Consider the following 56567-nt stretch of genomic DNA (forward strand, 5'->3'; position numbering starts at 1 on the left):
CTCGGAGCCGGGCAGCCTTGCGCTGTTCGGAACCGGAATGCTGGGTACGGTTGGATTGATACGCCGTCGTTTTTTCAACTAGCCCTCCCCAAGGGACAACAACCCCATCCTTCCTGGCGCTCCACGGAGGATGGGGTTTTCTTTTTGTATCATTTCTGTTACAACCGGGGAGTAGACTTTGGGTACTGAAGTGCACGATTCTAATGGCGACTCTGCTGTAACTTATTGAAAAAAACAGGTAGTTTACTTATGGCGAAGGCAGTTTGGAATGGTCAGACACTGGCCGAGAGCGAGACGTTCGAGACGGTAGAGGGAAATGTTTATTTTCCGGACGAGACGGTCAAGCGCGAGTTTCTGAGGCCGAGCTCGACGACTTCCAGTTGCCCGTGGAAGGGCCAGGCGCGTTACTACACGATCGTTGTGGACGGTCAGGAGAACCAGGACGCGGCGTGGTATTACCCAGACCCGAAGCCTGCGGCCCGCAACGTGAAGCACCACATCGCGTTCTGGCGCGGCGTCGAGGTCAGCAAGTAAGGCTGCTAAACGCAGAGCTTACTTCTCCTTCTGTAGCTCCACCACCATTACTTCGATGGGCTTGTCTCCGGCGTTGATGTCGGCGTGCATGGTTCGGGGCGGGTTTGCCGGGAGCCAGTAGGCCTTGCCTGTCTCCCAGACGTGCGTCTCGGTGGGGCCGTTCTGGGTGACGATCTTCATGGTTCCGCCCTTGAGAGCGACGATGACGCGCGGGTGATCGTGGCGGTGGGTGGTGAGGGGCGAGTTGGGCATGACGACCGACTTCCACACCTTGACGTCTTCGTTGTCGAACTGAGGAAAGCGCCGGGTCTGCTGGGCGGCTTGCTGGGAGCGCAGGACCTCGAAGACTCCGAAGACGATCAGAGGAAGTGAAAGGAAGATGGCGGCCTGCGTTAGTGTGCTTTGCATCGGAGTTTTCCTCGGCGCGAGGATAGCACCTACTTCCTCGTTGCACGCGTTCTTCTTCGAGGCGGCGTATCGTTAAGTTCTATGGAAGAGATGTTGGAGACGATGAAGGAAGATCGAAGTGTGAGTGCGGCAGCGGTGGAGCGTTCGCTCGATCCTGCGAGCGAGGCGGAGTGGGTTGAACTGCGGGAGCTGGGACATCGGATGCTCGATGGGATGTTCGATCACATTCGTGGAGTGAGGGACATGCCGGCGTGGCAGGAGCTTCCGGCGCGGACGAAGTCGGATTTTGCGGCGGAGGCGGTGCCTCGCACGGGAGTAGGCGCGGAGGCGGCTTACGAGAGCTTTGTGCGCGATGTGCTGCCTTATGGGATCGGGAACGCGCATCCGCGGTTCTGGGGTTGGGTGCAGGGCGGCGGCACGGTGGTGGGGATGCTGGCGGAGATGCTGGCTGCGGGGATGAATCCGAATGTGGGCGGGTTCAACGACTCGGCGACGATGGTGGAGGAGCAGGTGCTCCGTTGGCTGGCGGAGCTGATGGGAATGCCGGAGGGAACGAGTGGCCTGTTGACGAGCGGCGGCTCGATGGCGAACCTGCTGGGGCTGGCGGTGGGCCGGTGCGCGCGGGCGGGATTCGATGTCCGCGAGGAGGGTGTCGAGGGCGGGCCGATGCTGCGCGTATACTGCTCGACTGAGACGCACAGCTGGCTGAATAAGGCTGTGGAGCTGATGGGGATGGGGCGGGTAAGTCTGTGCCCGGTAGGCGTGGACGCCGAATACAGGATGAGGATGGATGAGCTGTCGGAGGCGGTGGCGGCTGATCAGGCTGCGGGGTACCGTCCGCTGTGCGTGGTTGGGACGGCCGGCACGGTGAATACGGGGGCGACGGATGACCTGGAGGCTATTGCGGACCTCTGCGAGGCTGAGGGGATGTGGTTTCACGTGGACGGGGCGTTTGGCGCACTGGCGTATCTGTCGGAGAGCCTGCGGCCTGCACTGCGCGGGATGGAGCGGGTGGACTCGCTGGCGTTCGACCTGCACAAGTGGGGCTATTTGCCGTACGACGTGGGCTGCGTGCTGGTGCGGGATGCGGAGGCGCATCGCGCCGCGTTTGCCACAGGAGCCAGCTATCTGACGGCGATGGAGCGGGGGCCGGTGGCGGGCGGAATCCGGTTCGCGGAGCGCACTCCCGAGCTGTCGCGAGGGTTCCGGGCGCTGAAGGTGTGGATGAGCCTGAAGTCGCAGGGCGTGGACGCCTTGGTAGAGCAGATCGAGAAGAACGTGGAGCAGGCGAGCTATCTTGCGCGCCGGGTGGAGTCATCGCCTGAGCTGGAGCTGGCGGCGGAGGCTCCGCTGAACATCGTCTGCTTCCGGTATCGCGGGGCGAGCGATGAGGAGAACAAGGAGATTCTGATGCGGGTACAGGAGCGCGGGATCGCGGTGCCTTCGGGGACGATGGTGGAAGCGCGGTTTGCGATCCGGGTGGCGATTACGAATCACCGGTCGCGGCGCGAGGATTTTGACGCTCTGGTGGATGCGGTGGTGGCGATTGGGCGCGAGGTGATGGGGTAAATCAGCTCACTGAATTGATCGTAAGACACCCATCCATAGGCGCGATGGTGCTGTCGAATGGTCTTCCATTCCAATCTGTGTCCTAGCCTCGCTTAGGGCGGCGGCTCGCCGCTTTGTGGCCTCCGCATACGACTGGCCAGATCGTTAGAGAGTAATCCGTGCCGGCCAGAGAGTAATCCGTGCCGGCCCTGCTCCTTCCATCGTTGAACGTTCACACCCTTCACGAGAAGCCACAGCGTCAGCGATCCTTCCCCGAGGAGGCCGGCGAACATAACGTAGGGGGACAGATGGTTTGCGAGTCGCGGTGACAGGAAGGTCAGCCAACCCAAACCGGCAAACGCCATCAGCACACCCAGAATTCGAGGCAGGAAGGTCGACCGGAAGATGAGGTAGCCGATCAGGAGGCAATAGAATCCGAAAAATACCAGGGGGTTTATGTGGAGGGTGGCGATATGAAAGTGGCTAAGAGTCCCGATGGCGCATCCCATGAAGCTGAAGAACGCCGCGAGCAGAGAGAGGCCACAGTTGACGGGCTTAAACATGCCATAAAAGAGCAGCGTCACAGCGATATAGCATGCGGTTGCGATGAGGTTGGCGGCGTCGCCATATACAACGAGCCTGCGGCCGGTGAGGACCACGGCCAGTACGCCCATAATTATGGTGAGTAAATAAAAGACACCGGCAATCCTCGCCTTGAGATGCGGTGACGCTTCTGCAATCCGTTCCATCATTTCATGCCCTCCAGGAGGGGGCCGACGGACGGTTTGGCGTTAGTATGCCTGAGCCTGTTCGAGCGGCAGACGAATCTGGAAGCAGGTCGATCCGGGGCGCGATTCGACCTGGACATAGCCGGAGTGGCGCTGCAGGATGCGCTGCGCGGTATCGAGACCGAGGCCGAGGCCGCGTCCGGGCGCCTTGGTGGTGTAGAAGGGCTCGAAGATGCGGTTCTTGAGCTCGGGCGCGATGCCCGGGCCGGTGTCCCAGACCTCGACGAAGGCCATCTGACCTTGTAGCCGCGTACAAAGGCGCAGGGTTCCGCGGTCCTTGATCGCGTCGAGAGCGTTTTCGATGAGCGCGGTCCACACCTGGTTGAGCTCGCGGCCGTAGGCGGCGACGGGGGGCAGCGCGGGGTCGAAGTTGGTCTCGACCGTGACGTTTTGAAGGCGCGACTTGAACATGACCAGCGTGTTCTCGAGTGACTGCGCGAGATCGACGTCCTGGATGGGCGCCTGGTCCATGTAGGAGTAGTCCTTGATGGCGCGGATGAGGTCGAAGATGCGGACGGTGGAGTTGACGACGGTCTCCGCCATGCGCTCGACGCGGAGCGAGCTGGCGAAGGTTGCGATGGCGACAGGCAGGGCCTCGGCGGTGGCGATGCCTGCGAGCTCGTCGAGCTGCGCGGCGGCGATGCTGGTCTCGGCGAGGGACGGCGCAATGGCCCAGGGGTTGGGGATGTTGTGAGTCTCGAGCCAGCTCAGCAGGTCGGTCTCGCGATCGCTGATGGCGAGGGCGTCGAGTTTGCCACCGCTGCGTGCCTCGTTTTCGGTGAGCGTGGACCGAGTGCGCGCCACCCAGGAGCGGTACTGCGATGTCTGCGTTTCGGAGAGACAGAGATTGCCGAGGCGGTACTTCTGATCGCCGTACTGGCGCAGCTCGGAGAAGAGGCTGGAGGCGGAGCGCTGGGCGGCAGAGGCCGGGTTGTTGAGCTCGTGGGCGAGATTGGCGGCGAGCTTGCCCAGAGCGGCGAGCTTCTCCACCTGCTGCTCCATGCGCGTAACCTCGCGAACTCGATCCATCATGGTCGAGACGCAGCGCTGCGCCATCGAAGGGATGGCGGCGAGCATCGCGGGGAAGAGGCTCTCGTGGATATGGAGCGCCCAGCTGGGGCCGACGGTGTAGCCGTCACCGCCGTGGGTCTTCATGCGCGAGTAGGGAAGCTTGCCGGTCATCTGGCCGGCGCGGCCGATCCACAGCGCTATGGGGCCGGCGTTTTGGCGGCGGACGTGAACCTCACCCTTGAGGATGAAGACCATGCTGTCGCAGGGGCTGCCTTCGGCGAAGACCATGGCGCCATCGTCGCCGACGCTCTCGATGCCGTTGGTGGCGAGCCAGCCGTACTCCTCGTCGGTGAGGCCGTCGAGGGCGGGGATGGTGCGAAGGGCGGCGGTAATCTCGGCCAGGGGAGTGGGATGCGTAGGGGGAGCGAGAGACACCTGGGGCCCGAGTTGCTGAGGGAGTACGGCTTCGTAACTGCTAGGGGCGGCCATCGTACGAATCTCCTAACTGCCGTCGTGGGCAGGAACAGCAAAGCGATCGGCTACTCTTGCTCCATTGTGACAGGTTTGACAAGGCGGAGACATCTGAGTGACTGGGGAATTTCCGAGTTTTGTGACGAAACGAAACGGTGGCACCCAATAGGATGCCGCCGCAGGTGATTGGGATTTAGAGATTTACGCCTTGACGACGGCTCCGTTTTCCACCTTGACGGGGTCAAGGAAGGGCATCGCCTTGCGCAGCTCGGCGCCGACCTTCTCAATGCCGTGGGCGGCCTCTTGCTGGCGGATGCGCGCGAACTGGTGACGGCCGGTCTCGTTCTCCTCGATGAACTTCTTGGCGAAGGAGCCGTCCTGGATCTCGTCAAGGAGCTTGCGCATGGCCTTCTTGGTCTCGGCGGTGACGATGCGCGGGCCGGCCATGTAGTCGCCCCACTCGGCGGTGTCGGAGATGGAGTGGCGCATGTAGGCGAGGCCGCCGCGATACATGAGGTCGACGATCAGCTTGAGCTCGTGGAGGACCTCGAAGTAGGCGAGCTCGGGCTGGTAGCCGGCCTCGGTGAGGGTCTCAAAGCCAGCCTTGACGAGCGCGGCGGTGCCTCCGCAGAGGACGGCCTGCTCACCGAAGAGGTCGGTCTCGGTCTCCTCGGTGAAGGTGGTCTGGAGGACTCCGGCGCGCGTGCAGCCGATGCCCTTGGCGTAGCTGAGCGCGAGCTTGAGCGCGCTGCCGGTCGCATCCTGCTCGACGGCGACGAGGCCCGGGACGCCGCCGCCTTCGGTGAAGACCTCGCGGACGCGGTGGCCGGGGGCCTTCGGAGCGACGAGCGAGACGTCGACACCCGCGGGCGGGAGGATGGTGCCGAAGCGGATGTTGAAGCCGTGCGCGAACATCAGCGTCTTGCCGGGTGTCAGGTTCGGTTCGATCTCGGCCTGGTGGACCTTCGCGGCGGTCTGGTCGGGTGTGAGGTTCATGATGACGTCGGCCCACTTGGCGACGTTGGCGACGGTGTCGACGACGAGGCCGGCCTTGCGTGCGCGCTCGGCGTTGGGCGAGTCGGGGCGGAGGCCTACGCGGACCTCGACGCCGGAGTCCTTGAGGTTGAGGGCGTGGGCGTGACCCTGCGAGCCGTAGCCGATGATGCCGACTTTCTTTGTCTGGATGAGGGAGAGGTCTGCGTCTGCGTCGTGGTAGGTCTTTGCCATTTTCTTTTTCCTTAGCGAGTCAGCGAGTCAGCAAGTCAACGAGTCAGCGTGAGCCGTTCGATTGAGTTGTGGCGCTGCGGGTTTGTGATGCGCTGTGGGTTTAGGAGAGTTTAGCAACGGTGCGAGGGCTAGGTTTCGTCCTCGGCGAACTGGTTGGGAAGGTCTTCGTGAGGCTCGGGGCGGACGGGGTAGACCGGGTGAGGGGCTTCGCCGTTGGGTGTGCCGAGGGCTTTGAGCACGCGGCTGGTGTGGTGGCCTCGGCGCATGGCCATGCGGCCGGTGCGCGAGACCTCGAGGACCTCGAAGGAGGATTCGCGAAGGACCTGGAGGAGGCCTTCGATCTTGGAGGCGGCTCCGGTCATCTCGAGCATGATGGACTCGGGGGCGAGGTCGACGACGCGCGCGCGGAAGACGTTGGCGAGCTCGAAGATCTGCGAGCGCGAGTGCTGGCCGTGCGGCGAGTTGGGGCCGGCGGCGACCTTGATGAGGCAGAGCTCGCGGATGACGGCTTCGCTGCGGCCGAGTTCGTCGACGTCGCGGGTGATCTCGAGCTTGTAGAGCGAGGCGCGGATGCGGTCGGCGGCGTGCTCAGGTGCGTCGCAGACGATGGTCATGCGGGAGATGCCCTCGCGCTCGGACTCGCCGACTGTGAGCGAGACGATGTTGACGTTGAGACGGCGGAAGAGGGAGGCGACCCGGGTTAGGACTCCGGGCTTGTCGTCTACCAGGGCTACGAAGGTGTGGAGCATAAGTTTCCTTTAGGAATCGTTTTTATCCAGTGTCGACGACGGAGAGCCATCTTCTGGTTCCCAGAGCTTTTCAGCACGATATTCCATAATTTCAAGATAGCGACTGATGTCTTCACTGCAGCAAACTTCTCGCGGAGACTCCAGCCAAATCCCTAACTCGATAGCACGATTCAATAAGGCTTCGGAAGCACTTGGATCGCTTAATGCAAGTGAAAAAAGAGTAAAGCTATAAAGATCGGTTAGCGCGGAGGCCACTTTACGATCGTGACGTAGAAGTTGGACCTGCTGCTCTATCAAGACCGTGTTCTCTAGCATGTAATGTCTTGCTTCGTCATTTGAAGCTTCACGTAGCATTGCCGAATTCACGACACTCGCCGCTAAGAAATTGAATTTATCTCCAAAGTGCGGCTGATACCGATCCAATAAAAGTTTGCCTACGCCTGCATTGAGGAGGAAATCAATATGCCTAACCTGCTCTTGATAATCGTCTAAATTCATTACTCGTCCTCAGCGGTTTCGAGGAGAGGGTCTTTTTGTGGACGGCGAACCATCTCGTGGAGTGCGGCTCCGGGGGCGATCATCGGGTAGACGCCGTCTTCCTTTTCGACCGCGAAGTTGATGACGAAGGCGGTTTGCCCGGTGCGGGATTTTGTGACTGTGGGGGTTACATCCTTGCGCTGGGTGACTTGCGCGCCGGGGATGCCGTGAGCATCGGCGATCTTGACGAAGTCGGGCGAGAGGATGGGCGAGCAGGCGTAGTTCTTGTCGTAGAAGGCCTCCTGCCACTGCCGGACCATGCCGAGGAAGCCGTTGTTGATGACGGCGACGTTGATGTGGAGGTTTTCCTGCACGATGGTGGAGAGCTCGGCGGCGGTCATCTGGAAGCCGCCGTCACCGGCGATGCACCAGACGTCGCAGTCGGGCCGGGCGATCTTGGCTCCGATGGCGGCGGGCAGAGCGAAGCCCATCGTCCCGAGGCCGCCCGAGGTGATGAGCGTGCGCGTGTCCTCGTGCTTGAAGTACTGCGCCTCCCACATCTGGTGCTGGCCTACGTCGGTGGCGATGATGGTCTTGTCGAGTCGGCCAGCGGCGCGGGCCTCCTGCCAGATGTCGTTGATGACGTGCGCGGCGTAGAGGTGGCCGTTGTCGGGCAGGTTGATGATGTCGCGCACGGCGGCGTCGCCCTTCATGGAGCGGATCTCGCGCAGCCAGTCACTGGTGCTGTTGTTCGTGCTCGCATCGGCGAGATAGTTCTTGTCGTGAATGAGCGGCTCCATCGTGCGCAGGACCTCTTTGAGGTCGCCGATGAGCGCGACGTCGACCTTGACGTTCTTGTTGATCTCGCTGGGGTCGATCTCGATGTGGATCTTCTTCGCGTTCTGCGCGTAGCTGGCGAGGTTGCCGGTGACGCGGTCGTCGAAGCGCATCCCGAAGGCGAGCAGGAGGTCGGCATGCTGGATGGCGTGGTTGACCCACGACTCACCGTGCATCCCCATCATGCCGAGGGCGAGCGGGTGCGAGGCGGGGAAGGCTCCCAGGCCAAGCAGCGTGGTGGCGACGGGGATCTGGTAGCGCTCGGCGAAGGCGACGACCTCGTGCTCGGCACCGGAGTGGATGATGCCGTGGCCGGCGAGGATGACGGGCTTCTTCGAGGCGCGCATCAGTTCGATGGCGCGGTGCATCTCGGCGGACTCGGCGCGCAGCATGGGGTGCGGGCGGTAGGGCGCGGGCACGGCCTCGTCGAAGTTGAAGATGGCGGTGCCCTGCTGGGCATCCTTGGTGATGTCAACCAGCACGGGGCCGGGGCGTCCGGAGGCGGCGATCTGAAAGGCCTGGCGGATCATCGGCGCAATGTGCTCGGGGCGTGTGGCGACGAAGTTGTGCTTCGTGATGGGCAGGGTGATGCCGGTGATGTCGATCTCCTGGAAGGCATCGGAGCCGAGAACTTTCGACGAGACCTGCCCGGTGATGCAGACGATCGGGATCGAGTCCATCATAGCGGTGGCGATGCCGGTGACGAGGTTGGTCGCGCCGGGGCCAGAGGTGGCGATGGCGACGCCTACCTTACCGGAGGCGCGCGCGTAGCCGTCGGCCATGTGCGCGGCGCCCTGCTCGTGCCGCGTGAGCACGTGGTGGATGGGGAACTTGCGCAGAGCGTCGTAGGCGGGGAGGATGGCTCCGCCGGGGTAGCCGAAGACCGTGGTGACACCTTCGCCTACGAGCGTGGCCCAGAGGATCTCGGCTCCGGTCAGGGTGGGGTGTGTCATCGTGGTATCGCCTTTCTTGCTCTCCACCAGATTTGGAGCTGCATGGATGTCTGTTGTGGATTGGGGTTTCGACGGTGTGTTCATGTGGTCACCGATATCTTGTTGTTCAAGAGGTTGTAGCGTTTTGTGAGAAAACGACGCACGGGACTGTCAATATATCTGCCAGCCCACCAGGAGGCGATTGCCAGGGCCGTTACGGACAGAAAGATAATGGCCGGGGCAATCGTGGAATGCGATTCCAGATACTGATGAAACCTTCTCGTGAGGATGAAGGGTCCATGTAACAGATAGAGAGGATAGGAAATCTCGCCAAGCACGGCCGAGAGACCTGCAAGGAAATGAGGCAATTTGGTGATTGCACCCAGGTAAACCAGGGATGGAAACCAGATACAGATCGCGGATAAGCGAAAGGTAGTGGACTTCATCAAGGCTATGGGAGCAACAAGGATTGCGATCACACTGATTGCGACGAAGACGCAAAGAACCCAATGCTTCAAAACAGCGAAGTCTTTGTTGAAATCAGATCGATAGAGACGAAAGAGCAAAACACCGGCAGAAAAAGAAAATCCAACCCTCGCGAATCCCATGCCGAACGTGTTGCATGCGTTGCCCAGGTCCAGGTTTCCAGTCTTCACAGCGTAGAGTCCAAGAATCGCAAAGGACACGGCTGCAATGGCACCGATCGCCGCACTCCCTGCCGCACGAAACTTGATCAGGAGGGCAAAGATAAGATTGGCAACCAGTTCATAGAAGAGCGACCACGCCGGAATATCGAGAGGAAAATTCACTTGGCTCTGGACAGGCGAGAGGCGCGCCGGCCACAGGAATATCCCAAAGGTGAACGTCGTTATCCAATGGGACCAGGATTGACCCGTTCCGTAAGCGATCTGATGAACCAGGGCCGAGATAAGCAAGCCGATGACCGACCCGAGAAGGTAGAGGGGATATAAGCGGATCAAACGTGCAACGGTAAAGTCTTTCAAAGAAAGACTCGTCTCAAGGCGCTTTTCGTAGGAGAAAGCAATTACAAAGCCACTCAGACAAAAGAAAAAGTCGACCGACAAAAAACCATTCGTCGCCAAACCATGGATCGTTGAAGCCGGTAGGTGAAAAAAGATAACGAACACAGCAGCGATACCACGAAGAGCATCGAGGAAAAGAAACCGATGATTCTTCGCCGGGATGAAATGCACGGGCTGGCCAGCGCTGCTGCTCAACCTCGTGCTCTTCGTCAATGAAGCTGTCATGGTCATCTCGGCACTGGAAGGTTATTAGTTCACCATTGAAATGGTTGGTAGTTGTTTGAGGCGCATGCGTAGGCGTCGGCCATGTGCCGCGTGAGCACGTGGTTGATGGGGAACTTGCGCAGAGCGTCGTAGGCGGGGGAGGATGGCTCCGCCGGGGTCGCCGAAGACCGTGGTGACACCTTCGCCTACGAGCGCGGCCCAGAGGATTTCTGCTCCGGTTAGGGTGGGGTGTTGATTGGTCGTATTCGTCATGGTCATAATTGCTCCACCTGTACTTCGTGGATGCTGTGTTTGGTAGGTGTCTGGTTAGGTTTCTTAGTCCAGCACATTTCGTCCGGTGTGAAGAGAGTCCACTCCGAGAAATCAAGCTCTGGATTAGGTGTATTCGATGCTTTGAGTGAGTGACCGTAACTAAAATTCAACTGCAGCACATCTGAGGAATCGAAGCTCGCGTTGGTCAGTTGACCAAGATCAAACTCATCAAACGCAACATCAATATTGTTTGCCTCATCTTCGGAGCTGATCCTCTCACCCAATGCAGACTGAATTATCCATTCGGATTGCTCAAAGAGAAAGTGCCATTCGCCGTGATGAAACTTTCCAATCTGAACTGGCTTACCGAGTTCCAGGAAGAACATGGAGCCATGCGTACGCTTGAGCCCCCAAGCCTTTAATCCTTTGAGCCTTGATAAGTCATCCGAGATGTTTAGTCGAGAATTCATTGTCTTTAGAGCTACGTGGTCACGGCTCCTTGCGATGCGCTGCTTACTGTGTTCGCATACTTCGCGAAGACTCCTCGCTTGTAGCGTCGTTCGGGTTGCTTCACTTCCTTCAATCGCTTCGCAATCTCTTCTGCCGGAACCTCGAGACGCAGTTCGCGATTTTTGATGTCGAAGGTGATGGTGTCGCCTTCGTGGACGGCGGCGATGGGACCGCCGAGTTGGGCTTCGGGGGCAACGTGGCCGACCATGAGGCCGCGGGTGGCTCCGGAGAAGCGGCCGTCGGTGAGAAGCGCGACGGTTTCGGAGAGCTCGGGGATGCCCTTGATGGCTGCGGTGACGGCGAGCATCTCGCGCATGCCGGGGCCTCCGCGGGGACCTTCATAGCGGATGACGCAGACGTCGTTCGGCTTGATCTTGCCTGCTTCGACGGCGGCATGGCATGCGTCTTCGGAGTTGAAGACGCGTGCAGGGCCGGCGTGCAGGATGCGCTCGTGGCCGGCGACCTTGACGACGCAGCCCTCGGGGGCGAGGTTGCCTTTGAGGATGACGAGGCCGCCGGTGGGCTTGAGCGGGTGGTCGATGGGATAGATGACGGGCTGGTGGGGTGTTTCGACCGCGTGTGATGCCTCTTCGGCGAGCGTCTTGCCGGTGACCGTGATCTGGCTGCCATCGATCAGGCCCGCGTCGAGGAGGCGCTTGGCGAGAAGGCGTGAACCGCCTGCGTCCTGGTAATCCTTGGCGGCGTACTTGCCACCGGGGGAGAGGTCGCAGATGTGCGGCGTGCGGTCGCTAATGGCGTTGAAGTCGTCGATGGTGAAGGGGATGTTGTACTCACGTGCGATGGCGAGCAGATGCAGCACGGCGTTGGTGCTGCCGCCAGAGGCGCAGGCGGAGGCGTAGGCGTTCTCAATGGCCTTGCGGGTGACGATCTTCGAGGGGCGAAGATCGTTTTTGGCGAGCTCCATGACGAGGCGACCGGCCTCGCGGCTGGCCTCGGCCTTGTCGGGCGACACGGCGGGAACGCCGGTGATCTGGATGGGTGAGATGCCGAGGAACTCGCCCGCCATCGCCATGGTGTTCGCGGTGAACTGACCGCCGCAGGCTCCGGGGCCGGGACAGGCTGCGGCCTCGAGAGCTTCGAGCTGGTCGTCGTTGATCTTGCCGGCGGCGTGCGAACCCATGCCTTCGAAGACCTGAAGGATAGTGATCTCTTTGGTCGTGCCGTCAGGCTGCGGTAGCTTGCCCGGAGCGATGGAGCCGCCGTAGAGCATGAGGCCGGGGATGTCGAGGCGGCCGAGCGCCATGATGGCTGCGGGCATGTTCTTGTCGCAGCCGGCGATGCAGATGAGGCCGTCGAAGCTGTTGCCGCGAGCGACGAGTTCGATGGAGTCGGCGATGACCTCGCGCGAGATCAGCGAGGCCTTCATGCCCTCGGTGCCCATGGTGATGCCGTCGGAGATGGTGACGGTGTTGAACTCCATCGGCGTGCCGCCAGCCTCGCGCACGCCCTGCTTGACTGCTTCGGCGACCTGGCGGAGATGGAAGTTGCAGGGGCCGATCTCGGTCCAGGTGTTGGCGATGCCGATGATGGGCTTGTGCAGGTCCTCTTTGCTAAAGCCGACGCCGCGCAGGTAGGAACGAGCGGCGGCGCGGCTGGGGCCTTCGGTGAGGACTTTGGAGTGCTTCTTTGCCGGATTGAGGTCGTTGCTCACTTGCTGCCTTTCAGATTCAGTGGAGACGTAGGTTTCGGTTCAAATTCAGTATTGGGTTCGCTTCAAGTTCCTTACCTGCATCTGACCAGCCGGCTCTCCAACTGCAAGAAATCCAATCTGAAAAAGCGTCAGGGGTTGACCTTGCAGACGAGCTCGATAACCCTCTTCGTACTGTTCGAGATCTAGTGGCTGAGGATTGAGGTCGCTTGAGTACATGGTTTTTGGCCGGTTACAACGCTTTTGGCAAGGACCAGAAGTCTTCGTCGTGGCGCTTTTCAAAGTGATCTAGGGCGTGCTCATGCCGCAGCGTCAGGCCGATGTCATCGAGACCATTCAGCAGGCAGTACTTGCGGAACGGGTCGATGTCGAAGTGCGCGCTGAAGCCAAGTTCGTCGGTAACAGTCTGGGCTTCGAGGTTGATGGTGATCTTGTGCTCGGGATTCGCGGTCGTGCGCTCAAACAGTGTCTTCACCTCGTCATCGGTGAGGCGAGCGAGGACGATGCCGTTCTTGCCTGCGTTTGAGAAGAAGATGTCGGCGAAGGTGGGCGCGATGACGGCGCGGAAGCCGTACTGATTGATGGCCCAGGCGGCGTGCTCGCGCGAGCTGCCGCAGCCGAAGTTCCTTTCGGTGATGAGGATCTCGGCGCCCTTGTACTCGGGCTTGTTGAGGACGAAGCCGGGATTGATGGAGGGGTGGCCGGCGTCGTCGAAGTTGTAGCGCCAGTCGAAGAAGAGGAACTCGCCGTAGCCGGTGCGCTCGATGCGCTTGAGGAACTGCTTCGGGATGATCTGGTCGGTGTCGATGTTCGGTAGCGGTAGCGGAGCGGTGGTGGAGGTGAGAATGTTGATGGGTTCCATTAGCGTGAGGCTCCTTCCGTCTGCTTCCACTTGCGGATGTCGGTGAAGTGTCCTGCGATGGCGGCTGCGGCGGCCATCTCGGGCGAGACAAGGTGCGTGCGTCCGCCGCGTCCCTGGCGGCCTTCGAAGTTGCGGTTCGATGTGGAGGCGCAGCGCTGACCGGGCTGCAGGATGTCGGGGTTCATGCCGAGGCACATCGAACAGCCGGGCTCGCGCCATTCGAAGCCCGCGGCCTTGAAGATGGTGTCGAGGCCTTCGGCTTCGGCCTGATGCTTGACGGCCTGCGAGCCTGGCACGACGAGCGCGCGTATCTTCTTCGCGACGTGGTGGCCTTTGACGACGGCTGCTGCGGCGCGCAGGTCTTCGATGCGGCCGTTGGTGCAGGAGCCGAGGAAGACGGCATCGATCTTGATCTCCTCCATCGGCATGCCGGGCTTGAGGTCCATGTACTCGTAAGCGCGCTCGAAGGACTTGCGGTCGGCCTCGGTCCTTGCGTCGGCGAGTGAGGGAACCTTGCCCTCGATGGTGGCGTGCATGCCAGGCGACGTGCCCCAAGTGACGTTGGGTGCAAGCGTGGCGGCGTCGATGTGCAACTCGCGGTCGAAGACGGCGCCTTCGTCGGAGGGCAGTGTTCGCCAGTGCGCGACGGCCTCGTCCCACGCTGTGCCTTTCGGCGAGAAGCGGCGGCCCTTGAGATAGGCGAAGGTGGTCTCGTCGGGCGCGATCATGCCGGCGCGTGCGCCTGCCTCGATGCTCATATTGCAGATGGTCATGCGGCCTTCCATCGAGAGCGCGCGGATGGCGGAGCCGGAGTACTCGATGACGTGGCCGCTGGCGCCGTCGGTGCCGATGCGGCCGATGATATCGAGAATGATGTCCTTGGCGGTGACGCCGAAGGGAAGCTCGCCATCGACGGTGATGCGGAAGGTCTTGGGCTTCGACTGCGGCAGCGTCTCCGTGGCCATGACGTGCTCGACCTCGCTGGTGCCGATGCCGAAGGCCAGCGCGCCAAATGCGCCGTGCGTCGAGGTGTGCGAGTCGCCGCAGACGATCGTCATGCCGGGCTTGGTCGCACCAAGCTCAGGGCCGATCATGTGGACGATGCCCTGCGAGGCGTCCTGCACGTCGAAGAACTCGATGCCGAACTCCGCGCAGTTCTTGCGGAGCGCGTTGACCTGCGCGGCGGAGATCTGGTCGACGATGTGAAGGCGGTCGTACGCGCTCGTGGTGGGAACGTTGTGGTCCACGGTGGCGATGGTGCGGTCGGGGCGGCGCAGTTTGCGGCCGGCCATGCGAAGGCCGTCGAAGGCCTGCGGCGAGGTGACCTCGTGGACGAGGTGCAGATCGATGTAGAGGATGGTGGGCTCGCCCTCAGGCTCTGCAACGACATGCTGCTGCCAGACTTTTTCAAATAGCGTTATTGGTGTGATGGTCATGAGTGTGCCTTCTGCTCAGTCTGCTGTTTGGTTTGGTCGATGCCGATGTCAGCGGGTTGAATCGGGTGCGGCTGACCGTCGGGGTCGACGAGAATGACGTTGGCGATCTGCTCGATAGTGCCGTCGGCGATGGGTTCCACCGCCCAGGGAGCGATGCTGCGTGTGAGAGCTTGTGGAAGATGCGCGGGATCGAGCGCGCGGCTGGCAAAGACCCACAGAGTGTAGTTCGCGCCCGATTGATCGGTCGCCTTGTTCTCGGCGATCCAGTTTGTGGCGGCGAACACGATCAGGGGACGCGGCGAGCCGAGGTCGATCCACAGCAGGCCGCGGTTGGGGCAGAGCTCCACGACGCAGCCTGTGGCCGTCAGGTAGCGATTGTTGTCGGCCATCACGGTGTGCGGATCGGCCAGGTACTCGAGAGCAGTGTCGGAGAGACTCTTCCCTTTGCTCCAGAACGTCTGCGGAGCGATGAGGTGTTGTTGAAGAAGTGGCTTGAAGCGCGAATCTTTAAGAAGCGCGCTGGCGTTCCCCTTGGGAGCGGGCTGAGTGTACTGCCACATCCACGAGAGGTCTTCCGGCTGCGGCTTGTCGGGCTTCAGGTGCAGCTGCGCACGAGCGCCCAGTGCTGTCATAAGCATTAGGGCGGCGGCTGCGAGTTCGAGTGTGCGGCGCATCATTTGGTGGAAGCAGATCTCTTTGCCGTTAGCAGGATGAGCACGTTCACCAGAAGAAACATGACCAGCCCGGCGATTGCCAGTGGGACGAGCGGTGCGCCGAGATGCCAGCGGTAATAAAGCGCTGCGGCCACGGCAAGGTTCATCAGAATCAGTTTTGCTCGCCAGTTCATCGTTCGATCTATACGGCGTGCATCGCCTGACGGCGGTCGATGGATTCGGCCAGCGCCTGGTGCACGCGTTTGCCCATCTCTTGTGTGCTGACGAGCTGAACGTTCTCGCCTCCGCGGGCGATGTCGGCGGTGCGGTAGCCTGCTGCGAGAACCTTGTGGACGGCCGCCTCGACGGCGCGTGCGTCCTGCTCGAGATTCGCCGAGTGACGCAGCACCATGGCCGCGGTGAGGATCGCGCCGAGCGGATTCGCCTTGCCGGTTCCGGCGATATCAGGCGCCGAGCCGTGCACAGGCTCGTAAAGATTAACCTTGCCGCCGATGGTCGCTGAGGGCAGCATGCCGAGCGAGCCGGTGATGACGCCTGCCTCGTCGGAGAGTATGTCGCCGAAGAGATTCTCGGTGAGCACGACGTCGAAGTTGCGCGGCGTGTTCATGATGTGCATCGCCATCGAGTCGACGAGCTGATGCTCGAGCGTGATCTCGGGATAGTCCTTTGCGACCTCGGTCACGGTTGCGCGCCAGAGCTGTGAGACCTCAAGGACATTGGCCTTGTCGACCGAGGTGACCTTCTTGCGACGCTTGGAGGCGAGCTCGAACGCGACGCGAGCCACACGGACGACTTCGTCGCGGGTGTACCGCATGGTGTTGATGGCCTCGTTCGTCTCCTTGTTCCACCAGCGGGGTGTGCCGAAGTAGAGGCCACCGAGCAGCTCGCGAACGAAGAGAATATCGGTGTCCTTTGTGACCTCAGGGCGCAACGGAGAGCTGGCCGCGAGTGCGGCATAGGCAACGGAGGGGCGAAGGTTCGCGAAGCCGCCGAGCGCCTGGCGGATCTGCAGCAGTCCGGCCTCAGGGCGCTTGTCGGGTGTAAGCGCGTTGAACTTGTTGTCGCCGACTGCGCCCAGCAGAACAGCATCGGAGTCGAGCGCTGCATCAAGCGTTGCTGTGGGCAGGGGAGATCCGGTCTCGGTGATGGCGACGCCGCCGATCAGGCCTTCGACGAAGGTGAACTCGTGCCCGCCAAGCTCTGCGACAGCGCGCAGAATATTGGTGGCTTCACGGGTGACTTCTGGACCGATGCCGTCGCCGGCGAAGACTGCAAGTTTGAGACGCATTCGCTATTCCTTCTGATGAGGGTGTGAGGGCCTTGCGCCCTGCTCTTCGTAACTTCTCGAACCTTCTTTTGCGCGAACTCGATAGGTTTAGGTCGCCGCAGCGACGACGACAGCCTTCTCCGGCTTGAGCAGGCCAAGGATGTCCTGGTCGTAGATGGACTTCTTGCGATCGGCCAGCTCGGTAAAGCGGTGGTAGACCTCGTCGAGCTGTTCGCGCGTGAGCGTGTGGCCAAGCTTTTCGAGGCGGTCGGCAAGGGCGCGGCGGCCGGAGTGTTTGCCGAGCACAAGGTTTGTGTTGCCCGCGCCGACAGAGGCGGGCGTCATGATCTCGTAGGTCAGAGGATTGGCCAGCATGCCGTGCTGATGGATTCCCGACTCGTGCGCAAAGGCGTTTGCCCCGACGACGGCTTTGTTGGGGGCCGCTCCGAAGCTGATGCACTCGGCCAGCATCTGGCTGGTGGGGAAGAGCTTCTCCATCTTGATGTTGCTTGTGTACGGGAACTGATCGCGTCGAACCATCAGCGCCGCGGCGATCTCTTCGAGAGCAGCGTTTCCGGCACGCTCGCCGATACCGTTGATCGTGCACTCCACCTGTCGCGCGCCGCCCCGGATGCCGGCCAGCGAGTTGGCGACTGCCATGCCGAGATCGTCGTGGCAGTGCGTGGAGAGCACGACGTTCTCGGCGCCGGGAACGCGTTGCTTGACCATGCGGAAGATCGCTTCGTACTCCGCAGGGGTGGTGTAACCAACGGTGTCTGGAATATTGATGGTCGTCGCTCCCGCCTGCACAGCGACCGTAATCATCTTCACCAGGAACTCGGGGTCGGTGCGGGTGCTGTCCTCGGTGGAGAACTCGACGTCGTCGGTGTACGTCAGCGCCTGCCGCACCGATTCCGCCACCTGGTCCAGCGCCTGCTCGCGGGTGATGCGCAGCTTGTACTCAAGATGCAGGTCCGAGGAGGCGAGGAAGATATGGATGCGGTTCGACGCTGCGGGCTGGATGGCGCGACCGGCGGCGTCGATGTCCTCACGCTTGCAGCGCGCCAGCGATGCAACGCGCGTGCCCTTCACCTCGTGTGCAATCGCCTGCACGGCCGCGAAGTCGCCCTCGGACGCGATGGCGAAGCCGGCCTCGAGGATATCAACGCCGAGGTCACGAAGCTGGTGCGCCATGCGTAGCTTCTCATCGTGGTGCATGGTGCATCCCGGTGACTGCTCGCCGTCGCGCAGTGTGGTGTCGAAGAAGACGATTTGATTTGGATCACGCATAGAACTCGCTCACTCTCCAACCTTCGCGTTATCATAACGCAGGCTTATGATGTTGGCGGGGTATATCAAAACTTCTAATCATTCTATTCGCCCCGCTAAGTCGCCGGCCCGAAACGAGGTGCACTTGGATCTGGTCCAGATGGAGACCTTTCTGGCCGTCGCAGAAGAGCGCAGTTTCTCGCGGGCCGCCTCTCGGCTACATCGTACTCAGCCAGCGGTGAGTCAGGCAATCGCGAAGCTCGAGAGTGAGCTGGGCGAGGTGCTCTTCGACCGCTCCTCCCGCGATGGGACCCTGACCGATGCAGGTGAAGTATTGCGGGAGTATGCTGCTAAGTTGTTGAATCTGCGCAATGAAGCCTCCGGAGCCCTGACCGAGTTGCGCTCCCTGCACCGGGGCCGGCTGAATCTGGCAGCCAATGAATACACCTGTCTTTATCTGCTGCCGCTGCTGGATGAGTTCCGCAGGCAGAACCCTCGGATCAAACTGGCGGTGCAGCGCTCCCTCGCGAGCCGGATCCCCGACGAGATTCTGCTTCATTCGGTCGAGTTTGGGGTGCTTTCGTTTCGGCCGGAAGACGCGCAGATCCGGTCGATCGTGGTCTACCGGGATGAGCTGGCCTTTGTGGTCAACCCGCGCCATCCGCTGGCCGGGGCAGGGAACGTGTCGATCCGGCAGCTGGGTGCACAGAACTTTATCGCACACAATGTGCCCTCGCCGCAGCGGCAGAAGGTGATCCAGACCTTTCGCAGGTACAAAACTCCGCTGCAGATGGGGGTGGAGCTGCCATCGCTGGAGGCGATCAAACGTTTCGTGGAGATGGGCAACGGTGTTGCGCTGGTGCCGCGGCTGACCGTCGAGCCGGAGCTGAAGAGCGGCGCGCTGGTCAAGGTCCCTATCCAAGAGCTGCAGATCGAACGCAAGCTGCGGCTGGTCTACCGCCGGCAGGCGAACCTCTCGCACGCCGCGCTGGCCTTGCTGAAGGTGGTCGAAGCGTATTCGACCGCGCACGGCGACCCCTACTCCTTTCAGCAGGAGCGCGGGACATAGCCGTCGCATTAATTAACGCCCCCGCGACAATTAATTTCCGTCGTCGCAGAACATTTGCGAACGATCGACGTTTGAAAGAGCAGACTCTGGGCGCACCGGTACCTGAACGAAGTCAGGCGCCCATGGTGAGGTGAAATCCATATGAAGGTGACGAAGCTTCGCAAGGCAGGTATGCGGATGACCACGATCGCGTTGTGTAGTGGCGCGCTCTGTGCCGTTCCGATGATGGCGCAGGATACGGCGCCGGCAGCTCCACAGGGACAGATGGGGCCGAGAGGCCGAGGCATGGAAGCCCGGCAGTTGGAGATGCTGACCCAAAAGCTGAATCTGACTGAGGATCAGCAGACCCAGGTCAAGGCGATCGACGAGGACACCCGAAAGCAGATGATGGCGTTGCGCAACGACAACTCACTCTCGCAGGACGACCGGCACGCGAAGATGATGGACATTCGCAAGAGCTCCCAGGACAAGATTCGCGCCATCCTAACTGACGATCAGAAGACGAAGTACGACGCGATGCAGGCCGAGATGAAGGAGAGGATGAAGGAGCGTCAGCAGGGAGCCGCACCGCCTGCTCCTCCGCAGTAGTTCCGTGTCGAACGACCAATCCGAATGGCCGGAGGAGATCCCATCCTCTGGCCTTTCTTCGTTCCAGGCCCTTTCCTTACGGCCCCTGCGGTTACAATGAAGGGACGGTAACGATGGCGCTCGGTAACGACACGTCTGCCGAAGCCGCTCTTGGACGATTTCGAAGGGATCTAGCGAAGAATGAAGAAGACGATGTTGTTGGGCGCGCTGATGTTGTTGGCGTCCGCCGGATTTGCACAGGAGAGTCGGCAGGATGCAAGCGTGAGCGTGATCGGTGTGTTTACGCCGCAGGTTAACGGCAACGCGGTAAAGCTAAGTACGACGAGCACCATCGGCTTCCTGGGAAGCTACCGGTACATGCTGACGCCTCGCAGCGCGCTCGAGATGAACTACTCCTTTGCGCAGTATGACTCGCGGTACACCACCAGCAATCTGCCCTTTGTCCGGGTTCACACGCGCCAGCAGGAGATCAGCGGCGCCTACGTCTATAACCTGAACTACAGAAGGTTCAATCCATTCCTCGAAGCCGGCGTGGGTGGCCTGATCTTTACTCCGATTCACGACTTCGGAACCACGAACCTCGATACCAAGTCGAACACCAGTATCGGGGCGCTCTTCGGCGGCGGCCTGGCCTACGAGCTGAACCCCAGCTGGGACATCCGCGTGGAGTACCGCGGCTTTTTGGTGAAGGCGCCGGACTTCGGCATTCCGAACTTCAAGACGAATCGATGGGAGCTCGTCTCGATACCGGCCATCGGCGTCGCGTACCACTTCTAAGCGAGAGGCGAAGCGAAAGCACTCACGAAAAAGCCCCGGCGAGCCGGGGCTTTTCTGTCTCCACGCAGTGTCTGGCTCAGCGTTGCGACAGCTTGCCGGCCGGGAGGTGATACGCCACTCCGAAGGTAAAGACCGTCGGAGTGAGACCGTTCGGCGGGAAGCCCATCCAGTGCTGGTATTCGAAGTCGCCGCGCACGTTGAGGTAGCGAAGGACCCTGTAGTCGAGACCAGCGCCGCCGGCAAACATGTTGTAGGCGAGATTGGCCGTGGTCACTTTGTTCTGGGCGAAGTTGAACACGCCGCGCCCGTAGAGGAGCTTCACATAGGGGACATACCGCCCCCGGTATACGCGGGAGTAGCGTCCGCCGATCTCATAGGTCTTTTCGTAGATATTCGTCGGGCTGTCCTTGAGGAAGCGGAACTCTCCTTCGACGCCGAAGTGCTTGTAGAAATCGAAGTCCACGTAAATGGACGGGCCATTGACGCGGCGCGAAACATAGTCGGTGTTGGCATTGGCCAGGCCGGCGCCAATCTGGAGATCGCCCGCTCGCGAGGCCGTTGGGCTGGACTGGGCGACCAGGATGGCCGGCGCGCCGAGTAGGCTAATGACGATCAGAAACCTTTTGAACACTTACTTCCCCCTTATAAAGCGACCCTTGGCGAATCGGTAGGCCGGCAGGCAGCCTTGAAGTGGATAGGGCTGTTGAAGGCACGGTGCCAACGGAACAGCCGAAGACATCAGCGAAAGGCGTAGGCCGCCCCGAAAGTAAAGACCATGGGTGATAGCCCATTGGGTGGAAACCCGGGCCACTTCTGATACTCGAAATCGACGGCGCGAAGATTGATGTGTTTTGTCGTCACGACATCAATCCCGCCGCCGAAGGCGTAGATCTTATAAGTATAGGTGGCATCTGGAACGTTGTCGTACTGGTACTGGAACCGACCGAGTCCAAAGAGAGCTTTAGCGTAGGGGCGGAGCCGGTTGTGGCGGAAGACATAGCGCGGCCCCAGCAGATAGGAGCTCTCTCCGATATCGGAGGGGGTAATCATGCTGGCCTTGTGAATGTCGCCCTCGATGCCCCAGTGCGGAGTGAGATCAAAGGTTCCGTAGATCGATACACCCTGCGTCGTCTTCCCGGCGTAGTCTGGGCTTACGACGGACCAGCCTGCCCCGATCTGGACGGTAGCCGTGCGCTCGGCCGTCGGCACCGCCTGACCGTGGGACCAGCGTGCGACCCACAGCAGGCAGGAAAACGAGCCGATATGGAAGAGGCGCCTCAAAACTGACTTGGCTCCAAAGGATCAGCTGGTGGTTGAGGAGTGCAGAGACAGACTTGAAGCGTCTCCGCCCGGTTTTATGCGGATGTGGGGACCGGATTGTCTATCCGGTCCCCGTGTGTCGTTGACGTTAGTTCTGCGGTTGCGGTGCCGGGGGCGTGGCCGCAGGTGCTGCGGCACCCGTGTTATCGGCCGGTGCTGGCGTCCCACCAGCCGGCGCGGCGGCTGGTGGAGCACCACCTGCCGGTGCCGCGGCTGCATCGGCGGGTGGCTTGTAGTAGCCCAGTTTGATGTAGACAGGCTCTACCTCGAAGGGCATCTTGTCAGCCGGGGAGAGCAGCGGCTCGTAGGCAGCGTGCAGCGTGATCACCTGGTCGGTCCAGGGATCGCGGCGCAGGAAGGTGGAGAGCGGCATCGCGGCCTGCTGCTTCAGGTCGTTCATGTCGAGCTTGGGACTCTTGGCCATCATGGCCGCCATCCAGAAGGTCGAATCGTTGTCGCTCTTCACCAGGCCATCACCGATCATCGGCTCGTTCAGCGCCTTCAGCGACTTCACACGCTGTTGGAGCTGCTGCAGGTAGAGTCCAAAGTACTGCTGCCCGCCCTCGAGTTCCTTCGCGCTCAACAGCTCGATCGCCTTCTTGGCGGCCGCGGTGTTGTCGGCGTCGGTGTGGTGCATCGGGATACGGTTGAAGACCGAGGTGGTGGGGAAGAGCAGCCGGTCGTTGAAGGCATACTTCGTGTCAAGCCGGTGCGCCAGGATGATGTGCGCGATCTGGAACGCGAGCAGGGCATTCAGGTTGCCCATCTGCTGAGCGCCGTCCTGGCTGACGATTGCGGTCGTGTCGAGCAGGCTCTTGGACAGGATGATCGTGTTGCCCACGGCGATCGACTCGAGAGGCTCGGTCAGCAGCGTGCGACAGCGGATCGGACGCGAGAGCGTGATGTTGTTATAGGCCAGAATATTGCCGGCCAGCGCTTCGAGGGTCTTGTCGAACTCGCTGGGGGCATCGAGCAGACCAGCCTGGAAGAGTCGCTCCACGACGTTGTCCTCGGCCTGCTGGACCCAGGCGCGCTGCGCTCCCAGCGGCGAGACGTCCTGCGCCTCGTTGCTGACGTCGGTGGCGCCCACCACGTCCAGCGAGGTGTTCTCGGCCTCCTTCTGCGGGACCTTCAGCACGTAACCCCAGATGTGGTTAATCGCCTTGAACTTCAAGCTGCGGCTCACGCTCTTCGAGTCGCTCTCTTCCACATAGAACGAGGTCGGCAGCCACAAGTCGGGTTGGACGTTCGTGCGCCAGCTGTCGAAGTGGTAGTACTCGCGCGAGTCCTTCTCCGTACCTGCGAAGTTGCCGTTGAACCGGACGACGTTGCCTTCGCGCGTCTCCACCCAGATGCGACCAAAGAAGCGGCCGGTGGCGCGCTTGCCGTTGGAGGGGGTTACGTCGAAGACCGCAGTGGGCGTGGTCCCCAGAAACTCATTGCGAACGTAGCCGAAGGCATAGTGCTGGCGGTCGAAGTCGTTCGAGTCCATCAGCAGCATCTGGATGAAGCCGGCCTCGCTGAAGTTCAGGTGGAGGCTGCTGCCGAGGCCGGTGATGAAGGAGGCAGAGTGCCGGAAGAATCCGAACTTGCCGCTGTCGTTGGCGCCCTGCGAGGTGGACTTGTTGACCTCGTAGTTGCTCCCGCCGATGATCTTGTTGAACTCGACGCGACCGAGGAAGTGCTGGTCAGAGTCGGGAACCTGGCCCAGCTGCGGGTCGGGCCGCATGTTCTGGATGTAGGTCTCAACCAGCGGAGCGCGCTCCTTGACGGTCTTGATGACCACCTTCTCCCGCGCAATCGCCTTGTCGATCAGCTGGTTCTGGCTCGCCGTCAGCTTGCGCGCCGGAAGAATGTCCTGGTCCGTCTTTTTCTTGCCCAGCGGCGGAAGGCTGTGAGCCGCCTGCACGGAGAACGTCGTTGCGAGGAATGCCAGCGTGAGACCGGCGATGGGCTGTTTCCGGAAGATCATATCTTTACGGCTCCTGCGGTGACCTCTAGGTCATCCTTGGTTGGTCTTGATGCTAGTTGCTGATTTTGTGAAGTACAACCGGGGAAACATCAGAAGGAAGCTTATCCAGCAAGCTGGAAGGCGACGTTGACGACACCCTCCCAATCAACTGGATTTCCCGATGCATCCGTAGCGGGTTGAAAACGCGTTGACTGAACGGCATGGATGGCTGAGTCGCCAAGCCCGTGGCCAAGATCGCTGGTGACGCCGAGCACCTGCACAGCCCCTGTCGACGAGACCCGCAGTCTGACCGAGACGGTCCCTTCGATATGCAGCCTGATGGCCTCCGCCGTGTACACCGGCTTCGGCTTGAAGATAACCTTCGGAGCCTTGGCGGTGGGCGCTGCCGGTCCGCTGGGCTTCGGCATAGGCGGAGGAATGGCCTGACCCAGATTCACTGGGCCCGCAACACGAGTTGGAGAGTTCAGAGGTCCGGTGCCGCCAGTGACGCCGAGCTTCACACCCTGAACCGGCCGGGCTCCGTTGCCGGCCATGTTCTGGCTGTTCGGCGATCCCGAGCCGAGGCTCACCGCAGTGGCGCGTGGGCCGCTGCCGGTGTTGGAGGCAGGCATTCCCGCCATTCCTGCCTGGCCCAGGTTCACAGCGCTGGTCGCCGGACGATTCGAGGGAGCGATCGGATTGTTCGCCTGGCCGAGCGCAACCGGGGCCGGATGCGGCGAGTTGTTCACCACCGCGGCGGGCTGCGCGTGCGCCAGCGTGACGACCCTCGGCGCCGGCGGCGCGATCACCTGCTTCGGGGGAGCGGGAGGAACCACCGGTACCGGCTGGGTCATCTTCACCTCAGGAATCTTCGGCGGATCGGGAAGCTTGACCTCAGGCATCTTGATCTTCGGAGGCTCGACCTTCACCTGTGGGACCGGGGGAAGCGGCGGCGGCTTGGGAATAATCTTTGGCTTGATCGGCTCGACTTCCTTCGGCAGGGGAGCGATGCTCACCTCCGTAAGCTTGGGCCGGTTGTCCATCGTCTTCTTGGCTGCGGCCCCCACGATGCAGACCACAATCGCAATAAAGACGTTCAGCGTGATTGAGGTGAACAGCGATGACTTGCTCTGCTGCCCGTCATGGAGAACGCCGAAGTGCGAGAACTGCATGCTCGGCGGAGCGGGATCATCGGTGCGAAGCGGCTTAGCCATAAAAAGGTTCCTTTGTGGCGCCTCTCTCCTTGAGAAGCGGAACAATTGGGACCAATCCTGACGCCGTGCGCCAGAACTGGTGGACCGGACAAGGGTGAACTCCGAACCATTGCCGGAGTGCCTTCGAGCAGACAAAATTCCGTAGGCCCGATGCAACGTTTTGCGGCGACCACGAATCGCCGCGCAGCGTAACAAAGACAGACGTGAGGTGTTGCGCAAAAGGTTGCAGCAGGCACCGTGTAATCGGGAGTCCAAACCGGTCTCTCAGCCGGGGCTCTGCCAATTCACTTACAGCAAGTATAGTGCCGCAACCCTTTCTGCTTGACACTGGTACTTTGGTGGTATGCAGGACAAGCGAAAAGGAGCCATGAAATGAACGTTTTAGTCACAGGTGGGGCAGGTTATATCGGAGGTACGGTAACCCGTCTTCTGCTTGCAGCGGGTCACAAGGTAACCGTTTACGACAATCTCTGCCACAGCCGCCGCGAGGCCCTCGCCGAGGGCGCACGCTTTGTCGAAGGCGACCTCGCCGATCGCGCGCTGATTGAGTCCACACTTCGCGAAGGACGCTTCGACGGAGTCATGCACTTTGCTGCACTCATCGAGGCCGGCGAGAGCATGAAGCGCCCCGAGCTCTACTTCCGCAACAACACCATGGCAACGCTCACGCTGCTTGAAGCCATGCTCGCCACCGGCCACGACCGCCTCGTCTTCAGTTCCACCGCGGCCTGCTACGGCGAGCCCGTATCGACGCCGATCACCGAAGACGCGCGCCTGCTCCCCACCAACGCCTACGGCGAGAGCAAGCTGCTGGTCGAGCAGATGCTCACCTGGATGAACTGCATCCACGGCCTCCGCTATGCCAGCCTGCGCTACTTCAATGTCGCCGGAGCCATCGACGGCTACGGCGAGGCGCACGAGCCCGAGTCGCACCTGATCCCGCTCATCCTCGACGTTGCACTGGGACGTCGCGCGAGCATCAAGATCTTCGGCCAGGACTACCCCACCAAGGACGGCACCTGCATCCGCGACTACATCCACGTCCGCGATCTCGCCGACGCGCACTTCCTCGCGCTCAACGCGCTCCACCAGCACAGCCGCCTGATCTACAACATCGGCAACGGCCAGGGCTTCACTGTGCGCGAGGTCATCGACTCGGTACGCCGCGTTACCGGGCGGCCCATCGCAGTGGAGGAGCACGGCCGTCGCCCCGGAGACCCCGCCGTCCTCGTCGCAAGCTCGGAGAAGATCAAGGCCGAGCTGGGCTGGAACCCGAAGTTCGCCGAACTCGACCAGATCATCGCGAGCGCGTGGCAGTGGCACCAGCGCCGCTACGCCTGAGACGCACACACCGGGCCGCGGGCATCGAACCTCACTTAAGGAGCTCTCCCGTGATCGACAGCATGTTCCATCTGCAACTGCCGCTGATCGAGAAGATCCTGCGGCCCATCCTCGTCTATCTCTGCCTGATCCTCTTTCTGCGACTGTTCGGCAAGCGGGAGCTGGCACAGCTCAATACGTTCGACCTGATCGTGCTGCTGTGCCTCTCGAACACCGTGCAGAACGCGATCATCGGCGACGACAACACGGTCAGCGGAGGCATCGTCGGAGTCTTCTCGCTGCTGGGCATCAACTTCCTGCTCACCCGGCTCCTCTTCCGCTTTCCAAAGCTGAACCGAGTGCTTGAGGGTAAGGAGACCGTGCTCATCCGCCACGGCAAGGTGGATCAGGACGCAGTCAAACGAGAGGCCCTCACCGAGCTCGAACTCAAGACCATCCTGCACAAGGAGGGCCTCAACGATTATTCTCAAGTCGAACTCTGCGTCCTCGAGCCCGGCGGTAACTTCTACGTGGATGAGGCCGACCCTCTAGCGGAAGGCCGCCAACGCAGCGAGATTCTTCGCGACATCAAGGCGCTCACAGCCGAGGTGCAGGAGCTGAGGTACCTGCTGGCGGCGCGCCGCTGATCCGAGCGCCTCAGCGTTGCGTCGGTCCGGAGACCAGCTTGCTTATCGCATGGCGATAGCGCTCCGGCGGCTCGGCCAGCTGCGAGTCCCGAACCGCGGCCCGATACCCGCCCATGTAGATCGAATACATCACCGCCAGCGCGCATCCCACCCCGAAGGCAAAGCCCAGGAAGAACCCGACGCCGATCGACCAGAACATTGTTGTGGAAGACATTCTCCTCCGATTGTATCGGCACCACTTGGCGCCTGTGACATGATGTGGCATGCGAGATAAGCGAACCAAGCGCGTCGCCTCTCCTGAAATAAATACAGATCATCCAAAGCACCGGACATTTGCCCTACCGTCCTGTTGCCGCTCGCGCGAGCCATAGCGTACCTTTTTGTGGTAGTGCCGAAGATCAGTGGAGGATGTTGCGTGACGGTGATTCAGGAAGGAACGGCGAATCTGGACTCGAGCTTGCGGGAGAACAGGGTCTTTGAGCCCTCACAGGAGTTCCGCTCCAAAGCTCACATCTCCAGCATCGAGCAGTACGAGCAGATGTATCGCCGCAGCATCGAGCATCCTGAGGAGTTTTGGGCCGAGGCCGCATCCGAACTCGAGTGGTTCGCGCCCTGGACCAAGGTCCTGACCCCCGGCCGCGACGGCTCCGGTCTCGGAGCGAAGTGGTTCGCCGGCGGCAAGCTCAACCTCTCGCACACCTGCGTCGATCGCCACGCCAAAGGCGCACGCCGCGACAAGATTGCCCTGCTCTGGGAGGGCGAGCCCGGCGACGTCCGCAGGCTCACCTACGCCGACCTCCACGCCGAGGTGCAGCGCTTCGCCAACGTCCTCAAAGGCCTCGGAATCAAAAAAGGCGACCGCGTCGCCATCTACATGGGCATGTGCCCGGAGCTTGCCATCGCGCTGCTCGCCTGCGCCCGTATCGGCGCGGTGCACTCGGTCATCTTCGGTGGCTTCGCCGCCCACGCCATCGTCGATCGCGTCAATGACTCAGCCTGCGTCGCCGTCATCACCCAGGACACCTCCTACCGGCGCGGCACCGAGATCCACCTCAAGAAGATCGTCGACGAGGCGCTCGCGAAGTGCCCCACCGTGCAGCACGTCGTCGTCTATCGGCGCAGCGGGACCCCGGTCAACATGAAGCCCGGCCGCGACCTATGGTGGGACGAATCCATGCTCACCGCAGAAAAAGAGTGCGCGCCCGAGTGGATGGACGCCGAGGACCCACTCTACCTGCTCTACACCTCCGGAACCACCGGCAAGCCCAAGGGCCTGCTCCACACGACGGGCGGCTACGCGGTCCAGACCTACCTCACCGCGAAGTACATCTTCGACCTTCACGACGACGATGTCTTCTGGTGCACCGCCGACATCGGCTGGGTCACTGGCCACAGCTACGTCGTCTACGGCCCGCTGCAGAACGGCGTCACCGTGATGATGTACGAGGGCGCTCCCAACTGGCCCGAGAACGATCGCTTCTGGAAGATCATCGACGCCCACAAGGTCACCATCTTCTACACCGCGCCCACAGCCATCCGTGCCTTTACTAAGTGGGGCGTCGAGTGGGTGCGCAAGCACTCACTCTCGTCACTCCGTCTGCTGGGTACCGTCGGCGAGCCCATCAACCCCGAGGCGTGGATGTGGTTCCACCGCGAGGTCGGCCACGAGCGCTGCCCCATCGTCGATACCTACTGGCAGACTGAGACCGGCTCCGCCATGATCGCGCCCATCCCCGGCGCCGTCCCCACAAAGCCCGGCTCGGCAACACGGCCCTTCTTCGGAATTGTGCCTGAAGTAGTTACAAAAGAAGGCGAGCCCGTTCCCGACGGCAAGGGCGGCCTGCTCGTCTTTCGCACCCCCTGGCCATCCATCGCCCGCACCATCTACGGCGATCCCGAGCGCTACGAGCAGTCCTACTGGTCTGAGATTCCCGGCAGCTACTTCACCGGCGACGGCGCCCGCCGCGACCCCGACGGCTACTACTGGCTCATGGGACGCGTGGACGACGTGCTCAACGTCTCCGGTCACCGCCTCGGAACCATGGAGGTCGAGTCCGCCCTCGTCGCGCATCCCAAGGTCGCCGAAGCCGCCGTCGTCGGCCGCCCGGACGAGCTCAAAGGCCAGGCGATATGCGCCTTCGTCACCCTCGAGCAGGGCCACACGGTCTCCGACGAGCTCAAGCAGGAGATTCGCCAGTGGGTCGCGAAAGAGATCGGAGCCCTCGCCCGGCCCGACGACGTCCGCTTCACCGACGCTCTCCCCAAGACGCGCTCCGGAAAGATCATGCGCCGCCTGCTCCGCGAACTCGCCACCACCGGAGAGGTCAAAGGGGACACAACGACGCTTGAAGACTTCGCCGTAATAGCCAAACTGCGCGAGAATGAAGAGTGAAAAAGGCACGAGACCTGCCGCGGAAAGTGTCTGAGCGTTGCCTCTGACGGCGACGTTTGAGGTAATCTATCGCCATGACCGTCCAACTCAGTCCCGAGCTCGAGGCGCTTGTCCGGCAGGACGTGGAGCGCGGGCCGTATCGCAGCGTCGATGATTTCGTCGAGCAGGCCGTCAAAGAGCTGCACGACCGCGAGCAGTGGTTGGCCGACCACCGAGATGAAATACGCGCGAAGATCGAAGAAGGCTGGGCTTCAGCCGAGCGCGGCGAGTTGATCGACAGTGAACAACTGAAACGCGAGATGAAGGGGATGAAGGCAGACTGGCTGGCAGAGCGCAAGGGTGCCTGAACCGTACTTCATCACATCACCCGCTCGAAAGGATCTTAGGGCGATCTGGCAGTATATTGCCGCAGACAGCGTGTCTGCGGCTGACGATGTAGAAACGGCAATCTACCGGGCTTTCGATCTGCTTTCGGCCATGCCAATGCTCGGCCATCAACGACGAGAATTCACAAGTCGGCCTCTCCGGTTCTGGCTTGTGAATCCATACAAGAGCTATTGCATTGTTTTACGATGCAATAGCGCGGCCAATTCGCATCGTTCGTATCCTACACGCAGCTTTAGATGCCAAAGTTCTTCTCAGATCGTTTTTGCAGCCCTAGCGCAGATTCGTCCGCGGCTTCGTCGGCAGCGTGAAGTGAAACGTCGTGCCTTTGCCCGGAGTGCTCGTCGCCCAGATGCGCCCGCCGTGCTGGTTCACGATGCTCCGGCAGATCGCGAGGCCGAGCCCTGTCCCGCCGAGTGTCCGCGTATCGGAGGCGTCGCCCTGCTGGAAGCGATCGAAGATATTCTCCAGCTTGTCCTCCGGAATGCCGTGGCCCTGGTCGCGTACCTCGAACAGAGCCTCCTGGTCGTCCAGGTTGCGTGCTGTCAGATGAATCTCGCAGCCCGGCGCAGAAAACTTGATCGCGTTCGAAAGCAGATTGCTCAGCGCCTGCAACACGCGGTCCGGGTCTGCCCACACCATCACTCCGTTCGCCGCGTAGAAGATTCTCGCCGCCGGCTTCGGCGTGCGGGCCTGCTGCGCGCTGACTGCCTTTCGCAGCAGATCCTCCGCGCTCACCATCGTCGAGTGCAGCTCGCTCTTGCCGCTCTGGATGCGCTCGAGGTCCAGAATGTCGTTCACCAGCCTCACCAGCCGGTCCGTATTGTTGATGGCAATGTCCAGCATCTGGCGCGACTTCTCCGGCCGTGCCTCCAGAGCTCCTCCGGCCAGCAGACCCAGCGCCCCCCGCAGCGACGTCAGCGGCGTGCGCAGCTCGTGCGACACCGTCGAGATGAACTCGTCCTTCATCCGGTCCAGCGCCCTTCGCTCCGTCGTATCCGTAAACGCCACGACCACGCCCACCGCCCGCGCCTCGCCGCCCTCGCCCGAGTAGGTATCGATCAGCGGCCTCGAGACATACTCCACCGGTAAGCACGTGCCGTCCTTGCGCCAGAAGACCTCGTCGACCACACGTGCCGTGCCGAAGTTCGACAGGCTCTTGCGGATCGGCGACTCCTCCAACAGGTATGGCGTTCCATCCGCCTTCGTATGGTGGATCAGGTTGTGCATCACCCGGCCCAGCATCTCTTCCTGCTTGTAGCCCAGCATCTGCGCGGCGGCGGCGTTCACCACCGTCACCTGCCCTTCGAGGTCAATGCAGAAGATGCCGTCGCCCACCGACTCCAGGATCGAGTCCGACTGCCGCGTCAGCGTGCGCAGCCTGCCCTCGGCCCGCACCTGCTCCGTGATGTCGACGCCGAAGCCCAGCACATACGGCGTCCGTCCCGGCGCTGCAATCAGCTTGTTGCGATACGCGATCACGCGAACCTCGCCGTCGGCGTGCTCCAGATGCAGCATCCCCTGAGCCTCGCCCGTGTCGGCGATCGCCTTCATGTAGTCGTCGAGCGCGCCGCGCCGCTCCACCGGAACGAACTTCGTCAGCGCGCTGCCTACCATCTCCTCCACCGTGCGTCCCACGGTTGAGGCGCCGTGCGCATTCAGCGACAGCAGCTTGCCCTTCATGTCGTGCGTGAACACCATGCCCAGCGAGCCTTCGACCAACTGCCGGTACCGTGCCTCGCTCTCACGCAGCGTTGACTCCGCAGCCCTCTGCGTCGTCACATCGATTCCCGTCGCAATGATGAACGCCACCTGCCCCTGCGCATCTCTGAGCGCCGTCGCCGACCACGCGATTCTCCGCAGGCTCCCATCGCGGTTCAGCCACTGGTTCTCGAACTCCGCCGGGAACGCGCCGTTGCGCAGCTGCTCGAAGGTCTCGATCGCCTCCGGGATCTCGTGCCGCGGAATCAGGCGGTCCCACGTGTAGCGGCCCACCAGCGTGGCAAAGTCGTACCCCGAGGCCATCTCGCAGGCGCGGTTGAAGCGCACGATGCGCCCCGCCGTATCGAACACCGCCACCAGCGCGCCGATCGTGTCCAGCACAGCCGAGACAAAGTTCCGCTCCACCGTCAGCGCCGACTCGATCCTGCGCTGCGACCGCGCCGCGCGATCCATCTGCCGTATGCGTCCGTTCAGCTCCAGCCGCGTCATCACCTGCCGGCTCAGGATGCTCAGAGCATTCGACTGCGCCTCGGTCAGCCGGCGCGGATGACGGTCCACCACCGCAAGCGTGCCGATATTCACCCCTGCCGGCGTCGACAGCGGAGCCGCGGCATAAAAGCGATACGCCCGTCCCTCCAGCAGAATCCCGTCCGGCGCGAAGTCCTGGTCCAGCCGCGCGTCTGGAATCTCGTACACCGTGTCGCCCTGGATCGTCGTCTCGCACGGAAGCACGCCGAGCGAAAGCTCCGTCACATCCACTCCCACGCGCGACTTCAGCCACATTCGGTCCGAGCCCACCAGGCATAGAAACGCTATCGGCGTATCGCAGAGCTGCGCCGCCAGACTCGCGAGGTCGTCAAGGACGGGGTCGCTCGCCGTATTCAGCACCTCGTACTGCTCCAGGGCCTGGTTCCGGAGTGCTTCGTCTTTGACCAGAAGTGCATTCATCTTGCTTCTCGAATCCTAGGAGATCGACATGGCCTTTCGCACTGCTACTTTTGGTGTAGCAATACGGCTAAGGCTTTGGAAGCACACAGCATTCGCCCGCTGCCGGTGGCTCGTTCGCGCTTGCGTCCAGCGCCACTTTCCAGCTCCCATCGGCCATCTTCTTCCACACCGTCATGTAGCGCCCGGAGATCACCACCGGCTGGCCGTTTTTGTCCTTCGAGCGGCCCTCATAGCGCCCCCACGTAAACCCCATGTCGTTCGAAGGACCCATCTGCGCTCCCTGCGGCGTCCAGGTCAGCTGATACTCCTTGGGGTCCCACCCCGCCTGCGCTGCAATCGCCGCTCGCCCCGTCACCGCCGGCTGGCCGTTATTCAGAGTAACGCCGTCGTCGGCAAACCAGCTTGCGAACGCCTTGCCGCCGCCCTCGGCTACCGCCTGAGCGAACTTGCCCTCAAGCTCCATCAGCAGAATCACGCCCGGCGAAAGCGTCGGCTGCGTCAGCGGACTCACTGCCGCTGGCCTCTGGCTCAGCCCATCGAGAGACGACGCTCCCGGAGAGACCTGTGCCTCGATCCGGCAGGCTGACAGCATCAGTCCCAGGAACACGAGCGTGACGCAGAAATATCCTGATTCGTTTCGTTTCAACATGACAGACCTCGGGTAGAGCGCTTCAAATATCAGTGCAAACTCTTTGCTCTTCCGTACGAAGATCGTCTGCTCTCTTTCCATACGGAGCTTGATCTCTCGCCGGAACGTCACCACTGCGGGTGAAAGCTCTTTATACAGCAAAACACGCCGCCGAGCGCCTGTGGAAGCTGTTCACGGGTACTCGTCCGTACCCTCCGGCTGATATGCTTTCGCGAAGTGACCACCCGCATCTCCGACCGAACGCTGATCGCCTCCGCCGCGCTGCTGCTCGCGGCTGGAATCCTCCTTGCAGTCCTCTCCACGGCGCACCAGCCCGCCGCAACCCCATTCCGCTGGCTCGGCATAGCCGTCTTTGCCGTCTTCGCCCTCCGCCGCGGCACCATCACCCCGTGGATCTTCGTCGCCATGGTTGCCGGTGCCGAGCTCGGCTTCGACGCTCCGCACCTCGCCGTCAGCCTGCGCGTCTTCAGCGACATCTTCCTCCGCCTCATCAAGACCATCGTCGCCCCGCTCATCTTCGCCACCCTCGTCACCGGAATCGCCGGCCACGGCGACCTCAAGGGCGTCGGCCGCATCGGCATCAAGAGCCTCATCTACTTCGAAGTCGTCACCACGCTGGCCCTCTTCGTCGGCCTGGCCGCCATCAACATCAGCCGCGCCGGTGTCGGGCTCTCCCTCTCCGCCGCCACCGCAGCCGGGGCAGCCGCGCCCGCTGAGGCTCCCCCCGCCACCCACTGGCAGGACTTCCTCCTCCACATCGCCCCGGAGAACATCGCAAAATCCGTCGCCGAGGGCCAGATCCTCCAGGTCGCCGTCTTCGCCGTCTTCTTCGGCGTCGCCCTGGCCCTGCTCAACGAGCAGAAGCGCGCTCCCATGCTCGCCCTCTGCGAGAGCCTCAGCGAGGTGATGTTCAAGTTCACCAACATCGTCATGTACTTCGCCCCCATCGGCGTCGCCGCCGCCATGGCCTACACGGTCGGCCACATGGGCCTGGGAGTCCTGGTCAACCTCGGCAAGCTGCTGCTCACCGTCTATGGCGCCCTGCTCGCCTTCGGCCTCTTCGTCCTTCTCCCCGCCGCGCTCCTCTTCCGCGTGCCCGTCCGACGCTTCCTCTCCGCCGTCGCCGAGCCCGCCACCGTCGCCTTCGCCACCGCCGCCAGCGAGGCCGCCCTCCCCCGCGCCATGGAGTCCATGGAGGCCCTCGGCGTCCCCCGCCGCATCGTCGCCTTCGTCATCCCTGCCGGCTACAGCTTCAACCTCGACGGCTCCACCCTCTACCTCGCCGCTGCCAGCATCTTCGTCGCCCAGGCCGGAGGAATCCATCTCTCCATCGGCCAGCAGATCGTCATGATGCTCACCCTCATGCTCACCAGCAAAGGCGTCGCCGGAGTCCCGCGAGCCACGCTCGTCGTCCTGCTCGCCACCGCCTCCACCTTCGGCCTCCCCTCAGAGCCCATCTTCGTCCTGCTCGGCATCGACGCCCTCGCCGATATGGCCCGCACCACCGTCAACGTCGTCGGAAACTGCCTGGCCTCGGTCGTCGTCGCCAAATGGGAGGGCGAGTTCGCCACCGAGCCCATCAGCGAGACCGTCCTAGAAGGAATGGCCGAGTAATCCCGCAGCAATCGCAGAGTAAGATGCGCCCGGGATGGCCAAGTGAGCAGATCCCGGCCATATTTCATCTCACGCCGCCATCCCAACTTACGCCGTCATTCTGAGCGCAGCGAAGAATCTCGGGTAGTGGGCCAGTTTGAACTCCAGGGCATCCAGAGTTACCTATAACCAACGTTTCTGGGGAAGATCGTGCCCGGCGATCCCGCTCTGCCAAATTCGCTTTAAGCGGGCAAGACGCCACGCGCTCGGAGGATTTCCTGGATAAGCCAATCAATGAGGTTGTAATTCCCGATACCTGATTGAGCGAGGAGTGTATCCGCCTTCGAGTGCTTGATGTGGACCTTCGCCCCGGCCTCGTCTACCAGTTCATAGTCGTCCGCTCTGCCGGTCCCCTTGAACCTTACGAACAAATGAGCCTCGAGCACATCGGCGGCTCTTACAGGTTCAGAACTCATGATCTGCCAATACCCTCGCGAGAAACCAAGGTTGTTTACAACGGAAGGCCCGAGGATGAGATTGGTCGCAGCCAGCGCCGCTGGTGCAGGGCGGTCAAAGCCCATCGCGTCGTAGACGTATACGAGATTCAGCTCGAAGCCTAATCCAAAGAAGCTTGCTTTCTTGATCAATCGACCCCAGAGGAAACGCCGGCAGCCGGAGAGAGACGAAATATGTCTCCCACCTTCGCTCTCTGGCGCTTGTCAGTGAGGCGGATGGCCGTGCATTCGTTCGCTTCTTCCATGCTCTTGAGAACGCGCATCGATGGAAGGATAGCAGCCGCAAACGGAAAGATGTTCGCTGGTTCCCGAGGTGTCGGGTTTTCGGAAACTTCACTCATTCACTCCAAACTGACCCACTACCGAATCTCAGTAGTTTGCTTGACGCCACAAAGCTCCGGTGCGCCGTTTCCGCGCCGTTTCTGCGCCGTTCCAGCCCCTGTCCCTGGTCGCGCCAGCGGTCAAAATCTTGTCAAGCCCTAAATAGGCGTAAACAGCAGAAAATAAAAGAAATATAAGTTGCCGATTAATTACCCTCCATTCGCTATACTGGTAACATAAAGAAAAAAGGGCAGATTCGCGAGGGCACGTCTTCTTCAGAAGTAGTGCGCTAAAGCCAATGGAATCAATATTTTTGCCGTTAAGTCCTTTCGATGCAATATTTTGCCCTGTTGAAATCCAGTAAGTTATTGAATGCAATGGTCTTTCAGATTAAGAGGGGGAGGGGGGCACCAGCGCGCAGACTGCGCTCACCTCTTGTGGCTCGCCCCAGTCAGATAACGGGCCATCAAAGAAGCCTCACCGCCAGAAGATACAATTAAAGCTTGTCCGGGAGAACACCTCCAAGAGCCTCCTCGCAGCATCCCATCTATGCTGCAAGGAGCAGGAAAGCACTTCGATGAACGGGATTCTGAAGAAGATCAAATCGCCGGCCGACGTTAAGCGGCTGTCGATGGTCGAGTTGGGGCTTCTCGCTGAAGAGATTCGCGAGCGCCTGATCACTGGAGTCGCCAAAACCGGCGGACACATTGGGCCGAACCTCGGCGTCGTCGAGCTGACCATCGCCCTTCACTACGTCTTCGACACACCAACTGACAGCTTCGTCTTCGACGTCAGCCACCAGGCTTACGTGCACAAATTGCTCACCGGCCGCGAGAGCCGCTTCGACACCATTCGTCAGCCCGGCGGTCTCAACGGCTTCATGCTCCGCACCGAAAGCGAGCACGACAGCTACGGCGCAGGACACGCCGGAACCGCTCTCAGCGCCGCGCTCGGAATGGCCGTCGCCCGCGATCTCGCCGGCGGCAAGGAGCACATCGTCGCGCTCGCAGGCGACGCTGCCTTCACCAACGGAATCTCGTTTGAGGCGCTCAACAACATCGCCGCGCAGACGCGCCGCCTGATCGTCGTCCTCAACGACAACGACTGGTCGATCGACAAAAACGTCGGCGCCATCGCCGAGTACTTCCACAAGATCACGGCGAACACGACCTACAGCAACCTGCACGACAAAGCCGCCGGTCTGATCGAAAGGTTCGGCGGAAAGGCCGCCCGCCATGTCGCCCGCAAGGCCGAAGAAGCGGCAAAAGGCCTCATCGGCCCCGGAATGCTCTTCGAGGAGTTCGGCCTCAGCTACTACGGACCGATCGACGGGCACAACATGGCGCTGCTTATCGAGACCTTCCAGTTCCTCAAGCAGCACAACAAGCCCGTCGTCCTCCATGCGATCACGCAGAAGGGACGCGGCTTTCAGCCTGCGCTCGAGAAGCAGAAAAAGTTCCACGGCCTCGGACCCTACGATCCCGAGTCCGGCGAGACAAAATCCGCGGGCCAGAAGACCTACTCCGAGATCTTCGCCGAGAGCCTGACGAAGCTCGCCGACCAGAACGACAAGGTCGTCGCGATCACCGCGGCGATGCCCAACGGAACCGCGCTCGATCACTTCCGTCCACATCATCCGACGCGCTACTTCGACGTAGGCATCGCGGAAGAGCACGCAGTCATCTTCGCCGCCGGAATGGCGACCAAAGGCTACAAGCCCTTCTGCGCCATCTACTCGACCTTCCTGCAGCGAGCCTTCGATCCCGTCGTTCACGACGTCTGCCTGCAGAACCTTCCCGTCGTCTTCTGCATGGATCGCGGCGGCCTCAGCGGCGACGACGGCCCAACGCATCACGGACTCTTCGACATCAGCTACCTTCGCAGCGTCCCCAACCTCATCCACATGGTTCCCAAGGACGAGGACGAACTGCAGGACATGATGTACACCGCGATGTTGCACAAAGGCCCATCCGCAATCCGCTACCCGCGCGGAACCGGACCCGGAGCAGCCATAAAGGCGCAGCCCGTCGCTCTCGAGATCGGCAAGGCCGAGGTGATCACCAGTCCCAGCCGCACTGACGTCGCCATCCTTGGTCTCGGAGCCATGCTTCCCGAGGCGATTCGCCTCAGCGAGGTGCTCGAGCGCGAAGGCTTCCACGCTGCGGTCATCAATCCGCGCTTCGCCAAGCCGGTCGATCGCGACTGCCTCGCCGACTTCGGCTCGCGCGCAAAGCTGCTGATCACCCTCGAAGATCACGTCCTCGCCGGAGGCTTTGGCTCAGCCGTTATGGAGACGTTGAACGAACTCGACCTCAACGTCCCCGTCGTGCGCATCGGCTGGCCGGACGAGTTCATCGAGCACGGCAAAGTAGAAGCCCTTCGCGAAAAGTACGGCGTCACCGCTGAGGCAGCGCTCGAGAAGGCCAGACCGCACCTCAACCGCCTGATGGAGCAGGTTCTGGCGAAGCACTCCTGAAAAATAAACAGAGAGAGACATTCCGTCGCTCTCCCTTCCCAGGACGGGGCGTTGACATTTAGCGCGGGTCACCGTCAACTGAAAGTCTGATGGCTTCGCAGAGCGAACCGATGGGCGACCGCAGAGCAGTCCCTGTGCTGCAGGAGGCTGAGGCTGAGGTTCGCGCCCATGCGCATCACGATCGCGGGCTGCTTGCGATCGGCCTGTTCAAGCTGGGAAAGGCGCTCCTGTTTTTTTCGCTGGGCATCGGCGCCATTCATCTGCTGCACAAGGACCTCGGCGACGAGATCCTTCGCCTCGCCAAGGACCTGAAGTTCGACCCCGAGAGCAGGATTGTCACCCTGATCCTCAATAAGGCGGACCTGATTGACGACCATCGGTTAAAGCTGATCAGCCTGGGAACCTTCGCATACTCGGTGCTGGCTCTAGCTGAAGGCATCGGTCTGATGCTGGAAAAGGCCTGGGCTGAATACCTGACGCTACTTCTGACCATCTCGTTTCTGCCGTGGGAGCTTTATGAGCTGTCGCGCCACCTAAACTGGTTCCGGCTCACATTGCTGCTGATCAACCTTGCGGTGCTGTGGTACCTGGTCTTGCTTCTGAAGAAGAAGAGTGAGACCAATGAAGCAACGAGAGGCGGCAGAACCCGCCGCCCAAGCTAAAGGGACTCCGCCCCGATTCCAAAGCCGGATATCCAATTCCTTGCGAGGATCAGTGGCGCGGTTTGCCGCTGTATTCGCCTTTATTTCGCCTACCAGAGGAAGATTCAGCTTCGCAAGTAACGGACTTGCTATGAACCAACTTCATCAACACAACCTGTAGTGGTTACCTTCTGAGCTTACCCAATTTACTGGCTTATTCACAGCCCATTGTGGGAATGACGCCGAAGTATCACAATTTCTCGCTTTACACCGCATCTGCGCTGGGTGACTATGTGGACGGAAGTGGTCAAAAGTGGAATGAAAGGGACCAACTCAAGTAAGATTTGAGAGAAGTCTACCCCTCCGAAGCCCTTCCGAAGGATTCAAGATGCAACGGGTATCGAGGTTGTCATGTTTCGGGGAAATCACCCAACGCGCGTGGACGAGAAGGGCCGGCTGAAGCTTCCAGCCGAGTTCAAGCGCAGGGTCGATGAGCTGTACGGGCCTCAGTTTTACATCACGAGCAAGGACGGGAAGCGGGCAGAGATTTATCCGCTGAAGGAGTGGGAAAAGATCGAGGAGAAGCTGGCCGCGATCCCTTCCATGAACCCGGCAAAGAAGAAGTTTCTGGACGTAACGAACTATTACGGCCAGATGGCAGAGATGGATGCGCAGGGACGGCTGCTGATGCCGCAACTGTTGCGAGAGTCGGCGAAGGTGGCAGGGGAAGTCGTTGTTCTGGGAGTTCAGACGTTCCTCGAGGTTGTGAACCACGACTCGTTCAAGGCTGAGTTGGAAGCGCAGCCGATGACCGAGGCCGACCAGATGGCGCTGTCGGAGTTCGGATTGTAGGAAGTTGGCCCCCAGGGGCAGCACAGAGGGCGGGAAGAGATGAGTAAACCGCAGCATGTGCCGGTTCTTTTAGACGAAGTAATGCAATACCTCAATGTGCGGCCAGGCGGAGTCGTGGCCGACGCCACGCTGGGACTCGCAGGGCACTCTTTGGAGATTGCCCGGAGGCTTGGGCCGAAGGGAAAGCTGATCGCGTTCGATCGCGACCCGGAGGCGATGGAGCTGGCGAAGGCGAGGCTCGAAGAGCTTCACCGCGAACTCGGTGAGGCGATGCCGGAGATTCGGCTGGTGCCGAAGGCGTTCTCCGAGGCGGCGAACGAGATCGAACCTGCGAGTCTGGACGGCCTGCTTGCGGATATAGGAGTCAGCAGTCTGCAGCTGGACGAAGCGCACAGAGGATTTAGTTTTCGGTCGGATGGACCGCTGGACATGCGGATGGATACGCGCAGCGGCGAGACGGCCGAGCAGGTGGTAAATCAGGCGGACGAAGAAGAGCTCGCCAACCTGATTTACGAATTCGGAGAGGAAAGGAGGTCGCGGAGAATCGCCAGAGCCATTGTGAGGGCCCGGCCGATTACGACGACAGCGGAATTGGCAAGAGTCGTATCGGCCGCGGCCCCAGCAATGAAAGGCGACAAGATTCATCCGGCGACCAGGACCTTTCAGGCGCTTCGAATTCGTGTGAACAACGAGCTGGGAGAGATCAGGATGCTGCTGGAGAGCGCGCCATCTCTTCTGAAGCCGGGCGGAAGGCTGGTGGTGATCAGCTTCCACTCGCTGGAGGACAGGATCGTGAAGGACGCGCTCCGGGAGGCCAGTCGTAACAAGGTATTTGAGGTTTTGACCAAGAAGCCGGTCGTGGCCGGCGAAGAAGAAGAACGCAGGAACCCGCGGTCGAGAAGTGCGAAGCTGCGGGCAGCAATAATGGTTTGAGTACGGATTTTGCTCCATATTGCGAGGAGCAGGCAAGTGATCGGACCGGGGTTGTCCCACCGTGCTTTCAGGCGAAAGACAACCCGTAACAAAAAGTCCCTTCCTCTATCAGCAACCCCGGTCCGGTTTCGCTTCTGAGGAGTGGCAAGAGAACCAGAGAAGAGTGAGAGGTGCACGATGGCGACGTCGGCGATGGCAGGACACGAGATAGAGATGATGGGAGCGGCAGCAAAGTCGCAGCGGCGCGGGGAGTCGCTCGCGGAACGCAACCGCGCACTGTTTGAGGCGCAGCGCAAGGCGCGCCGTGGCCCCACGCCCGAGGTCTTCTTTGCCAAGCACATCGACAACACGCGCCTGGTGAAGGCCGACGATCCGGAGCGTCGTCGCGAGATGCGGCAGTTCTCCGCAGTGATGAGCATGCTCTTCGTGCTGGTGATGGTCTATGTATGGCAGCACTTCCTGGCCATCGAGATCGGGTATCGCGTCGAGGCGCAGAAGCAGCAGGTGGAGCAGCTGCGCGAGGAGAATCGCCAGCTTCGTCTCTCCGAGGCGCAGCTCACCGATCCTGAGCGCATCGACAAGATTGCGAAGCAGTTGGGCCTCGACGCGCCGCAGCCCGGACAGGTTGTGCGTCCCGACGGAAGTGAGTCGAACGCTCCGGTGTGGGCGCAGGCAAAGGCTCCGGCGTTGGGGTCGCGATAGGCGGACGAGTCAGCAATTCAGCGAATCAGTGAAGACAGGGTAACGATGAACAAGGCGCCACGGCAGACGTTGACCGCTCCCATCCGGAGGATTCGGTTCGTCTATGTGGCGCTCTTCTTTTGCTTGTGGACTGCGGCGATTGGGCTGCGGCTGGTGTGGCTGCAGGTCGTACGGCACAGCGACTTTGTGGAACGCGCGGCAAAGCAGCAGCAGCGGACCTTCGAAGTGGCTCCGCGGCGCGGTGTGCTGTACGACCGCAACCTGAAGGAGCTGGCGATGACGGTGCTCGTCGACAGCATCTATGCCGTGCCGAGTGAGCTGGGAGAGAACCGTGCATCGACGGCGGAGATTCTGGCCAAGATCGTCCACGCCGATCCTCGTGACAACTTCACGTCGCAGCAGCAGATGCTGGCGCGCTTCAATGCCTCACGCAACTTCGCATGGGTAGCGCGCAAGGTGGATGTAGAGACGGCCACGCGGATTCGCGAGCTCAATCTGAAGGGCGTTTACTTTCAGAAGGAGTTCAAGCGCTTCTATCCGAATAACGATCTCGCCGCGCAGGTGCTCGGCTACGTCGGCACGGACGATACGGGTCTTGGCGGGATCGAGCGCGAGTTTGACGAAGAGATGCATGGCACGCCGGGCCATGTGCTGACTGCGATCGACGCGAAGCGCCATGTCTACGGTAGCGAAGAGAGCCAGCCAATGCCGGGTGAAAACCTGGTACTCTCGATCGACGCCAATATTCAGTACATTGCTGAGCGCGCTTTGGATGCGCAGATGGAGAAGATGAAGGCGGCACACGGCACGGTGGTGGTACAGGACCCGCACACGGGCCAGATTCTCGCGCTTGCCATTGCGCCGCGCTTCAATCCGAACGACCAGCGCCATATGGATGCCAGCGTCCTCAAGAACCTCGCCGTGAGCGATGTGTATGAACCCGGATCGACGTTCAAGCTACTAACCTATGCAGCGGCACTCGACGCTGCCGGAGTGCAGCCGACCGATATGGTCGACTGCCAGGGCGGCACCCTGACGATGTATGGACGCACGCTGCATGATGATAAGTCTGACGGTCACCTTGGACTGGTGACGGTGCAGTATGCGCTGGAGCGCTCAAGCGACGTGGGCGCCGCGAAGATGGCCTTGAAGCTGGGCAATCAGAAGTTCTACGAATATATGCGATCTTTCGGTTTCGGGGACCGCTCCGGGATCGAACTGCCGAGCGAGACGCGCGGCCTGCTGCGTCATCCCCGCAAGTGGGACGCGACCAGCATCCTGTCGCTTGCGATCGGCCAGGAGATCGGCGTCACGCCGGTGCAGTTGGTAACGATGGTCAGCACGATTGCCAATGGCGGCGTCTACATGCCTCCGCATGTGCTGCTGCAGTCTACCGACCAGATGAAGGGCGATCCGAGACTCAAGCCCATTGCATTCCGGCCGGCGAATCAGTTGCCGCCCATGCTGCCGGATGGAGCGCATCGCGTCATCAAGGAGATCTCCTCGGCGAAGATGCGGATGATGATGCAGGGCATCGTGACCGAAGGCACAGGCAGGCGGGCTGCGCTGAATGGATACAGCGCTGCGGGAAAGACGGGAACGGCGCAGAAGATCGATCCGGCGACGCACACCTACTCGCACACCAAGCTCGTGGCCAGCTTCGCGGGCTTTGCGCCGGTTAGCAGCCCGTCGATCTCTGTGGCGGTGGTGATCGATACTCCGACGGTGGGTACGCGCTATGGAGCCGAGACAAGCGCGCCGGTATTTGCCGAGGTCGCGCAGCAGGTCCTTGAGTATCTGGGAGTGCCGCACGATCAGCCGCTCAAATCGAGAAAAGAGCAGACCCTTTTGGCCCAGACCGAACTCGTCGACGATTCACTGGACGATAACGGCGCGAACCTCAATGCGATGTTCGCCGATATTAACGACCTGCCGCAAGACGATCCCCTGCGCGCGCAGATAAATGGCGTATCCGCAGACGATGGGAAGCCGGTTGCGGCGAAGGTGGACGCACCACCTGCCGCGGTCCGAGCAGGCTCGGATAAAGGTGCAGGGAAGGGATCGCGCATCTTGAATTTGCTGCCGCAGAACGTGCTGACCGCCTTTCATGCAGGCGGTGACGCAGGCTCCTCGGCCGCGCTTTCAGCGCCAAAGGTTGTCCCCGCGAGCCAGACGCGCGGCGATGGCGGAGTGGTCGTGGATGCAGGCCGTCGCGTAGCCGTACCTTCCTTTGAAGGAGCATCGCTCCGCACCGTTGTTGAGAGAGCCGATGGCGCAGGCCTGAGGGTGCAGCCAGTCGGCAGTGGCTTAGCGAGGGAGCAGGTGCCTACCGCGGGAACGATGGTTCCGGCGGGAACCGAGGTCGTTGTGCGCTTCGCGCGATAGCCGGGCTCGGTGCGGTGTGTGGACGATCCCCGGCAGCTTAGAATCGGTGGATATGAACTGGAACGATGTTCTGTGCGAGATGGCGACTCTGAAGTGCGCTGAGTCGCCGGTGGAGATCGCCGGGGTGCAGTACGACTCACGCCGCGTGCATCCCGGCGATCTCTTCGTCGCGATGCGTGGCGGCAGTGCCGACGGAAATCGATTCATCGACGCGGCCATCGCACAGGGCGCAGCAGCGGTAGTGACGGACTCTTCGGAAGCCTACGAAGCGTTGCGGCAGAAGCATGGCAGCCTCGGCGCGGCGCTGGTGGAGCACGGGCGCCGTGCGCTCGCCGAGGCCAGCTCCGCGGTCTTCGGGCACCCGCAAAAGCACTTGGCGCTAAGCGGCGTGACAGGAACCAACGGGAAGACGACGACCGCGTTTTTGCTCGAATCGATGCTGCGCAGCGTAGGGCGCAGATGCGTGCTGATTGGCACCATCGAGACGCATGTGGCCGGTGAGGTGCGCCAGTCGCCGCATACAACGCCTGAGTCGCGGGATGTAGTCGAGCTCTTCGCCGACGGAGTGAAGGCGGGCGCGAGCGAGGCCGTGATGGAGATGTCGAGCCACGCGCTCGAGCAGGAGCGCGTGTGGGGACTGCCCGTTGAAGTTGCCATCTTCACCAACCTTACGCAGGATCACCTCGACTATCACGGAACGATGGAGCAGTATTTTGCCGCGAAGGCTCGCTTATTCGAAGGCGTGGGCACGCCACCTCCGCGCCTTGCTGTGGTGAACACCGACGATCCGTATGGAGCGCGGCTGGCTGCCGGAATCGAGCGGTCGCAGCTGGTGCGCTATGGTATGAGCGCCGATGCGGACTTCCGCGCCGAGAGCATTCAGATGCACGCCGGCGAGACGTACTTTCGCATGTCGACTCCTGCTGGTGTGGCGGAGATACGCTCTCCGCTGACCGGGCGGGTGAATGTCTACAACCTGCTGGCGGCGAGTGCGGCGGCCTGGGCGCGCGGTTTGAAACTCGACGAAATTGTTCAGGCTGCCGCTGCGAGCGCACAGGTGCCTGGACGGTTTGAGGTAGTGCCTTCGACGAATGGCGTGACCGTCGTGGTCGACTATGCTCACACGGATGATGCGCTGCGAAACCTGATTACACTGGCCCGTGAGCTGGTGCGGGAGCGCGGGGGCCGCGTCATTACGCTCTTCGGCTGCGGCGGAGATCGTGACCGCACAAAGCGTCCGCGTATGGGACGCGCGGCGGGCGAGGGAAGTGATTTGGTCGTGCTGACGAGCGACAATCCGCGCAGCGAAGATCCCAGCGCGATCATCGCAGAGGCGCTGGCAGGAGTGAAGGAGACCGGGACCGAGTGCATCACCGAAGAGAATCGCGCGAAGGCCATTGCTCTTGCGATTCGTGCAGCACAACACGGCGATCTTGTTCTGATCGCCGGCAAGGGACACGAGAAGGTGCAGGAACTGAAGAACAAAGCGGTGCCATTCGATGATGTTGCGGTTGCTGCCGGCGTGTTGAAGGAGATTGGATGAAGCTTACGTTGGGCCAGATTGCTGACTGGATTCATGCTGAGGGAGATTTCGACACCTCGGCCGAGGCTCAGGGATATTCGATCGATTCGCGAACCGTTGGTGCCGGCGAGCTCTTCTTCGCGGTGAAAGGCGAGCGGTTGGACGGACATGATTACGTTGCTGCTGCGCTTGCTGATGGTGCCGTTGCGGCAGTCGTGGGCAACCAGTGGATCGTGCCTGCGGAGGTGGATGCCGCGAAGCTGCTTCGCGTAGCCGAGTGCGACGACTGCGTTCTGCTTGCGCTGCAGCGGCTTGCCCACGCGGTGCGGCGCGAATGGGGCGGCCGGGTGATCGGCGTTACCGGTTCGGCCGGCAAGACCACCACAAAGGAAGCTGTAGCGCAGGTGCTCAGCGCCAAGTTCCTCGTGTTGAAGTCGGCGGGAAATCTGAACAATGCCTTCGGGGTTCCGTTGCAATTGCTTCGGCTCGAACGCGAGCACGAGGTCGCGGTGCTTGAGATGGGAATGAATCACGCCGGTGAGATTGCGGCGTTAGCGAGGATCGCCGAGCCGGACTGGGCCGTCGTCTCCAACGTCGCGCCGGTCCACATGGAGTTTTTCCCCGACGGCATTGCCGGAATCGCTCGCGCGAAGTACGAACTGGTCGAGGCGTTGTCAGCCGATGGCGTCGCCTTGCTGAACGCGGACGATCCTTACGTGAAGGAGTTCGGCCGCGGCATGGGAGACCGGGCCATGTTTTACGGCACGAATGCTGAGTCGCAGGTTCGCGCGGAGAACATCGCAGAAGCTGGAGTTAAGGGTATTCGTTTTGATGCAGTTGTTGCTGACGTCCGCGAGCCTGTGCAGCTGAAGTTGATGGGCCGCCACAATGTGCTGAACGCGCTCGCTGCGATCGCCGCGGGTGTCCGAAGCGGGATGAGCCTGAAGGAGTGCGCGGAGGCGGTTGCCGGGTTGCGTCCAGCGGATAAGCGCGGCGAGGTGCTACGGTGGCGCGGCACGACGCTGATCAACGATTGTTACAACTCCAACCCACGCGCTCTGGATGCGATGGTGGACGCACTGATGTCGACGCCGGGCAAACGCCACATTGTGATCGCCGGCGAGATGCTGGAGCTTGGTTCCGAGAGCGCAGCATTACACGCAGCCTGCGGCCAGCGAATGGCAACACGCGGCGTGGATGCGGTGGTTGGAGTCAGAGGCGAAGCGGAATCCCTGGCAGATGCTGCGCGGGAAGGTGGCGTCGAAGCCATCTTCGCCCAGACACCGGAGGAGGCCGGCGCGTGGCTGCGGGCTCACGTGCGAGCGGGCGATGTCGTGCTTCTGAAGGCGTCGCGCGGCGTTCGGTTGGAGCGCGCCCTTGCAGACCTCGGAGATTGAAGCCCGACGGGATAGAGTTTGGTTCGCGGTTGAAAATGCCACGAAGCACGCATGGAGCCTGTTAATATACGATCTAGCCCGCTGTCTGCCGCGCTGACGGCAGCTGCCTATCTTGTGAATTCCATCGAAGGCGGACGTTTTGCTCTATTGGCTGCTGTATCAAAAGCTGTTTCCCTACTTTCGCCTGTTTCGCATCTTTCGCTACCTCACGTTTCGCACGGTCTTTGCGAGCCTGACGGCGCTGCTGATCGGTCTGCTGATTGGCCCGTACGTTATTGAGCGGTTGCGGGAGTTCCAGATCGGCCAGTACATTCGCGAGGAGGGACCGCAGTCGCACCAGAAGAAGAGCGGAACACCGACGATGGGCGGCGTGCTGATCTGCATCTCGATCCTGGTTCCGACTCTGCTGTGGTCCGATCTTTCGAACCCGTTTGTGTGGCTGGTGATGTTGTCCACGCTGGCCTTCGGCGCCATCGGATTCGCCGACGACTACATTAAGGTAGTGCATCGCCGGAACCTGGGCCTGACGGCCCGTGCGAAGCTGGGGCTTCAGATGCTTGCGAGTGCCGGCGTCGCCGTTACTCTGCTGCACATGGAGGTTCACGGAGGTTACTCCACGAAGCTGATGTTCCCGTTCTTCAAGCGCTTCCGTCCCGATCTCGTGTGGGAGTGGCTGGGTCAGATTCCGCATCTGCACTGGCTGGCATTTCTGCCGTTCGTTGTCTTTGTGATGCTGGTCATCGCGGGCGCAAGCAATGCTGTCAACCTGACCGACGGGCTCGATGGCCTGGCGATCGGCTGCACCATCGTCGCCGCCGGAGCGCTGACCGTTCTGACCTACGTGAGCGGTCACGTCGTCTTCTCCGACTATCTGGAACTGCAGCGCATGCCGATGGTTAGCGAGCTGACCATCTTCTGTGGAGCGATGGTGGGGGCGAGCATTGGATTTCTCTGGTACAACGCGCATCCTGCGGAGATCTTCATGGGCGACGTCGGCTCGCTCGCTCTTGGCGGCGCGATTGGTACGGTCGCTGTCGTCATCAAGCAGGAGCTGCTGCTGCCGTTCATCGGCGGCGTCTTTATCCTGGAGGCGCTCAGCGTGATGCTCCAGGTTGGAAGCTATAAGCTGCGCAACGGGAAGAGAATCTTCAAGATGGCTCCGCTCCATCATCACTTCGAACTGCTGGGCTGGTCCGAGTCGAAGGTGATCGCGCGGTTCTGGATTCTGGCGCTGATCTTTGCGCTGCTTGCTTTGACGACGTTGAAGTTGCGGTAATGCCTGTGATCTGATTGAGAGCGCTATGGATCTGAAAAACAAAAGGGTGTTGGTGGTGGGGCTGGGAAAGTCGGGGATCTCGGCGGCGATGTTTCTTCGTCGTCAGGGTGCTCGAGTTACGGTGAGCGACGCGCGCAGCGCGGTGGCTTTGGCGAAGGAGATTCCGGCGCTGCTGGATGCGGGGATCATGGTCGAGAGCGGCGGACATGGTCTGCTAACCTTTCGCCGTCAGGATCTGATCGTCATCTCTCCGGGTGTTCCGCTCGATACGCCTGAGGTGAAGCAGGTGATCGGTTACGGAATGCCGGTGATCGGTGAACTGGAACTGGCCAGCCGCTTTCTCAATGGGCGCGTTGTTGCGATTACGGGCTCGAACGGTAAGACGACGACGACGACGCTGATCGGCAAGATCCTGAAAGAGGCTGGTCTTCCGACGCTTGTGGGCGGCAACATCGGAACGCCAGTCATTGATCTTGTTGCGGAGAGTACCGGCGAGAGCATCGACATACTCGAGGTCTCCAGCTTTCAGTTGGAGACGATCGAGCAGTTTCGTCCCTGGATTGCTGTGGTGCTGAACATTACTCCGGATCATCTCGATCGGCATGGCAGCTTCGAGAACTACGCCGCGATGAAGGAGCGCATTACGGAGAACCAGCAAGCCGAGGACTTCCTGGTTTTGAACGCCGAGGACAAGTCGACGCAGATGGTCGCGGCCAAAACGAAGGCGCAGATCTTCTGGTTCAGCCCGCGGCGGCCGATCAAGCAGGGTGCGTTCGTGCATGGCGAGAGCATCGTCTTTGTGCCGCGCGAAGGGGCGAAGGCCGAGCCGATTATGCCGGTCGCGGAGATTCCGCTGAAGGGCTCGCATAACGTGGAGAACGTTCTGGCTGCAATCTGCGCGGCGCGGCTTGCGGGCGCTCCTGCGGAGAAGATTCGTGCCTCGGTGCGGAGCTTCAAGGCGGTCGAGCATCGCCTCGAGTTCGTCGGCACGGTTCAGGGAGTGGAGTACTTCAACGACTCCAAGGCTACGAACGTCGATGCCGCGATGAAGGCGGTCTCGTCGTTTCCGAGCGGCATTCATCTGATCCTCGGCGGCAAGGATAAGGACTCCGATTACACGCTGCTGGGACCGCTTCTGCGGGAGCGGGTGAAGGCTGTTTATACGATTGGTTCAGCCGCGGAAAAGATTGAGCGTGAGCTTCACGGAGTCGTGAAGATGGTGGGAGCGGGAACGATCGACGTGGCTGTGCACGAGGCGAGCAAGGCCGCGGTTCCCGGCGATGTTGTGCTGCTGGCTCCGGCCTGCTCGAGCTTCGACCAGTTTGAAAACTACGAGCATCGCGGGCGGACCTTCCGGCAAATCGTGAGCGAGCTGAGCTAGCAGCGGGAAGCGTGGGAGATGGCGAAGAGAGTAGGGGTCGATAAGTGGCTCTTCGGAGTGGTGCTGCTGCTGGTCCTGTTCGGGCTGGTGATGGTCTTTTCAGCCTCGGCCGTTGTGGCCAAGGCTGAGTATGGAAGTCCGTATCAGTTCATGCTTCGTCAGGCGGCTTGGGCTGTTCTGGGGATGATTGCGCTGGTTCTGCTGATGAAGGTGGACTATCGCAACTACAACAATCCGAAGGTTGTGTTCACTGCGGTTGCGGTGACGATGGTGCTGCTGATCGGCGTCTTTGCGATGCGCGACTCGCACAATACGCATCGCTGGTTCCGCTTTGGAATCATGAGTTTTCAGCCCTCGGAGCTGGCGAAGCCGACGCTGGTGCTGTTTCTCGCATACTTTCTCCAGACTCGTATTCACAAGATGGACGACTGGCGCGGAACGGTTCTTCGCGCTGCGCTTCCTCCGCTGGTCTTTGTCGCGCTGATCCTGAAGGAGCCGGATCTTGGGACCGCGATGGTTTGCGCGGCGGTTACGGCGCTGATGCTGTATCTCGCGGGGATGCAGGTGAAGTATCTCGGGATCGGGCTGCTGGCCTCGATGCCGGTGCTTTACTACATGCTGTTTCGCGTGCCGTGGCGCAGGGCGAGAATGTTGGCCTTTGTGAATCCTGAGGCCGATCCTCGCGGAACGGGATTTCATATTCTGCAGTCGCTGATCGCGGTTGGCACGGGTGGTCTGCGCGGGCTCGGGCTGATGGAAGGACGGCAGAAGCTGTTCTATCTTCCGGAGCCGCATACGGACTTCATCTACGCGAACGTCTGCGAGGAACTTGGGCTGATCGGCGCGCTGCTGCTGGTTGCACTGTTCGTTGCTCTCGGCTATCGCGGGCTGCGGGCGGCTTATCTTTCGACCGATCCGTTTGCGCGGTTCCTGGCGTTTGGGATTACCTCGACGGTGCTGATCCAGGCGTTCTTCAATATGAGCGTCGTGATTGCTCTGCTTCCGACGAAGGGAATCACGCTGCCATTTGTATCGTTTGGCGGAACGTCGCTGTTTGTAATGCTGGCGAGCATGGGCGTTCTGCTGAATGTGACTCGCGAGATTGATTGATGCAGCGAGTCGGCGAGTCAGCGAGTCAGCGAGTCAGCGGGTTGCGGGTGCTGATTGCTGGTGGTGGAACGGGCGGTCATGTGGTTCCGGCGCTGGCGATTGCGCGGGAGCTTCGGGATGCGCATAGCGCTGAGGTTCGGTTTGTTGGGACGGCGCGCGGGCTGGAGACTCGGCTGGTTCCCGAGGCTGGATTTGGGTTGGAGCTGATCAAGGTTGGTCAGCTCAAGAATGTGAGTCTTGCGACTCGTGCGCGGACTCTGTTTGATCTTCCTTTGGGCGTTCTGCGTTGCGTTGAGCTGCTGCGGAGCTTTCGGCCCGATGTTGTGATCGGGGTTGGAGGTTATGCTTCAGGGCCGGCGATGATGGCGGCGATTCTGCTGCGTGTTCCTACGGTGGCGTTTGAGCCGAATGCGGTTCCTGGGCTGGCGAACAGGGTGGTTGGAAAGTATGTCAGTGCTGGTGCGGTGAATCTTCAGGAGACGACGAGGTACTTTCGCAATGCGCGAGTGACGGGAACGCCGGTTCGGCCGGAGTTCTTTGCGATTCAGCCGAAGCCGGTTGCGCCGGCTCGGCGGCTGCTCGTGTTTGGCGCGAGCCAGGGCGCGCGCGTGTTGAACGAGATGATGCCGAAGATCATGGAGCGGCTGCTGGCGGCGTTTCCGGAGCTGACGGTGGTTCATCAGACCGGCGCTCGTCACGCTGAGACGACCTTGGCGGCGTATCAGCAAGCTGGTGTTGGCTTTGAGCGGCTGCGGGTGACGCCTTATCTGGACGACATGGCGGCGCAGTTTGCGGAGACTGATCTGATTCTTTGCCGCAGCGGAGCGAGCTCGGTTGCGGAGGTTGCGGCTGCGGGAAGGGCAGCCGTTCTGATTCCGTTTCCGCAGGCGGCAGATGATCATCAGCGGAAGAACGCTGAGGCGTTTGTCGCGGCGGGCGCGGCGGAGCTGATCATCGAGCGAGAGTTGACGGAGGAGCGGCTGCTCTCAACGCTGACGGCGCTGCTTGCGGATGATCCGCGACGGGTTGCGATGGGTGAGCGGTCGCGGGCTCTGGCTCATCCAGAGGCAGTGCGGGAGATTGCCGGGATGGCTGTGGGGCTTGTGCGCAGGGTCTGACCCCCCTCCCCCCTTGTTTTTGTAAATTATCTGCTTTCAATGGTTTATGCGAATCGCGCGGTGTAAAATATTGAAAACAGATATTTTAGTGGTCAAAATCTTGATTTGTAAAGGGTTACGGGTAAACGTTTGGTTTCTGTCTTTCTGACCCTTTCTTTAATTCTATGTGGTGGATGGGAATTAATCGGCAACTTGTATCTCTTTTGGTTTGATAGACATGCGGCGAAATGGGGCTTGACAAACCTGATTTGCTGGGTTTTTGAGGGTCATTTTTGTAAACGGATTTATTTTGTGTGGGTTTGACGGCGATTTGGCGGTTCGGCTTGGCGATGATCCTTGCCAGCACGGGCAAAAATACAGGGATTCCACGCTTCCCTCGGAATGACGACGTTTGGGTTGGGTTGAATGTCCGGGGCCTGCGTCAGAAGAAGCAACTGTATGGAAAGCACGGAGGGCCCAGAAGCCGAGCCACCTTCAGGGACGCGAAGGGTGTGGGTGGAGAGAAGGGCAAAAGCGAAACGGGCCAGGATGGTTTGATTCCTGGCCCGTTCCGCTGCCGCAATGAAAGTGAAGCTTAGCGATGTCCGCCGCCGCCGCCGCGGCCTCCGCCTCCACCGCTGAAGCCGCCGCGTGAACCGCCGCTGAAGCCTCCGCCGAAGCTGCCGCGAGAGCCTCCGCTATAGCCGCCGAAGCTGCCGCGAGAGCCTCCGCCGCTATAGCCGCCGAAGCTGCCGCGGTTGCCGAAGCTCTGGCTGGGCGCGGAGTAGGCGCGGTTGCTAAAGCTCTGGCTGGGCGCGGAGTAGGCGCGGTTGCTGAAGCTCTGCGAGGGGCCGGAGTAGCTGCGTCCCTGCGAAGGCATGGCAAAGCTACGCGGCGTGCTGCTCATGCTGCTGGCGCCGTTCTTCCAGGCAAAGTTGCCTCCGCTGGCAGAGCGCGAGCCGAAGCCGCCGTAGCTGGTGCGGCCCTGCGTGGTGATGTGGCGGTCCGCTGAGACGTTCTCCATGCCGCGATTGCCTTGGAAGTTTCCGCCGCGATTGCCCCGGAAGTTTGCGGCTGAGTTGCCGCCGTTCTTCCAGGCAAAGTTGCCGTTGCGGGTGCTATTGGCGAAGTTGTTTCCGCGGTTGTTGTAGTAGGAGCCGCGGTTGCCGCCGGCGTAGTTGCCGCTACGGTTGGTCCAGCTCGATCCGCCGGGGCGACCGTCGTAGTGACCGCCGTAGGGACGGTTATAGACGTAGCCGCCGCCCTTCCATCCGGGGCCAAAGCGGTTGTAGCAGCGGTTGTAGAAGAAGCGTCCACCGCCCCAGTATCCGCCGTAGAAGCCTACGCCGAAGTAGCCGAAGCCGTAGTTGATGCCGCCGTAGTAGCCGACGGTGGGTCCCCAGTAGCCGGCGTTCCAGAAGTAGCCTCCGGTGCCGTAGCCCCAGTAGCCGGGGGTCCAGAGGGCTCCGGTGTAGGGCGGGAGCACCCAGGCGCCTTCGACCCACTCGTAGCCTTCACCAGTCCAGGCCCAGTAGCCGGGGGTCCAGATGTAACCGGGGCCGGGAATGACGGGCTGCGCGTAGACGGGGATGGCCGGGGGCGCGACGGCGACAGAGACGAAGACACGGGCCTGAGCCGGGGCGGGAGCAAGGAAGGCTGCGCCGGTAAAGACAGCAGCGCCGAGAACTGCGGCGCCGAGGGTGTTGCGAAGATTACGGGAGAGGTTCATTGCCTGCCTTTTGCCTGTGCTCCTTCGTTTAGCCCGAACGAGGCGGGGCTTCGCGGAGCGCCGGCTGAGGTTCCTGCCCGCTTTGCCGTGCGGATCAGGCACTCAATAGGTTAGACCCAATGTACAGCTTTTTGTTGTATGGCGGTGAATGATTGTTCAGGGGGGTTGGGGTGGGTTGGTGCTGTCGGCAGTTTTGTGCTGGCACAGGGCAAAATGCAGGTCCTTCGACTCCGCTGCGCTCGCTCAGGATGACAATTCTATGGTGGGGTGGATAGCTGTTGATGTCGGGCAGATGTTACCCGTAAGAGACTGTCGCGGCGCTGCTAGAGTGGAGGTATGGCCGTATCTCTGACGACTCCTGCGCACTTGTTTCTTGCTTCCTCGCAACGCATTCATTTTATTGGGATTGGCGGGATCGGGATGAGCGGGATCGCGGAGATTTTGCTGACGATGGGGTATGCGGTTTCGGGGAGCGACCTGAGGCGGTCGGCGACGACGGAGCGGCTGGTGGGGATGGGGGCGCGGGTCTTCGAGGGGCACTGTGCGGCGAACGCGGCGGCGAGCGATGTGGTGGTGACGAGTTCGGCGGTGCAGGCGGACAACCCGGAGGTGGTGGAGGCGCGGGCGAGGAAGATTCCGGTGATCCAGCGGGCGGAGATGCTGGCCGAGCTGATGCGGCTGAAGTATGGGATCGCCGTGGCCGGGATGCACGGGAAGACGACGACGACGAGCATGGTGGCGGCGGTGCTGGGCGCGGGGGGGCTGGATCCCACCGTTGTCGTCGGAGGCCGAGTGAATGCGCTGGGGTCGAATGCGCGGCTGGGGAACTCGCAGTATCTGGTGGCGGAGGCGGATGAGAGCGACCGATCGTTCCTGAAGCTTTCGCCTGTGCTGGCGGTGGTGACGAATCTGGATCGCGAGCACATGGACTGCTATCGCGATATGGCGGACGTGGAGGGCTCGTTCCTGGAGTTCATGGATCGCGTGCCGTTTTATGGGGCGTCGACGGCGTGCGTGGACAATGCTCTGCTGCGGGCGGTGCTGCCGAGGGTGAGGCGGAGGCTGTACACGTATGGCGAGAGTAAGGACGCGGACTTCCGCGTGGAGTCGCTTCGTCAGGTGAGGGAGGATGGGATCTTCTCGCAGTTTGAGGTGAACTACAGGGGCCTGGTGCTGGGGCCGTTCTGCCTGCATGTTCCGGGGCGGCATAACGTGTTGAATGCGACGGCGGCGGTGGCGGTGGGGGTGCAGCTGGGGGTGGCTCCCGAGCAGATTGCGGCGGGGCTGGAGAGCTTTCGCGGGGTGGACCGGCGGTTTCAGATCAAGGGCATTGCCCGGGGCGTGACGGTGGTGGACGACTATGGGCATCATCCGACGGAGATCGTGGCGACGCTTTGCGCGGCGCGGGAGTGCGGGTACGGGAGGGTGCTGGTGCTGTTTCAGCCGCATCGCTATACGCGGACGCGCGATCTGATGAAGGAGTTTGCGGAGGCGTTTGGGGATGCGGACCGGGTGGAGGTTCTGGATATCTATGCGGCGAGCGAGGAGCCGATTGCCGGGGTGACCGCGGAGGCTCTGGTGAAGGCGATCGGGAGGATTGGAGTTCGGTACGCAGCCAGTGTGGCGGAGAGCGTGGAGGCGCTGGCGCGGGAGGCTCGCGAGGGGGATGTGATTCTGACGCTGGGGGCAGGGAGTGTGTCGCAGGCAGGGGCTCTGCTGCTGGAGCGGCTGGGTGGGTAGGGAAGGTGCGGCGGGGAGAAGCAGGTTTCTCCACTGCGCTTCGCCTCGGTCGGAATGACGGATTCGTGGCGCGGGATGACAGATTCGTGATGGGGGATGAGTGACATAACAGGAACGGGGGAGTGACGAACGGGGTGAGTTCCTGAAAGGGTACAAGAGGGAAGTTGAGGAGTTTGGCGGGCGTTGTGCGGGATATAGTCAGGATGGCGATTCTCGCGGCCTTGCTCGGGTTTGCGAAATAGCGATGGATCTTCGAGGCGCGAGATGGCGGTGCTGGAGGCGCCCGAGCCGGAGCACGCCTCGGAGACGGCCCGGCCGGTAAAGGCTTCGAGTGGGCCAAAGAGGACGATGCGTCGCGAGTTTACGGACTTCGAGGATGACACGGACGAGCTGGAGGACGATGGCCGTGCGCGGGGCCGGAGACGGCAGGGCCGCGGTGTGCGCGTTCGGCTGCGCGGAGGCCTGCCGCGATCGATGGGCGGACGGCTCGGCGTGCTCGCGGCGGTGCTGGCGCTGGTGGGCCTGTGTGCGGCGGGGGCGATGGTAGCTCGGACGGCGATCCTGCATGATGAGCGATTTGTGATTCCTTCGTCGTCGTCGATCGAGGTGCAGGGGAACTCGCATGTGACGCGGGCGCAGCTGCTGAGCATCTTTGGCGAGGACGTGGAGCGGAACATCTTTCGCGTGTCGCTGGAGGAGCGGAAGCAGGCCTTGGAGCAGCTGCCGTGGGTGGAGCATGCGACGGTGATGCGTCTGCTGCCGAATCGGCTGCGAGTGGCAATTGTGGAGAGGACTCCGGTGGCGTTTGTGCGGCAGGGAAACCACATCGGCCTAGTGGATGGGAACGGCGTTCTGCTGGACATGCCGACGAGAGTGCAGGCGGATATGCACTACTCGTTTCCGGTGGTGACGGGGATTGCGGCGGGCGATCCGCTGTCGCTGCGTGCGGCGCGGATGAAGCTGTATGCGCGGTTCACGGGCGAACTGGATGGGTCGGGCGAGAAGATCTCGGAGAAGCTGAGTGAGGTGGACCTTTCGAATCCCGAGGATGTGCGCGCGGCGATTCCGGACAAGGGCGGCGAGGTGATGGTGCACTTCGGGGAGGACAACTTCCTGGATCGCTACCGTAAGTTTGAGGAGCACCTGGCGGAGTGGAGGACGCAGTATCCGCGACTGTCGTCGGTGGATATGCGGTATGAGCGGCAGGTGGTTCTGGAGATGCAGCCGGGCGGTGCAGCGCAGGCACCGGCAGATGGCGCGGGGGGAGCGCCGGCCGCTCCTGACGCGGAGAAGAAGGCGGCGGCGTCTGTGCCTGCACATGCTGTAGCGCCTCCACATGGTGCGGTGGTGAAGAAGCCAGCGCCGAAGACTCCGGCGAAAGCACCGAAGGCTCCGGCCACGAAGAAGACGAGCAAGAGCGTGGGGGCGCATGCCGCTCCGGCAAGAAGCGCCTCCGCCGGGCAGACGCAGCGGGCGAAGGCGAGCAGCGAGGCGTACCGGGTTCATCCTCCGAAGAAGGGAGCTGCAGCGGCGGAACAGGGTTCGGATCCGAACGTGAAGTATCACCCGCCGCAGGTGATTCATCCATGAAGAGTCAGAGACCGGAGAGTCTGATTACGGTGCTGGACGCAGGCACCACGAAGAGCGTGGTGCTCGTGGCGGAGCTGCACGACGGCGTACTGCGCTATCGCGGGCACGGCATCGAGCGTTCGCTGGGCATGCGCAAG

Annotated in this window: 52 protein-coding genes and 2 pseudogenes (2 of these 54 running past the window's edge); 27 read left to right on the forward strand and 27 right to left on the reverse strand. The window is 61.5% G+C overall.

The window, feature by feature from the left end:
- On the forward strand, nucleotides 1–82 hold the 3' portion of the coding sequence (locus tag Q363_RS03020) for a PEP-CTERM sorting domain-containing protein (RefSeq protein ID WP_035347844.1). Its footprint begins 554 nt before the window's first position; the window shows 82 of its 636 coding nt (coding positions 555–636); its start codon lies off the left edge, out of view; the stop codon is at nucleotides 80–82.
- A 167-nt stretch (nucleotides 83–249) separates the two neighbouring features.
- A complete protein-coding gene (locus tag Q363_RS03025) occupies nucleotides 250–534 on the forward strand; it encodes a DUF427 domain-containing protein (protein ID WP_035347845.1) in 285 nt (94 codons plus the stop codon).
- An 18-nt stretch (nucleotides 535–552) separates the two neighbouring features.
- Here the strand turns inward: Q363_RS03025 and Q363_RS03030 are convergent, their stop codons facing one another.
- Nucleotides 553–942, reverse strand: a complete 390-nt coding sequence (locus Q363_RS03030) for a cupin domain-containing protein (protein WP_051978289.1) — start codon at nucleotides 940–942, stop codon at nucleotides 553–555.
- A 102-nt stretch (nucleotides 943–1044) separates the two neighbouring features.
- Between Q363_RS03030 and Q363_RS03035 the strand changes: the two genes are divergently transcribed.
- Nucleotides 1045–2511 carry a pyridoxal phosphate-dependent decarboxylase family protein gene (locus tag Q363_RS03035; protein ID WP_051978330.1) on the forward strand — a complete coding sequence of 489 codons (1467 nt, stop codon included), beginning with the start codon at nucleotides 1045–1047 and terminating at the stop codon, nucleotides 2509–2511.
- A 92-nt stretch (nucleotides 2512–2603) separates the two neighbouring features.
- Here Q363_RS03035 and Q363_RS35625 read toward each other — a convergent pair whose 3' ends face one another.
- The 16 genes and pseudogenes from Q363_RS35625 to Q363_RS03105 form a co-directional block, all read right to left on the reverse strand.
- A complete protein-coding gene (locus Q363_RS35625) occupies nucleotides 2604–3242 on the reverse strand; it encodes a DUF4386 domain-containing protein (protein ID WP_051978290.1) in 639 nt (212 codons plus the stop codon).
- 39 nt (nucleotides 3243–3281) lie between these two features.
- A complete protein-coding gene (locus Q363_RS03045) occupies nucleotides 3282–4778 on the reverse strand; it encodes an ATP-binding protein (protein ID WP_035347847.1) in 1497 nt (498 codons plus the stop codon).
- A gap of 183 nt (nucleotides 4779–4961) precedes the next feature.
- Nucleotides 4962–5987 (reverse strand): ketol-acid reductoisomerase, encoded by a 1026-nt coding sequence (gene ilvC / locus Q363_RS03050; RefSeq protein WP_035347848.1) that lies wholly within the window; start codon nucleotides 5985–5987, stop codon nucleotides 4962–4964.
- A gap of 128 nt (nucleotides 5988–6115) precedes the next feature.
- Entirely contained in the window at nucleotides 6116–6736 is a 621-nt protein-coding gene (gene ilvN / locus Q363_RS03055; RefSeq protein WP_035347849.1) for an acetolactate synthase small subunit, read from the reverse strand.
- 9 nt (nucleotides 6737–6745) lie between these two features.
- Nucleotides 6746–7234 (reverse strand): hypothetical protein, encoded by a 489-nt coding sequence (locus Q363_RS03060; protein ID WP_035347850.1) that lies wholly within the window; start codon nucleotides 7232–7234, stop codon nucleotides 6746–6748.
- Nucleotides 7234–9003: a biosynthetic-type acetolactate synthase large subunit gene (ilvB, locus tag Q363_RS03065; protein WP_035347999.1), complete on the reverse strand. Its 1770-nt coding sequence runs from the start codon at nucleotides 9001–9003 to the stop codon at nucleotides 7234–7236. Before ilvB ends, Q363_RS03060 begins: the two co-directional genes overlap by 1 nt.
- An 80-nt stretch (nucleotides 9004–9083) precedes the next feature.
- Nucleotides 9084–10220, reverse strand: a complete 1137-nt coding sequence (locus tag Q363_RS03070) for an acyltransferase family protein (protein ID WP_035347851.1) — start codon at nucleotides 10218–10220, stop codon at nucleotides 9084–9086.
- Nucleotides 10221–10306: 86 nt separating this feature from the next.
- A pseudogene (locus Q363_RS40040) lies at nucleotides 10307–10502 on the reverse strand (thiamine pyrophosphate-binding protein); the annotation flags it as partial.
- 2 nt (nucleotides 10503–10504) lie between these two features.
- Nucleotides 10505–10972 (reverse strand): hypothetical protein, encoded by a 468-nt coding sequence (locus Q363_RS03075; RefSeq protein ID WP_035347853.1) that lies wholly within the window; start codon nucleotides 10970–10972, stop codon nucleotides 10505–10507.
- A gap of 11 nt (nucleotides 10973–10983) precedes the next feature.
- Nucleotides 10984–12684, reverse strand: coding sequence for a dihydroxy-acid dehydratase (gene ilvD, locus Q363_RS03080; RefSeq protein ID WP_035347854.1), 1701 nt, complete (start codon nucleotides 12682–12684; stop codon nucleotides 10984–10986).
- Between the two features lie 229 nt (nucleotides 12685–12913).
- Nucleotides 12914–13543 carry a 3-isopropylmalate dehydratase small subunit gene (gene leuD, locus Q363_RS03085; protein WP_035347855.1) on the reverse strand — a complete coding sequence of 210 codons (630 nt, stop codon included), beginning with the start codon at nucleotides 13541–13543 and terminating at the stop codon, nucleotides 12914–12916.
- Nucleotides 13543–14979, reverse strand: coding sequence for a 3-isopropylmalate dehydratase large subunit (leuC, locus tag Q363_RS03090; RefSeq protein WP_035347856.1), 1437 nt, complete (start codon nucleotides 14977–14979; stop codon nucleotides 13543–13545). The genes leuD and leuC overlap by 1 nt, the downstream gene beginning before the upstream one ends.
- Nucleotides 14976–15656 carry a hypothetical protein gene (locus Q363_RS03095; RefSeq protein ID WP_051978291.1) on the reverse strand — a complete coding sequence of 227 codons (681 nt, stop codon included), beginning with the start codon at nucleotides 15654–15656 and terminating at the stop codon, nucleotides 14976–14978. Before Q363_RS03095 ends, leuC begins: the two co-directional genes overlap by 4 nt.
- A complete protein-coding gene (locus Q363_RS40045; RefSeq protein ID WP_157466498.1) occupies nucleotides 15653–15826 on the reverse strand; it encodes a hypothetical protein in 174 nt (57 codons plus the stop codon). Before Q363_RS40045 ends, Q363_RS03095 begins: the two co-directional genes overlap by 4 nt.
- Nucleotides 15827–15834: 8 nt before the next feature.
- On the reverse strand, nucleotides 15835–16941 hold the full coding sequence (gene leuB, locus Q363_RS03100) for a 3-isopropylmalate dehydrogenase (protein ID WP_035347857.1): 1107 nt from the start codon (nucleotides 16939–16941) through the stop codon (nucleotides 15835–15837).
- Nucleotides 16942–17028: 87 nt separating this feature from the next.
- A complete protein-coding gene (locus Q363_RS03105; RefSeq protein WP_051978292.1) occupies nucleotides 17029–18210 on the reverse strand; it encodes a 2-isopropylmalate synthase in 1182 nt (393 codons plus the stop codon).
- Between the two features lie 124 nt (nucleotides 18211–18334).
- Here Q363_RS03105 and Q363_RS03110 point away from each other — a divergent pair, with 124 nt between their 5' ends.
- From Q363_RS03110 to Q363_RS03120, 3 genes are all read left to right on the forward strand, one after another.
- A complete protein-coding gene (locus Q363_RS03110; protein ID WP_035347858.1) occupies nucleotides 18335–19258 on the forward strand; it encodes a LysR family transcriptional regulator in 924 nt (307 codons plus the stop codon).
- Between the two features lie 141 nt (nucleotides 19259–19399).
- On the forward strand, nucleotides 19400–19846 hold the full coding sequence (locus Q363_RS03115) for a Spy/CpxP family protein refolding chaperone (RefSeq protein WP_035347859.1): 447 nt from the start codon (nucleotides 19400–19402) through the stop codon (nucleotides 19844–19846).
- A 180-nt stretch (nucleotides 19847–20026) separates the two neighbouring features.
- Complete coding sequence (locus tag Q363_RS03120) at nucleotides 20027–20623, forward strand: outer membrane protein (RefSeq protein ID WP_035347860.1); 597 nt, start codon at nucleotides 20027–20029, stop codon at nucleotides 20621–20623.
- A 76-nt stretch (nucleotides 20624–20699) separates the two neighbouring features.
- On the opposite strand, the gene Q363_RS03125 is transcribed toward Q363_RS03120, so the two are convergent.
- The 4 genes from Q363_RS03125 to Q363_RS03140 form a co-directional block, all read right to left on the reverse strand.
- Nucleotides 20700–21254 carry an outer membrane beta-barrel protein gene (locus tag Q363_RS03125; protein WP_035347861.1) on the reverse strand — a complete coding sequence of 185 codons (555 nt, stop codon included), beginning with the start codon at nucleotides 21252–21254 and terminating at the stop codon, nucleotides 20700–20702.
- A 107-nt stretch (nucleotides 21255–21361) separates the two neighbouring features.
- Nucleotides 21362–21904, reverse strand: coding sequence for an outer membrane beta-barrel protein (locus Q363_RS03130; RefSeq protein ID WP_035347862.1), 543 nt, complete (start codon nucleotides 21902–21904; stop codon nucleotides 21362–21364).
- A gap of 127 nt (nucleotides 21905–22031) precedes the next feature.
- Nucleotides 22032–23915: a hypothetical protein gene (locus Q363_RS03135; RefSeq protein ID WP_035347863.1), complete on the reverse strand. Its 1884-nt coding sequence runs from the start codon at nucleotides 23913–23915 to the stop codon at nucleotides 22032–22034.
- Nucleotides 23916–24016: 101 nt separating this feature from the next.
- The gene (locus Q363_RS03140; protein ID WP_051978293.1) at nucleotides 24017–25108 is read right to left on the reverse strand and encodes an energy transducer TonB; all 1092 of its coding nucleotides are present in this window, start codon (nucleotides 25106–25108) and stop codon (nucleotides 24017–24019) included.
- Nucleotides 25109–25480: 372 nt separating this feature from the next.
- Between Q363_RS03140 and galE the strand changes: the two genes are divergently transcribed.
- Together galE and Q363_RS03150 are read left to right on the forward strand one after the other, a co-directional pair.
- The gene (gene galE / locus Q363_RS03145; protein WP_035347864.1) at nucleotides 25481–26449 is read left to right on the forward strand and encodes a UDP-glucose 4-epimerase GalE; all 969 of its coding nucleotides are present in this window, start codon (nucleotides 25481–25483) and stop codon (nucleotides 26447–26449) included.
- A 50-nt stretch (nucleotides 26450–26499) separates the two neighbouring features.
- Nucleotides 26500–27075, forward strand: a complete 576-nt coding sequence (locus tag Q363_RS03150) for a DUF421 domain-containing protein (protein WP_035347865.1) — start codon at nucleotides 26500–26502, stop codon at nucleotides 27073–27075.
- Between the two features lie 10 nt (nucleotides 27076–27085).
- Here the strand turns inward: Q363_RS03150 and Q363_RS03155 are convergent, their stop codons facing one another.
- Nucleotides 27086–27289, reverse strand: coding sequence for a hypothetical protein (locus tag Q363_RS03155; RefSeq protein WP_245632009.1), 204 nt, complete (start codon nucleotides 27287–27289; stop codon nucleotides 27086–27088).
- Nucleotides 27290–27490: 201 nt separating this feature from the next.
- Between Q363_RS03155 and acs the strand changes: the two genes are divergently transcribed.
- The 3 genes and pseudogenes from acs to Q363_RS46045 all read left to right on the forward strand — a co-directional run.
- Nucleotides 27491–29467 (forward strand): acetate--CoA ligase, encoded by a 1977-nt coding sequence (gene acs / locus Q363_RS03160; RefSeq protein ID WP_245632010.1) that lies wholly within the window; start codon nucleotides 27491–27493, stop codon nucleotides 29465–29467.
- Nucleotides 29468–29541: 74 nt separating this feature from the next.
- Nucleotides 29542–29814: a ribbon-helix-helix domain-containing protein gene (locus Q363_RS03165; protein ID WP_035347867.1), complete on the forward strand. Its 273-nt coding sequence runs from the start codon at nucleotides 29542–29544 to the stop codon at nucleotides 29812–29814.
- Nucleotides 29807–30025 (forward strand): annotated as a pseudogene (locus Q363_RS46045) (type II toxin-antitoxin system RelE/ParE family toxin); the annotation flags it as partial. The gene Q363_RS03165 and the pseudogene Q363_RS46045, both read left to right, overlap by 8 nt.
- 99 nt (nucleotides 30026–30124) lie before the next feature.
- On the opposite strand, the gene Q363_RS03170 reads toward Q363_RS46045, so the two are convergent.
- Together Q363_RS03170 and Q363_RS03175 are read right to left on the reverse strand one after the other, a co-directional pair.
- Nucleotides 30125–32521 (reverse strand): PAS domain S-box protein, encoded by a 2397-nt coding sequence (locus Q363_RS03170; RefSeq protein ID WP_035347868.1) that lies wholly within the window; start codon nucleotides 32519–32521, stop codon nucleotides 30125–30127.
- Between the two features lie 67 nt (nucleotides 32522–32588).
- Nucleotides 32589–33170, reverse strand: coding sequence for a YybH family protein (locus Q363_RS03175; protein ID WP_051978332.1), 582 nt, complete (start codon nucleotides 33168–33170; stop codon nucleotides 32589–32591).
- A 216-nt stretch (nucleotides 33171–33386) separates the two neighbouring features.
- On the opposite strand from Q363_RS03175, the gene Q363_RS03180 reads away from it, so the two are divergent.
- Nucleotides 33387–34784, forward strand: coding sequence for a dicarboxylate/amino acid:cation symporter (locus Q363_RS03180; protein ID WP_051978294.1), 1398 nt, complete (start codon nucleotides 33387–33389; stop codon nucleotides 34782–34784).
- A gap of 221 nt (nucleotides 34785–35005) precedes the next feature.
- Here the strand turns inward: Q363_RS03180 and Q363_RS03185 are convergent, their stop codons facing one another.
- Both Q363_RS03185 and Q363_RS03190 read right to left on the reverse strand, forming a co-directional pair.
- On the reverse strand, nucleotides 35006–35410 hold the full coding sequence (locus Q363_RS03185) for a hypothetical protein (RefSeq protein WP_035347869.1): 405 nt from the start codon (nucleotides 35408–35410) through the stop codon (nucleotides 35006–35008).
- The gene (locus tag Q363_RS03190; protein WP_035347870.1) at nucleotides 35407–35619 is read right to left on the reverse strand and encodes a hypothetical protein; all 213 of its coding nucleotides are present in this window, start codon (nucleotides 35617–35619) and stop codon (nucleotides 35407–35409) included. Before Q363_RS03190 ends, Q363_RS03185 begins: the two co-directional genes overlap by 4 nt.
- Before the next feature lie 557 nt (nucleotides 35620–36176).
- On the opposite strand from Q363_RS03190, the gene dxs reads away from it, so the two are divergent.
- The 12 genes from dxs to murG all read left to right on the forward strand — a co-directional run bounded on the left by dxs (nucleotide 36177) and on the right by murG (nucleotide 51392).
- Nucleotides 36177–38075 (forward strand): 1-deoxy-D-xylulose-5-phosphate synthase, encoded by a 1899-nt coding sequence (gene dxs, locus Q363_RS03195; protein WP_035347871.1) that lies wholly within the window; start codon nucleotides 36177–36179, stop codon nucleotides 38073–38075.
- 89 nt (nucleotides 38076–38164) lie between these two features.
- A complete protein-coding gene (locus Q363_RS03200) occupies nucleotides 38165–38737 on the forward strand; it encodes a DUF2127 domain-containing protein (protein WP_245632011.1) in 573 nt (190 codons plus the stop codon).
- Between the two features lie 390 nt (nucleotides 38738–39127).
- Nucleotides 39128–39568, forward strand: a complete 441-nt coding sequence (locus Q363_RS03205) for a division/cell wall cluster transcriptional repressor MraZ (protein ID WP_035347872.1) — start codon at nucleotides 39128–39130, stop codon at nucleotides 39566–39568.
- 39 nt (nucleotides 39569–39607) lie between these two features.
- Nucleotides 39608–40501, forward strand: coding sequence for a 16S rRNA (cytosine(1402)-N(4))-methyltransferase RsmH (rsmH, locus tag Q363_RS03210; protein WP_035347873.1), 894 nt, complete (start codon nucleotides 39608–39610; stop codon nucleotides 40499–40501).
- A gap of 177 nt (nucleotides 40502–40678) precedes the next feature.
- Entirely contained in the window at nucleotides 40679–41203 is a 525-nt protein-coding gene (locus tag Q363_RS03215; protein ID WP_035347874.1) for an FtsB/FtsL family cell division protein, read from the forward strand.
- A 45-nt stretch (nucleotides 41204–41248) separates the two neighbouring features.
- Nucleotides 41249–43588, forward strand: coding sequence for a penicillin-binding protein (locus tag Q363_RS03220; RefSeq protein ID WP_035347876.1), 2340 nt, complete (start codon nucleotides 41249–41251; stop codon nucleotides 43586–43588).
- 52 nt (nucleotides 43589–43640) lie between these two features.
- Nucleotides 43641–45131, forward strand: a complete 1491-nt coding sequence (locus Q363_RS03225; RefSeq protein WP_035347877.1) for a UDP-N-acetylmuramoyl-L-alanyl-D-glutamate--2,6-diaminopimelate ligase — start codon at nucleotides 43641–43643, stop codon at nucleotides 45129–45131.
- A complete protein-coding gene (locus tag Q363_RS03230; RefSeq protein WP_035347878.1) occupies nucleotides 45128–46507 on the forward strand; it encodes a UDP-N-acetylmuramoyl-tripeptide--D-alanyl-D-alanine ligase in 1380 nt (459 codons plus the stop codon). The genes Q363_RS03225 and Q363_RS03230 overlap by 4 nt, the downstream gene beginning before the upstream one ends.
- Before the next feature lie 139 nt (nucleotides 46508–46646).
- Nucleotides 46647–47783, forward strand: coding sequence for a phospho-N-acetylmuramoyl-pentapeptide-transferase (gene mraY / locus Q363_RS03235; protein ID WP_035347879.1), 1137 nt, complete (start codon nucleotides 46647–46649; stop codon nucleotides 47781–47783).
- Between the two features lie 25 nt (nucleotides 47784–47808).
- Nucleotides 47809–49164: a UDP-N-acetylmuramoyl-L-alanine--D-glutamate ligase gene (gene murD, locus Q363_RS03240; protein ID WP_035347880.1), complete on the forward strand. Its 1356-nt coding sequence runs from the start codon at nucleotides 47809–47811 to the stop codon at nucleotides 49162–49164.
- An 18-nt stretch (nucleotides 49165–49182) separates the two neighbouring features.
- On the forward strand, nucleotides 49183–50274 hold the full coding sequence (gene ftsW, locus Q363_RS03245; protein ID WP_035347881.1) for a putative lipid II flippase FtsW: 1092 nt from the start codon (nucleotides 49183–49185) through the stop codon (nucleotides 50272–50274).
- On the forward strand, nucleotides 50274–51392 hold the full coding sequence (gene murG / locus Q363_RS03250; protein ID WP_051978295.1) for an undecaprenyldiphospho-muramoylpentapeptide beta-N-acetylglucosaminyltransferase: 1119 nt from the start codon (nucleotides 50274–50276) through the stop codon (nucleotides 51390–51392). Before ftsW ends, murG begins: the two co-directional genes overlap by 1 nt.
- A 574-nt stretch (nucleotides 51393–51966) precedes the next feature.
- Here murG and Q363_RS42620 read toward each other — a convergent pair.
- Nucleotides 51967–53100 carry a YXWGXW repeat-containing protein gene (locus Q363_RS42620; RefSeq protein WP_035347883.1) on the reverse strand — a complete coding sequence of 378 codons (1134 nt, stop codon included), beginning with the start codon at nucleotides 53098–53100 and terminating at the stop codon, nucleotides 51967–51969.
- A gap of 336 nt (nucleotides 53101–53436) precedes the next feature.
- Between Q363_RS42620 and murC the strand changes: the two genes are divergently transcribed.
- The 3 genes from murC to ftsA form a co-directional block, all read left to right on the forward strand.
- Nucleotides 53437–54840: a UDP-N-acetylmuramate--L-alanine ligase gene (gene murC, locus Q363_RS03265; protein ID WP_051978296.1), complete on the forward strand. Its 1404-nt coding sequence runs from the start codon at nucleotides 53437–53439 to the stop codon at nucleotides 54838–54840.
- Between the two features lie 264 nt (nucleotides 54841–55104).
- Nucleotides 55105–56430, forward strand: coding sequence for a cell division protein FtsQ/DivIB (locus Q363_RS03270; RefSeq protein ID WP_064742596.1), 1326 nt, complete (start codon nucleotides 55105–55107; stop codon nucleotides 56428–56430).
- Nucleotides 56427–56567 carry the beginning of a cell division protein FtsA gene (gene ftsA, locus Q363_RS03275; protein ID WP_035347884.1) on the forward strand. The gene runs 1092 nt beyond the window's last position, so only the first 141 of its 1233 coding nucleotides appear in the window; it begins with the start codon at nucleotides 56427–56429; its stop codon lies off the right edge, out of view. Before Q363_RS03270 ends, ftsA begins: the two co-directional genes overlap by 4 nt.

Origin of the sequence: Edaphobacter aggregans DSM 19364, from assembly GCF_000745965.1 — a bacterium.
In the GTDB taxonomy this organism is placed as follows: domain Bacteria; phylum Acidobacteriota; class Terriglobia; order Terriglobales; family Acidobacteriaceae; genus Edaphobacter; species Edaphobacter aggregans.

Excerpts from the sequence above, each read along its gene's own strand:
- Q363_RS03025 (WP_035347845.1), top strand. The coding sequence starts at position 250 with ATGGCGAAGGCAGTTTGGAATGGTCAGACACTGGCCGAGAGCGAGACG.
- Q363_RS03030 (WP_051978289.1), bottom strand. The coding sequence starts at position 942 with ATGCAAAGCACACTAACGCAGGCCGCCATCTTCCTTTCACTTCCTCTG.
- Q363_RS03035 (WP_051978330.1), top strand. The coding sequence starts at position 1,045 with ATGAAGGAAGATCGAAGTGTGAGTGCGGCAGCGGTGGAGCGTTCGCTC.
- Q363_RS35625 (WP_051978290.1), bottom strand. The coding sequence starts at position 3,242 with ATGATGGAACGGATTGCAGAAGCGTCACCGCATCTCAAGGCGAGGATT.
- Q363_RS03045 (WP_035347847.1), bottom strand. The coding sequence starts at position 4,778 with ATGGCCGCCCCTAGCAGTTACGAAGCCGTACTCCCTCAGCAACTCGGG.
- ilvC (WP_035347848.1), bottom strand. The coding sequence starts at position 5,987 with ATGGCAAAGACCTACCACGACGCAGACGCAGACCTCTCCCTCATCCAG.
- ilvN (WP_035347849.1), bottom strand. The coding sequence starts at position 6,736 with ATGCTCCACACCTTCGTAGCCCTGGTAGACGACAAGCCCGGAGTCCTA.
- Q363_RS03060 (WP_035347850.1), bottom strand. The coding sequence starts at position 7,234 with ATGAATTTAGACGATTATCAAGAGCAGGTTAGGCATATTGATTTCCTC.
- ilvB (WP_035347999.1), bottom strand. The coding sequence starts at position 9,003 with ATGACACACCCCACCCTGACCGGAGCCGAGATCCTCTGGGCCACGCTC.
- Q363_RS03075 (WP_035347853.1), bottom strand. The coding sequence starts at position 10,972 with ATGAATTCTCGACTAAACATCTCGGATGACTTATCAAGGCTCAAAGGA.
- leuD (WP_035347855.1), bottom strand. The coding sequence starts at position 13,543 with ATGGAACCCATCAACATTCTCACCTCCACCACCGCTCCGCTACCGCTA.
- leuC (WP_035347856.1), bottom strand. The coding sequence starts at position 14,979 with ATGACCATCACACCAATAACGCTATTTGAAAAAGTCTGGCAGCAGCAT.
- Q363_RS03095 (WP_051978291.1), bottom strand. The coding sequence starts at position 15,656 with ATGATGCGCCGCACACTCGAACTCGCAGCCGCCGCCCTAATGCTTATG.
- Q363_RS40045 (WP_157466498.1), bottom strand. The coding sequence starts at position 15,826 with ATGAACTGGCGAGCAAAACTGATTCTGATGAACCTTGCCGTGGCCGCA.
- leuB (WP_035347857.1), bottom strand. The coding sequence starts at position 16,941 with ATGCGTCTCAAACTTGCAGTCTTCGCCGGCGACGGCATCGGTCCAGAA.
- Q363_RS03105 (WP_051978292.1), bottom strand. The coding sequence starts at position 18,210 with ATGCGTGATCCAAATCAAATCGTCTTCTTCGACACCACACTGCGCGAC.
- Q363_RS03115 (WP_035347859.1), top strand. The coding sequence starts at position 19,400 with ATGAAGGTGACGAAGCTTCGCAAGGCAGGTATGCGGATGACCACGATC.
- Q363_RS03120 (WP_035347860.1), top strand. The coding sequence starts at position 20,027 with ATGAAGAAGACGATGTTGTTGGGCGCGCTGATGTTGTTGGCGTCCGCC.
- Q363_RS03135 (WP_035347863.1), bottom strand. The coding sequence starts at position 23,915 with ATGATCTTCCGGAAACAGCCCATCGCCGGTCTCACGCTGGCATTCCTC.
- Q363_RS03140 (WP_051978293.1), bottom strand. The coding sequence starts at position 25,108 with ATGGCTAAGCCGCTTCGCACCGATGATCCCGCTCCGCCGAGCATGCAG.
- galE (WP_035347864.1), top strand. The coding sequence starts at position 25,481 with ATGAACGTTTTAGTCACAGGTGGGGCAGGTTATATCGGAGGTACGGTA.
- Q363_RS03155 (WP_245632009.1), bottom strand. The coding sequence starts at position 27,289 with ATGTCTTCCACAACAATGTTCTGGTCGATCGGCGTCGGGTTCTTCCTG.
- Q363_RS03165 (WP_035347867.1), top strand. The coding sequence starts at position 29,542 with ATGACCGTCCAACTCAGTCCCGAGCTCGAGGCGCTTGTCCGGCAGGAC.
- Q363_RS03170 (WP_035347868.1), bottom strand. The coding sequence starts at position 32,521 with ATGAATGCACTTCTGGTCAAAGACGAAGCACTCCGGAACCAGGCCCTG.
- Q363_RS03175 (WP_051978332.1), bottom strand. The coding sequence starts at position 33,170 with ATGTTGAAACGAAACGAATCAGGATATTTCTGCGTCACGCTCGTGTTC.
- Q363_RS03190 (WP_035347870.1), bottom strand. The coding sequence starts at position 35,619 with ATGAGTGAAGTTTCCGAAAACCCGACACCTCGGGAACCAGCGAACATC.
- dxs (WP_035347871.1), top strand. The coding sequence starts at position 36,177 with ATGAACGGGATTCTGAAGAAGATCAAATCGCCGGCCGACGTTAAGCGG.
- Q363_RS03200 (WP_245632011.1), top strand. The coding sequence starts at position 38,165 with ATGGCTTCGCAGAGCGAACCGATGGGCGACCGCAGAGCAGTCCCTGTG.
- Q363_RS03205 (WP_035347872.1), top strand. The coding sequence starts at position 39,128 with ATGTTTCGGGGAAATCACCCAACGCGCGTGGACGAGAAGGGCCGGCTG.
- rsmH (WP_035347873.1), top strand. The coding sequence starts at position 39,608 with ATGAGTAAACCGCAGCATGTGCCGGTTCTTTTAGACGAAGTAATGCAA.
- Q363_RS03215 (WP_035347874.1), top strand. The coding sequence starts at position 40,679 with ATGGCGACGTCGGCGATGGCAGGACACGAGATAGAGATGATGGGAGCG.
- Q363_RS03220 (WP_035347876.1), top strand. The coding sequence starts at position 41,249 with ATGAACAAGGCGCCACGGCAGACGTTGACCGCTCCCATCCGGAGGATT.
- Q363_RS03225 (WP_035347877.1), top strand. The coding sequence starts at position 43,641 with ATGAACTGGAACGATGTTCTGTGCGAGATGGCGACTCTGAAGTGCGCT.
- Q363_RS03230 (WP_035347878.1), top strand. The coding sequence starts at position 45,128 with ATGAAGCTTACGTTGGGCCAGATTGCTGACTGGATTCATGCTGAGGGA.
- murD (WP_035347880.1), top strand. The coding sequence starts at position 47,809 with ATGGATCTGAAAAACAAAAGGGTGTTGGTGGTGGGGCTGGGAAAGTCG.
- ftsW (WP_035347881.1), top strand. The coding sequence starts at position 49,183 with ATGGCGAAGAGAGTAGGGGTCGATAAGTGGCTCTTCGGAGTGGTGCTG.
- murG (WP_051978295.1), top strand. The coding sequence starts at position 50,274 with ATGCAGCGAGTCGGCGAGTCAGCGAGTCAGCGAGTCAGCGGGTTGCGG.
- Q363_RS42620 (WP_035347883.1), bottom strand. The coding sequence starts at position 53,100 with ATGAACCTCTCCCGTAATCTTCGCAACACCCTCGGCGCCGCAGTTCTC.
- murC (WP_051978296.1), top strand. The coding sequence starts at position 53,437 with ATGGCCGTATCTCTGACGACTCCTGCGCACTTGTTTCTTGCTTCCTCG.
- Q363_RS03270 (WP_064742596.1), top strand. The coding sequence starts at position 55,105 with ATGGCGGTGCTGGAGGCGCCCGAGCCGGAGCACGCCTCGGAGACGGCC.